The organism is Streptomyces sp. SS8 (assembly GCF_054072955.1).
Genome location: NZ_JBSVCZ010000012.1, coordinates 114,414 through 169,894, shown reverse-complemented (window position 1 = coordinate 169,894; position 55,481 = coordinate 114,414). Strand labels below are relative to the sequence as shown.

Below are 55,481 nucleotides of genomic sequence, written 5' to 3'. Positions count from 1 at the left end.
TGCGCCGCGGACCGCGCGCGCTGTGGGGCATGGCGACGGACGAGATCACCGAGGGCCTGTGGTACATCGGCCACCTGCTGGGCGAGGAGCGGCGCGCGATGGCCGAGGCGGAGTCGCTGCTGCCGGGCTCGGTCGCCCCGTTCCCCCGGGGCGCCGCCTTCCGGGAGCTGTCCGGGCCGGACGGCGAGAGGTACCCCACCCGGGACCGGGCGAGCTGCTGCATGTTCTACACGCTGCGCCCGCAGGACACCTGCGTCACCTGCCCGCGCACCTGCGACGCCGACCGGGTGGAGCGGCTGAGCGCCGCGCGCGCCTGATCCACCGTCCGCCCCGCGTCGGGGAGCACCCGGGGCGGGACCGGCCGAGCGGGGGCGGACGGGGCGGGGCGGACGGGCGGGGTGAACTTCCCTCGGGATTCGAGCATCCGGCCGGTAACCGGCAGCGATTCCGGCTCGCTACACTCCTGTTCGCACGTTCTGGCCACCCTCGGCGGTTCTTTGGGCCCAAACGCCCTGCCACACAATCTTTTTTCCGCCAGGATGCTGCGGGTCAACGAAGCCAACGCGAGCACGGCGGGGCCGTCTTGACGGCATGCCGCCAGGCAAGGGACACCCCCGGATGAGACTGACGGACATATCGATGAACTGGGTGCTGGCGGGTGCCGTACTGCTCGTCGGCGCCCTGGTCGCGGTCGTGCTGATGGGCCGCGGAAGCGGACGCCACAGGACCGATGACGACCAGGCGGCGGACTCCTGGGAGCGCATGGAGGAGCGCCGCCGCCGCAAGGAGACGGTCTACGCCATCGCCTCCTACGTCCTGCTGTTCTGCTGCGCGGGCGTCGCCGCCGCGCTCTCCTTCCACGGCCTGGTGGGATTCGGCCGGGAGAACCTGGGCCTGTCGGGAGGCTGGGAGTTCCTGGTCCCCTTCGGCCTGGACGGCGCGGCGATGTTCTCCGCCGTCATCGCCGTGCGCGAGGCCAGCCACGGTGACGCCTCCCTCGGCTCGCGGCTGCTGGTGTGGCTCTTCGCGGGCGCCGCGGCTTGGTTCAACTGGGTGCACGCCCCGCGCGGCGACGAGCACGCGGGCGCCCCGCAGTTCTTCGCGGGCATGTCGATCGCGGCGGCCATCCTCTTCGACCGGGCGCTCAAGCAGACCCGGCGCGCGGCCCTGCGCGAGCAGGGCCTGGTGCCGCGCCCGCTGCCGCAGATCCGGGTGGTGCGCTGGCTGCGCGCCCCGCGCGAGACCTACGCCGCCTGGTCGCTGATGCTGCTGGAGGGCGTGCGGACGCTGGACGAGGCGGTCGACGAGGTCCGCGAGGACCGCCGCCGCAAGGAGGAGGAGCGCGCCCGCAAGCGCGAGCAGCGGAAGCTGGAGCGGGCCCGGCTGCGGGCGATCAGCCGGCTGGGCCGCGGCGCCGACGCGCAGCAGGTGGAGCTGGAGGTCAGCGCGGGCTCCCCGCAGCCCGCGCGGCCGCGCGCCGCACTGGGTGCCGCCTCGGAGGACGCCGGCGGCGCGCTGGGGGCGGACGGGCTGCGCAAGGTGGACCCGCCCCGCCCGGCGGACGCGTTCGGCTCCGAGGAGAGCCTGACCAGTCCCCGGCTGGACTCGCTGGAGGCCAAACTCGCCGCCATCGAGAAGCAGTTCGGCTGACCTTCCGGTTCTCTCCCGCGGCCGCCGCGGCCGGTTCCCACCGGCCGCGGCGGCCGTACCGTTTCACCGGCGCTCCCCGGCGGCGCGCGGCGAGGCGGCTCGCAGCGCCCTCACCATGCCCTCACAGCACCCCTTCGAGGGTGAGCAGCAGCTTCTTGCGCTCCAGTCCGCCCGCGTATCCCGTCAGCGATCCGCTCGCGCCGACGACGCGGTGGCAGGGGCGCACCACCATCAGCGGGTTGGCGCCCACCGCTCCCCCCACGGCCCGCACCGAGTTCGGCTCCAGGCCCGCCATGGCTGCGAGTTCGCCGTAGGTGACGGTGGCTCCGTAGGGGATGCGCTCCAGGGCGGCCCACACCCGCCGGCGGAACTCCGATCCCCCGGGGGCCGGGTCCAGGTCGAACTCCTCGAGCTCCCCGGCGAAGTAGGCGTCGAACTGCCGCACCACGCCGGCGAAGGCCGCGTCGTCGCGCCGCCAGCCGGGCAGCACCCGGGCGCCGCCCTTCTGGCCGGGCACGCTGACCGAGGCCACCACGCCGGGCTCGGGGCCGGCGATCAGCAGTTCGCCCAGCGGGCTGGGGCAGGTGGTGTAGATGGTGGTCATCGCTTCTCCGCGGTCTCGTTCTCGTTCCCGGTTCCGGCCGGGGGCGGGGTGAGGGTGGCGTTCCACAGGTGGTGCAGGGCGTAGGAGCGCCAGGGGCGCCAGCGTTCGGCGTCCGGCGCGCGGGCCCCGATCCGCTCCAGCCCGTGCCGCACCCCCGCGTCACCGGTCAGGAAGACGTCGGGGTCGCCCAGTGCGCGCATCCGGACGTAGCCGGCCGTCCACGGGCCGATGCCGGGCAGGGCCAGCAGGGCCCGCTCGGCCTCGTCCCGGTCGGCTCCGGGGTCGAGGACGAGGGCGCCGTCGGCGAGGGCGGCGGCGACCGCGCGCACCGCCCGGCGGCGGGCGCCGGGCATGCGCAACTCCTCCAGAGGCGCCCCGGCGAGGGTTCCGGGGTCGGGGAAGAGATGGGTGAGGCCGCCGTCGGGGGCGGGCAGCGGCTTGCCGTACGCCGCCACGAGCGCGCCCGTCAGCGTACGTGCCGCGCCCACGGTGACCTGCTGGCCGAGTACGGCGCGCACCGCCGCCTCGTGCGGGTCGGACGCACCCGGCGAGCGCAGCCCCGGCAGCCGGCGGACCGGGGGTCCGAGCAGCGGGTCGCGTCCCAGCCGGTCGGCGACGGCGTACGGGTCGGCGTCCAGGTCGAACAGCCGCCGCATCCGCTGCACGGCGGTGGTCAGGTCCCGCAGGTCGGTCAGGTGCAGCCGGCACGGCAGCCAGCCGCTCCCCGGACCGCCGCCCGCCCCGCCCGCCCTCTCGCGGACCTCGGCGACGCCGTGGCCGTGGGGCAGGGCGAGGGTGCGCCGGTAGGTACGGGCGCCGGCCTCCCCGGTGACCTCCTCGACGCCGGGGACGGCCCGCCGCTGGAGGAAGCCGAAGATCTCGGCGGCCGCGTACGGGCCCCGGTGGGCCAGCCGCAGCGCCACTCCCCCGCCCTCGGCCGCCTCCCTGGCCCGGGCCGCCTCCCTGGCGCGGCCGCGGGCGCGCAGTTCGCGCGGGGTGCAGGCGTGGGCCTCGCGGATGGTGTCGTTGAACTGCCGCACGCTGGCGAAGCCGGAGGCGAAGGCGATCTCGGTGACCGGCAGCGCTGTGGTCTGGAGCAGCACCCTGGCGGTGTGCGTCCGCTGGGCGCGGGCCAGGGCCACGGGGCCGGCGCCGAGGTCGGCGGTGAGCCGGCGGTGTATCTGGCGTGCGCTGTAACCCAGCCGCCGGGCGAGCCCCTCGACGCCCTCGCGGTCCACGACCCCGTCGGCGATCATCCGCATCGCGCGGCCGGTGAGGTCGGCCCGCGTGTTCCACTCGGCCGACCCCGGCACGGCGTCGGGCCGGCAGCGGCGGCACGCCCGCAGGCCCGCCCGCTGGGCGGCGGCGGCCGAGGGGAAGAACCGCACGTTGCCCCGCTTGGGGGTGACCGCCGGGCAGCTGGGGCGGCAGTAGATGCCGGTGGTCAGCACACCGGTGAAGAAGACTCCGTCGAACCGCTCGTCGCGGCTGCGGACCGCCTCGTACCTGGCCTCGTCGTCCATCACGCGATCCAGTGTGCGCCGCGCGACCGCCCGCCACTGGCGGAAATCGGACGCGGTGGTGAAGCCTGCCACCGACCTTCCGGGGCGCAGCCTCACGTCTCAGTGCGCGCGGCGGCCGGGCACGCGGCCGCCCGCGCCGTCAGTGCTCCGGGAGCCGCTGGAGCAGGCCCCAGGTGAACTCCGCGATCACCTCGTGCCGCTTTCCCGCCCGGTCCGGGGCGGTGAAGGCCAGCCGCCACCGGGTGGGCGCCGAACCCTCCATCGGCCGGGCGGGCGCGAAGGCGCGGGCGACCTCGTCCACCGTGCACGTCCACGGCAGCAGGTCCTCCACCGTGCGCGGTTCCGGGCCGGGGGCTCCCGGGGCGCGCACCAGCCACTCGTTCCACACCGCGCCGCCCGGCGCGGCCAGCACCTCCAGACGCAGGTCCGGCCACAGCGGCAGCGGCCAGCGCAGCGCCCGGCAGTCCAGGTCGCCCACCCGGCGCGGCTCGTCCGTCTCCGGTTCGCCGAGCACCGAGCGGTACCGGGCCGCCGCGCCCCGGGAGCGCGGCGAGCGGACGGCGGCCTGCCATCGGCGGTTGGCCTCGCGCATCTCGGCCCGGTCGGCGTCCAGTGCGCGCAGTGCGTCGAGCACCAGGTCCGGCTGGAAGTCGGCCATCCGGCGCAGCAGGACGAACTGGAACTGCCGGGGGCCGAAGGGCTGGGCGGGGGCGTCGCTGCGGTCGGGCACGGGGCGACGTTAGCAACCGGCTTCCGCCGCCCCGTGCCCGCCGTGCCCACCTCGTGCGGGTCAGCGCGGGCCGCGTTTGCGCTCCGCCATGTGGCGGCCCAGCGCCTGCTTCCGCTTCCAGTCGCGCCGCAGTTCCGCCCGCAGCCGGGCGTCGGTGCGGGCCGCGAGGTACTGGTTCTCGCGCAGCAGCTTGCGGTGGCTGTCCAGCCGGCGCGGCGGCAGGGTGCCGTCTTCGACGGCGGCCAGGACGGCGCAGCCCGGCTCGGTGGTGTGCGCGCAGTCGTGGAAGCGGCAGGCGCGTGCCAGTTCCGCGATGTCCGCGAAGGCCCGGCCGACGCCCTCCTCGGCGTCCCACAACCCGACGCCGCGCAGCCCCGGGGTGTCGATGACGACCCCGCCGCCGGGCAGTGCGAACAGTTCGCGGGTGGTCGTGGTGTGCCGGCCCTTGCCGTCGCTCGCGCGGGTCTCGCGCACTTCCAGCACCTCCTGCCCGACCAGCGCGTTGACCAGGGTGGACTTGCCCGCGCCGGACTGCCCGAGCACCACGGCGGTGCCGCCGGCGAGCGCGGCGGCGAGCACGTCCAGGCCCCGGCCGGTGGCGGCGCTGACGGTCAGGACCGTCACACCGGGCGCCGCGGCCTCGGCGTCGGCGGCGGCATGGGCGGCGTCCGGGGCCAGGTCGGCCTTGGTGAGGGCCACCAGCGGCCGGGCCCCGCTCTCCCAGGCCAGGGCCAGGAAGCGCTCCAGCCTGCCCGGGTCGAGCGGGACGGCCAGTGAGACGGCGACGACCGCGTGGTCGACGTTGGCGGCCAGCACCTGCCCCTGGGATCGCTTGGAGGAGGTGGAGCGCACGAAGGCGGTACGGCGGGGCAGCAGGGCCCGGGCCGTCCACGGCGCCCGGTGCCCGCCGGGTTCGAGGGCGGCCCAGTCGCCCGTGCAGACGGTGAGCATCGGGTCGGGGGAGGTGACGGGCGCGGTGTCGGCCCGTACGGGGCCGTCGGCGGTGATCGCGTCGCACCGCCCGCGGTCCACGCGGACCACGCGGGCGGGGGTGAGGCCCCGGCCGCCGTACGGGGCGAAGACCTCGGCGGTGTGCTCGTCCCAGCCGTAGGCGGCGAGCGGGTGTGCGGAGTGTTCGGGGTGTGCGGGTACGTCGAGAGGACTCAACGCGGATGCCCTTCCGGGATGGGCGGCCCCAGGGTGGCGGCCCGGAGGACGGGCCGGACGTGGTCAGCCGGAGGCCGCGGAGGTGGAACGGACGGACTCGTTGCCGCGGGTCGCGCCCGCGGCGGCGGTGTCGGCAGCCATGGGGCCCACCTCCCGTTCCCGGATCGTCGACGGCTTCCCCGGGCCATGTCGATCGAGGTCGACCAGGCCCCTCCAAGGGCCTCCCGGACCCTCGCGTCGCCGACCCTAGGGCGGCGGACGGCCCGCGTGCCACTGGTTTTCCCGCTCACCTTCACCCGTCCGGGGGAACCTCACGGATCACGCGGGCAGAGGTGCTCCCCAGGAAGACAGAACCTTCCGTTTGGTGGAAAATTAGAGCATAAGGGTGAAAGTCTCATAGGAGGTGGCTCAGATGGCCACACCCACGTCACGCATCGAGGAACACCCTGATCTGATCGGGATGCGTGCGCGCTACGCGGAGGCCTCGGCGTCGCCGACGGCCCAGGGTATGGAGGCGCTGACCGTGCTGGGCGGCGTCTTCCTGCTGGCGTCTCCATGGATCGTGGGGTTCAGCCAGTTCAACTCGCTGACCGTCAACAACTTCGTCACCGGCATCGCCCTCGCGGTGATCGGGCTGGCGCTCGCGGTGGCGTTCGAGCGTGCCTACGGCCTGAGCATGGCCGTGTGCGCGATCGGCGCCTGGACGGTGATCTCCCCCTGGCTGGTGGCCGGCAACGTGGACACCGCCAGGACGATCCTCACCAATGTGATCACCGGAGGAATCGTCTTCCTCCTCGGGCTGGCACTGCTGGCCCTCGGACGGAGGGGCGGCAAGAGCAGCCGCGCGCACAAGAGGGGGTGACCCGACCCGGCGACCACCGGCACACGGCGGGCCGGGAGCCTTTGCGGCCTCCCCGGCCCGCCGTCGGCGGCCGGCCGCCGGCCGTCAGTGGTCTCGGCGGCGGGAGCGCAGCCGGGAGCGTATGTCGGACGGCGGCAGGAACTTCGTCCAGCGCTCGGGGAACTCCGCGGGCGGCTCGGGCGCCTCTCCGGCCTCCCCCTCGTCCCCGCCGCCCTCGGCCCCCCGCATCGCGCGCCGCGCCGCCGCGGCGGCGACGACCTCGGCGGCGGCCTGCTCGCGGGCCCGCTCGCTGGCGCGGCGGGCGGCGGCGGTGGTGACCGAGGGCCACACATGGTCGATGGCGGCGTTGACGGCCGCGCCCACCAGGACCGCGAAGGCCGAGACGCCGATCCACAGCAGTACGGCCACGGGCGCGGCCAGCGAGCCGTACAACGACGGCCCGTCCACCGTGCGCGTGAGGTACAGGCGCAGCAGGAAGCTGCCGGCGATCCACATCAGCAGGGCGACCAGCGCCCCGGGGACGTCCTCCACCCAGGGGGAGCGCACCGGCACCGAGACGTGGTACAGCGTGGTGAGGAAGGCGATGGAGACGACCACCACCACGGGCCAGTAGAAGGCCTCGACCAGCGGCTCCACCTGCGGCACCCAGCCGACCACCGCGTCCGGCCCGACGATCAGCAGCGGCAGGGCGACCGCTCCCAGCGGCAGCGCGACCAGGTACAGCCCGAAGGCCAGCAGCCGGGTGGCGACGATGCCGCGGTGGCCGTCGAGGCCGTACATGACGGTGATGGTGTCTATGAAGACGTTCATCGTGCGCGAGCCGGACCACAGTGCCAGCGCGAAGCCGAAGGAGATCACGTCGGGCCGCCCGCCCTCGATCACGTCGTCGATCAGCGGTTCGGCGATCTGGCTGACGCCACGGTCGGACAGGACGGCGGCGGAGGCGTCCAGGATGTTGGCGCGGACGCTGTCGATGGTGTCGGTGCCGATCCAGGAGTCGAGGTAGCCGAGCAGCCCGATCAGGCCCAGCAGCAGCGGCGGCAGCGACAGCAGGGTGAAGAAGGCCGCCTCGGCGGCCAGCCCCAGGATCCGGTACTCCATCGCGGAGTTGACGGTGTCCTTCAGCAGCAGCCAGGCCAGCTTCCGCTTGGGGACGTTGCGGTACAGGGCGCGCGCCCTGCGCAGCGGGTTCGAGGAGCGCTTCGGGGGTGAGGGGGCCGGGTGCACGCCCATAACGTATCCGGCCCGGCGATCGCGGCTCACACCGTGGCCTGCCGGTTTCCCCGCGGGCGGCGCGGTTCGCACAGCGGTGCGGAAACCGGTGCGGACGCGCGGGCCGGTACGGGCGGGCCGACACTGGTATGTGCCCGCGCCGGGCTCACACCGCGTACAGGCCGTGCCCGGCGAAGATCTCCCGGGCGGCGGCCACCTGCTCCGGGGTGGGCACGGGGGTGCCGGCCAGGGGGAAGGTCCTCCCGACGGCCTCCCACTTGGCGGCGCCCAGCTTGTGGAAGGGCAGCACGTCGACGCGGGAGACGTTGCCCAGGGAGGCCGCGAAGGCCGCGACGCCCTCGATGTTGTCGGGCCCGTCGGTCAGGCCGGGGACCAGCACGAACCGCACCCACACCTCGTTGCCCAGCAGTGCCAGACGGCGGGCGAAGGCCACCGTGGGGGCGATCTCACCGCGGCCCCCGGTGACCTTCCGGTACAGCCCCGGCTCCCAGGACTTGATGTCCAGCAGCACCAGATCGGTGTCGGCCAGCAGGGCGTCGGAGGCTCGGGCGCCGAGGAAGCCGGAGGTGTCCAGGGCGGTGTGCAGGCCCAGCTCGTGCTTGAGGCGGTGCAGCAGTTCTCCGGTGAAGACCGGCTGGAGCAGCGGCTCGCCGCCACTGAGGGTGGCGCCGCCGCCCGCGGCCCGGATGAAGGCGGTGTACTTCGCAGCCTCGGCGACGAGCTCGTCGGCGGTGGTGCGGCGGCCGTCGCGCAGCCGCCAGGTGTCGGGGTTGTGGCAGTACAGGCAGGCCAGCGGGCAGCCGGCGAGGAAGGCGGTGAAGCGGGTGCCGGGGCCGTCCACACCGGTGGACAGGTCCCAGGAGTGCACCGATCCGGTGACCGGGCGGCGGGTGACCGCCCCGGCGGGGGTGGCGGCCCCCGCCGGCGCGGTCGCCCGGTGTATCAGGCGTTCCATCACAGCGCTCCGTGGAAGGTGCGGGCGATGACGTCGAGCTGCTGCTCACGGGTGAGCTTGACGAAGTTCACCGCGTAGCCGCTGACGCGGATGGTGAGCTGCGGGTACTTCTCCGGGTGCTCCATGGCGTCCACCAGTGTCCGGTGGTCCAGGACGTTGACGTTCATGTGGAAGCCCCCGGCGGCGGTGTAGCCGTCCAGTACCCCGGCGAGGTTCCCGGCGCGCTCGGCCGGGGTGCGGCCCAGGGCGTCGGGGGTGATGGTGTTGGTCAGCGAGATGCCGTCCTCGGCGTCGTCGTAGTCCAGCTTGGCCACCGACAGGGCCGAGGCGATGTAGCCGTGGCGGTCGCGGCCGTTCATCGGGTTGGCCCCGGGGGCGAAGGGGGTGCCGGCGCGGCGGCCGTCGGGAGTGTTGCCGGTCTTCTTGCCGTAGACGACGTTGGAGGTGATGGTGAGCACCGACTGGGTGTGGACGGCGCCCCGGTAGGTGGGGTGGCGGCGCACCTTCTCCATGAAGCCGTGCACCAGCCCGCGGGCGATCTCGTCGGCCCGGTCGTCGTTGTTGCCGTACGCCGGGTAGTCGCCCTCGACCTCGTAGTCGACGGCCAGCCCGGTGGCGTCGCGGACCACCCTCACCCGTGCGTACTTGATCGCCGAGAGCGAGTCGGCGGCGACCGACAGCCCGGCGATGCCGCAGGCCATGGTCCGCAGCACCTCGCGGTCGTGCAGGGCCATCTCCAGCCGCTCGTAGGCGTACCTGTCGTGCATGTAGTGGATGACGTTCAGGGCGTGGACGTAGGTCCTGGCCAGCCACTCCAGCATCGCGTCGTAGCGCTCGGCGACGGTGGCGTAGTCCAGGTACTCGCCCTCGACCGGGCGGAACCCGCGCACCACCTGCTCGCCGGTGATCTCGTCGCGGCCGCCGTTGATGGCGTAGAGCAGGGCCTTGGCGACGTTGACGCGCGCCCCGAAGAACTGCATCTGCTTGCCCATGGCCATCGCGGAGACGCAGCAGGCGATGGCGGTGTCGTCGCCGTACTTGGGGCGCATCAGCTCGTCGGACTCGAACTGCAGGGCGCTGGTGTCCACCGCCGTCCTCGCCGCGAACTCCTTGAAGCCCTCGGGCAGCGCCCGCGACCAGAAGACCGTCAGGTTGGGCTCCGGCGCGGGGCCGAGGTTGTACAGGGTCTGCAGGGCGCGGAAGGCGGTGCGGGTGACCAGCGGGCGGCCGTCCTCGCCGATCCCGGCCAGCGACCAGGTCACCCAGGTGGGGTCGCCGGAGTAGAGCTCGTTGTACTCGGGGGTGCGCAGGAAGCGGACGATGCGGAGCTTGATCACGAAGTCGTCGATCAGCTCCTGGGCGGCGCTCTCGGTCAGCAGCCCTCGCTCGATGTCGCGCTGGAGGTAGACGTCGAGGAAGGCGTCGATGCGGCCGATGGACATGGCCGCGCCGTTCTGCTCCTTCACGGCCGCCAGGTAGGCGAAGTACAGCCACTGGACGGCCTCGCGCCCGGTGGCGGCCGGGCGGGAGACGTCGTGGCCGTAGGAGGCGGCCATCTCCTTCAGCTCGCGCAGCGCCCGGATCTGCTCGGCGTTCTCCTCGCGGTCGCGGATGACGTCCTCGGTGGGCCACCGGCTGTCCAGCAGCGCCCGGTCGGCCTGCTTGTCGGCGATCAGCCGGTCCACGCCGTACAGGGCGACGCGGCGGTAGTCGCCGATGATGCGGCCGCGGCCGTAGGCGTCGGGCAGGCCGGTGATGATGCCGGCCGAGCGGCAGGCGCGGATCTCGGGGGTGTAGGCGTCGAAGACGCCGTCGTTGTGGGTCTTGCGGTAGGCGGTGAAGATCTTCTTCACCTCGGGGTCGGGCTCGTGGCCGTAGGCCTTCAGGGCCGCCTCGACCATCCGCCAGCCGCCGATGGGCATGATCGCCCGCTTGAGGGGGGCGTCGGTCTGCAGGCCGACGATCAGGTCCAGGTCGGCGTCGATGTGGCCGGGGCCGAAGGCGGTGATGGTGGAGGGGGTGGCGGTGTCCACGTCGTACACGCCGCGCTCGCGCTCGGCGGGGAACATCGCCAGCAGCTTGTTCCACACGGCGGTGGTGCGGTGGGTGGGGCCGGCGAGGAAGGAGCCGTCGCCCTCGTAGGGGGTGTAGTTGTGCTGGACGAAGTCGCGGACGTCGATCGCGTCCCGCCACAGGCCGCCCTTGAAGCCCTGCCAGGCGCCGGGGCCGGTGCCGGCTCCGGCGCGGTCCGGCGAGTGGGGGGTCTGCGGCTGCGGGATGGTGGTCATGGCTGGTCTCCCTTGGGGTTCTGCCGTGCTGGGCGGTCGGGCGGCCGCGCTCACGCCCTGGCGGCGTGGCCGTAGTAGGCCTGGCGCATCAGCGCCTGCATCTCGTCGAGCATCGGCATCCGGGGGTTGGCGGGGGCGCACTGGTCGGCGTAGGCGTTGCGGGCCTGCTCGGGCAGGGCGGCCAGGAACTCCTCCTCGTCCACGCCCGCCTCCTTGAAGGAGGCCGGGACGCCGCAGCGGGCGCGCAGTTCCTCCACGGCGCGGGCGTAGGACTCCACGCCCTCCTCGGGGGTGGCGGCCGGCAGGCCGAGCATCCTGGCGATCTCCTGGAAGCGCTCGTGGGCCCGGTAGGTCTCGTACTTGGGCCAGCCGGTCAGCTTGGTGGGGATGCGGCCGTTGTGGCGGATGACGTGCGGCAGCAGCAGCGCGTTCGTCCGGCCGTGGGTGATGTGGAAGGTGTTGCCGAGGGTGTGGGACATGGCGTGCACCAGGCCGAGGAAGGCGTTGGCGAAGGCCATGCCGGCGATGGTGGAGGCGTTGTGCATCCGCTCGCGGGCCCTGGGGTCGGCGGGGCCGTGGGTGACGCAGCGCTCCAGGTTCTCGAAGATCAGCCGGATGGCCTGCAGGCACAGCCCGTCGGTGTAGTCGTTGGCGTATACCGACACGTACGCCTCGGTGGCGTGGGTGAGGGCGTCGAAGCCGGAGTCGGCGGTGACGGCGGGCGGCAGGGTGGCGGTCAGGACCGGGTCGACGATGGCGACGTCGGGGGTGAGGGCGTAGTCGGCCAGCGGGTACTTGCGGGCGGCGGCCGGGTCGGAGATGACGGCGAAGGGGGTGACCTCGGCGCCGGTGCCGGAGGTGGTCGGCACCGCGATCAGCTTGGCCCGCTCCCCCAGCGGCGGGAAGGTGAAGGCGCGCTTGCGGATGTCGGAGAACTTCTCCTTGGTGTCGGCGAAGGCGATCTCGGGGTGCTCGTACATCAGCCACATGACCTTGGCGGCGTCGATGGGCGAGCCGCCGCCGAGGGCGACGATGGTGTCGGGCTCGAACTCGCGCATCCTCGCGGCGCCGCGCTCGACGGTGGCCAGCTCCGGGTTGGGCTCGACGTCGTCGATGATCTGGAGGTTCACCGGCTCGGTGCGGGAGCGCAGGATGTCCTTGACGCGGGCGAGGTAGCCCAGGCGGTCCATGTTCTGATCGGTGACGACGGTGACGCGCCGCATGCCGCGCATGTCGCCGAGGTAGCGCAGGGAGTGGCGCTCGAAGTAGATCTTCGGCGGGACCTTGAACCACTGCATGTTGGTGTTGCGCCGCCCGATGCGCTTGATGTTGAGCAGGTCCACGGCGGTGACGTTGCCGGAGACGGAGTTGTGGCCGTAGGAGCCGCAGCCCAGGGTCATCGAGGGCAGGAAGGAGTTGTAGACGTCGCCGATGCCGCCGAGGCTGGAGGGCGCGTTGGCGATGATGCGCACGGCCTTGACGCGGCGTCCGAACTCCTCGGTCAGCACCTCGTCGTCGGCGTGGATCACCGCGCTGTGGCCCAGGCCGTCGAACTCGACCATCTGCGCGGCCAGTTCGATGCCCTGCTCGGTGCTCTGGGCGCGCAGCAGGGCCAGCACCGGGGAGAGCTTCTCGCGGCTGAGCGGCTCGGCGGGGCCGACACCCGCGATCTCGGCGAGGATGACGGAGGTGTCCTCGGGGACGGTGAACCCGGCCTGCTCGGCGATCCAGTGCGGCGGCCGGCCGACGGCGTCGGCGTTGAGCTTCGCCCCGGCGCAGTTGGCGCTCCGGGCGGTGGTGCCGAACAGGAACTTCTCCAGCTTCTCCTTCTCCTCGGCGGTGGCCAGGTGCGCGTGGAGCCTGCGGAACTCCGCGACCGCCCGCTCGTAGATCTCGGCGTCCAGGACGGCGGCCTGCTCGGACGCGCAGATCATGCCGTTGTCGAAGGCCTTGGACAGCACGATGTCGTGTACGGCGCGGGGGACGTCGGCGGTGCGGTGTACGTAGGCGGGGACGTTGCCCGCGCCGACTCCGAGGGCCGGCTTGCCGCACGAGTAGGCGGCCCGGACCATGGCGTTGCCGCCGGTGGCCAGGATGGTGGAGACGTCCGCGTGGTTCATCAGCAGGCGGGTGGCCTCCATCGACGGCTCCTCGATCCACTGCACGCAGTGCTCGGGGGCGCCCGCGGCCACGGCCGCCTCCCGCACTATCCGGGCCGCCTCGGCGCTGCACCGCTGGGCCGAGGGGTGGAAGGCGAAGACGATCGGGTTGCGGGTCTTGAGCGCGATCAGCGCCTTGAAGATCGTGGTGGAGGTGGGGTTGGTCACCGGTGTCATGGCGCACACCACGCCGACGGGCTCGGCGATCTCGGTGATCCCGTTCAGCTCGTCGCGGCGGACGACGCCGACCGTCCTCAGCCCCTGCATCGAGTGGGTGACGTGCTCGCAGGCGAAGAGGTTCTTCATCGCCTTGTCCTCGAACACTCCCCGGCCGGTCTCGGCGACGGCCTGCTCGGCCAGCTCGCAGTGGTTCGCCAGGGCCGCAAGGGAGGCCTTCCGCACGATGTGGTCGACCTGCTCCTGGGTGAAGGAGGCGTACTCGTCAAGGGACTTGACGGCGTGTGCGACCAGGGTGTCGACGGCGTGCCGGACGGTCTCGGCGTGCTCGCCGCTCCCGGTGCGCCCGGCGTCCGCCGGCGCGGCGGGACGGGCTGCGGGACGGGCTGCGGGACGTGCGGTGGCTTCTGCCATGGGGATCACCTCTGGGTGGGGGCCTCGGTGACTCCATTGCACGCCGCCCGGGGCACCCGGCGCAGTCGCCGAAGGGGCCCCGCCCCGCGGCCGAAGGTCCCGCACCGGCGGGGGGCGCGGGCCGAAGGTCCCGTACCGGCCGGTAGGGCGCTCACCTGCGCGCATGACGTCCCATCTGGTGTGCCCTGGGCGGGTCGGCGCCACGTACCGCGCAGGTGGCGGCGGCTACGGCGGCGCCGGTGGCCAGGGCCTGTTCCAGGACGTTCGCGGTCAGCCCGTCCAGGCGTCCGCCGAGGGCCCCGGCGGTGTGGAGGGAGTGCAGCAGGCCGCCCATGAAGGCGTCGCCCGCGCCGACGGTGTCCACCACGGCGGCGGGCTCGGCCGGCACCCTCAGCCGTACGCGCTCCGCGCCGCCCGCGCCCTCCAGCGAGGCGTACGCGCCCTCCGCTCCGAGCGTGACGACGACCAGGGCCGCGCCGTGGCCGTGGAGGACGGCGGCGGCCTCCTCCACGGCGGCGCCGGGCAGGAGGTGGCCGAGGTCGTCGTCGGACAGCCGCAGGATGTCGGCCGCGGCGCACCAGCGCGGCAGCCGTTCGCGGTAGAAGGCCGGTTCCACCAGCAGGGGCCGGACGTTGGGGTCGACGGAGACGGTGGCCCGCCCGCGCACCCTCTCCAGCAGCCGTTCCACCGCCTCCCCGCCCGGTGGCCGCACCAGTGCCAGCGATCCGGTGTGCAGGCAGGCCGCGGGGCCGGACGCGGCCCGCTCCAGTTCGCCGTCCGTCCACTGCCAGTCGGCGGTGCCCTCGGCGTGGAAGGAGTACTCGGCGCGGCCGGCGGCGTCGACGTCGGCGACGGCCAGGGTGCTGGGTTCGGCCGCCTCGACCGCGGCGGCCAGGTCCACACCGGAGGCGGCCAGGTGTTCGCGGAAGAGGCGGCCGAAGACGTCCCGCGACAGTCTGCCCAGGAATCGGGTGGGGGTGCCGAGCCGGGCGAGGGCCACGGCGGTGTTGGCCGGGCCGCCGCCGGGCAGGACCTCCAGCCCGATCGAGGGGGCGGAGGGCCGTTCGCGGCCTCGGGGTGCCGGGACGGTGAAGGCGTCGGCGACGCACTCGCCGAGCACGGCGACGGGCGGGGCGGCGGGGCCGGGGGCGCGTCCGGGGCGTCCTCCGGTCGCGGGTACGGGTGTGGGCATGGGGGGCATTCTGGTACGCGCCGCCGTCCGGGAGCCGGCCCGCGGGGCCGCTTCCCGGACGCCTGCGGCGGCGTGCTTCACTCCCGGCATGAGTACCACCGTCGCCGTCACCACCTGGTCGCTGGAGCAGACCTCCCCTTCCGACCTCTCCCCCGCCCACACTCCGGACAGCGGGTCCGGCATCCGGATCGCCCGGGCGGAGGTGCCCAGCCCGGAGTTCAGCCGCTTCCTCTACACCGCCGTCGGCGGGGACGTCACCTGGACGGACCGGCTGGGGTGGACGTACGCGCGGTGGCGGGAGTTCCTGGAGCGGCCCGGCGTGGAGACGTGGGTGGCGTACGACCGCGGGACCCCGGCCGGGTACATCGAGCTGGAGGCGCAGCCCGGGGGGACGGTGGAGATCACCTACTTCGGCCTGATCGCCGCCTTCCGCGGCCGGCGCATCGGCGGGCACCTGCTGTCGTACGGGACCGCGCGCGCCTGGGACCTGGCGGAGCGCTGGCCGGGACGGGAGCCCACCCGGCGGGTGTGGGTGCACACCTGCAGCAAGGACGGCCCCCACGCGCTGGCGAACTACCGGCGGCGGGGCTTCCGCCTCTTCGACACCAGGACGGAGGACGAACCGGACGTTTCCGCCCCGGGCCCCTGGCCGGGAGCGGGTCTCTGACCCCCACCCGGAGCGCCGCGTCCCCGTGACCGGCGTCACCTCGTCTCGCGGACCGGGACACCTTTGTCCGGACTGTGGATAGCGGTGGACTGCCGCGAGATGCTCATGCCACGCTTCTGCCATGTCTCGAGCTGGTATTGCCTTGGTGAGTCGGCGGCACGTCGACCTCGGCCGCATGTCCAGCGCCATCTGTCCGACGGGCTGACAGTCCCAGCACCGCCGCACATCCGCCGCCCCCGTCGTCGCGGGCAGGCGCCCCCGATTCCCGCTTCCCGTCCCGGTTCGCGCACTTCAGCGCGCCCGGGCGGATCCGGTCCGCTTCCCGCGCAGCCGAGTCCAGCAGAAGGACGAACACACCGCCATGGCCGACACCCCCAAGCCAGCCAGCGCTGCCCCGACCCGCCGCAAGGCCGGCCGCCACCGCGGCGAAGGCCAGTGGGCCGCCGGGCACTTCACCCCGCTGAACGCCAACGAGCAGTTCAAGAAGGACGACGACGGTCTCAATGTGCGGACACGCATTGAGACGATCTACGCCCACGGCGGCTTCGACTCCATCGACCCCTCCGACCTGCGCGGCAGGATGCGCTGGTGGGGTCTGTACACCCAGCGCCGCCCCGGGATCGACGGCGGCAAGACCGCCGTCCTGGCTCCGGAGGAGCTGGACGACGAGTACTTCATGATGCGCGTGCGCGTCGACGGCGGACGGCTGACCACCGAGCAGCTGCGCGTCATCGGCGAGATCTCCCAGGAGTTCGCCCGCGGTACCGCCGACATCACCGACCGGCAGAACATCCAGCTCCACTGGATCCGCATCGAGGACGTCCCCGAGATCTGGCGCCGTCTGGAGGCCGTGGGCCTGTCCACCACCGAGGCCTGCGGCGACACCCCGCGCGCCTTCCTGGGCTCGCCGGTCGCCGGCATCGCCGCCGACGAGATCGTCGACGGCACGCCCGCGCTGGAGGAGGCCAAGCGCCGCGTCGTCGGCAACCCGGCGTACTCCAACCTCCCCCGCAAGTTCAAGACGGCCATCTCCGGCTCCCCCCTGCTGGACGTGGCGCACGAGATCAACGACGTGTCGTTCGTCGGCGTACGCCACCCCGAACTCGGCCCCGGCTTCGACGTGTGGGTGGGCGGCGGCCTGTCCACCAACCCCAAGCTCGGTGTCCGGCTCGGCGCCTGGGTGCCGCTGGAGGACGTGGCGGACGTCCTGGAGGGCGTCGTCTCGATCTTCCGCGACTACGGCTACCGCCGGCTGCGCAACCGCGCCCGCCTGAAGTTCCTCGTCGCCGACTGGGGTGCGGAGAGGTTCCGCCAGGTGCTGGAGGAGGAGTACCTGGGGCGGAAGCTGGCCGACGGCCCCGCCCCCGAGACCCCCGTCCAGCGCTGGCGCGACCACGTCGGCGTGCACCGGCAGAAGGACGGCCGCTTCTACGTCGGCTTCGCCCCCCGCGTCGGCCGTGTCGACGGCGCCACCCTCACCAAGATCGCCGAGCTGGCCGAGGGGCACGGCTCGGGCCGGGTCCGCACCACCGTCGAGCAGAAGATGATCATCCTCGACGTGGCCGAGGACCGGGTGGACTCCCTGGTGGAGGGTCTGGAGTCGCTGGACCTGACGGTGCGTCCGTCGGTCTTCCGGCGCGGCACCATGGCCTGCACCGGCATCGAGTTCTGCAAGCTGGCCATCGTCGAGACCAAGGGCCGCGGCTCCACCCTCATCGACGAACTGGAGCGCCGCCTGCCGGACTTCGACGAGCCGGTCACCATCAACATCAACGGCTGCCCCAACGCCTGCGCCCGCATCCAGGTCGCCGACATCGGCCTCAAGGGCCAGCTCGTCACCGACGCGGACGGCAATCAGGTGGAGGGCTATCAGGTCCACCTCGGCGGCGCGCTGGGGCTGGACCCCGGGTTCGGCCGCAAGGTGCGCGGTCTGAAGGTCACCGCCGCCGAGCTGCCCGACTACGTCGAGCGCCTGCTGACCCGCTACCACGAAGAGCGGCAGGACGGCGAGCGCTTCGCCCAGTGGGCGGCGCGGGCGGACGAGGGTGCTCTGAAGTGAGCGACGCACACGCGGCCGCCACCCCGCGGACGACCACGAAACCGGCACACGATCGCCGCGTGGGCGGAGAAGCTCACAGGGAGGCACCGTGAGCGACGCACACGCGGCCACCGAGCCGCACTCCATCACGGACCCGCACCGTCGCCGCGTGGGCGGAGAAGCTCACAGGGAGGCACCGTGAGCGAGCGCGCCGCCCCGTTCTACTGCCCGTACTGCGGGGACGAGGACCTGCGGCCGTCCGAGGACGGCCACGGCGCGTGGGAGTGCACCTCCTGCAACCGCGCCTTCAGGCTCTCGTTCCTCGGACTGCTGGCCGACGGCCTGCGGCGGTCCGGTTCCACCGAGGGAGACAGCACACGATGAACGCCGCCGAGGACCGTTACGACCTGCGGGCGGACGCCGGCGAGCTGCGCGGGCTCGCCGAGAAGGCGGGCCGCGAGCTGGAGGACGCGCCGGCGCTGGAGATCCTGCGCTGGGCGGCCGGCACCTTCGGCCCGCGCTTCTGCGTGACCTCCTCGATGGAGGACGCCGTCGTCGCGCACCTGGCCTCACGTGTGGCGCCCGGTGTGGACGTGGTGTTCCTCGACACCGGCTACCACTTCCCGGAGACCATCGGCACCCGGGACGCGGTCGCGGCGGTGATGGACGTCAACGTCGTCACGCTCACCCCGCGGCAGACCGTGGCCGAGCAGGACGCCGAGTACGGGCCGCGCCTGCACGACCGCGACCCCGACCTGTGCTGCGCTCTGCGCAAGGTCAGGCCGCTGGAGGAGGGCCTGCGCGGGTACGACGCCTGGGCCACCGGGCTGCGCCGCGACGAGTCCCCGACCAGGGCGGGGACGCCGGTCGTCGGCTGGGACGAGAAGCGGGGCAAGGTCAAGGTCTCGCCCATCGCACGCTGGACGCAGGACGACGTGGACGCCTACGTTGCCGAGCACGGCGTCCTCACCAACCCTCTGCTGATGGACGGTTACCCCTCCATCGGGTGCGCGCCCTGCACTCGGCGGGTGCTGGAGGGCGAGGACGCCCGTTCCGGCCGCTGGGCCGGACGCGGCAAGACCGAGTGCGGACTGCATGGCTGATGGCGAACCCGAAGGCCGTAGGGGCCCAGACAGTTGAGGAGCGTCAGATGAGCGGGGCGACCGCCTCCGTCACGGACAGAACCGGCAGCACCGGCAGCACCACCGGAACCGGCACCGGAGCCACGATCTGGCTCACCGGCCTGCCGAGCGCCGGCAAGACCACGATCGCCCACGCGCTGGCGGCGCGGCTGCGCGGCGAGGGCCACCGGGTGGAGGTGCTGGACGGCGACGAGATCAGGGAGTTCCTCTCCGCCGGTCTGGGCTTCTCCCGCGAGGACCGCCACACCAACGTGCAGCGGATCGGCTTCGTCGCCGAACTGCTGGCCTCCAACGGCGTCAAGGCCCTGGTCCCGGTGATCGCGCCGTACGCCGACAGCCGCGAGGCGGTGCGCGGGCGCCACCGGGCGGAGGGCACGGCGTATCTGGAGGTGCACGTGGCCACCCCGGTGGAGGTGTGCTCCGAGCGCGATGTGAAGGGCCTGTACGCCAGGCAGGCCGCCGGAGAGCTGTCCGGGCTGACCGGTGTGGACGACCCGTACGAGGCGCCGGCCGATCCGGACCTGCGGATCGAGGCGCACACCGAGCCGGTGGACGACTCCGCCGCCCGGCTGTACGCACTGCTCGCCGAGAGGGGACTGGCGTGACGACCTCGACCGAACCGACCACCGGGCCCGCGCCGGACCGTGCCGCCGACGCGGCGGGCGCCACCGGCGCAGCCGCCTCCGGCACCACCGGATCGGCCTCCGGCGCGGCGTTCGCGCTGAGCCATCTGGACACCCTGGAGTCGGAGGCCGTGCACATCTTCCGCGAGGTGGCGGGCGAGTTCGAGCGGCCGGTGATCCTGTTCTCCGGCGGCAAGGACTCCATCGTGATGCTGCACCTGGCGCTGAAGGCGTTCGCCCCGGCGCCGGTGCCCTTCGCGCTGCTGCACGTGGACACCGGCCACAACTTCCCCGAGGTCCTCGACTACCGCGACCGGGTGGTGGCCGAGCACCGGCTGCGCCTGCACGTCGCCTCCGTGCAGGAGTTCATCGACCGCGGCGAGCTGCGCGAGCGCCCGGACGGCACCCGCAACCCGCTGCAGACCGTGCCCCTGCTGCACGCCATCGAGAGCAACCGCTTCGACGCGGTGTTCGGCGGCGGGCGGCGGGACGAGGAGAAGGCCCGCGCCAAGGAGCGGGTGTTCTCCCTGCGCGACGAGTTCGGCGGCTGGGACCCGCGCCGCCAGCGCCCCGAGCTGTGGCAGCTCTACAACGGCCGCCACGCCCCGGGCGAGCATGTGCGCGTCTTCCCGCTGTCCAACTGGACCGAGCTGGACGTGTGGCAGTACATCGGGCGGGAGAAGATCGAGCTGCCCGCCATCTACTACGCCCACACCCGCGAGGTCTTCAAGCGCGACGGGATGTGGCTGGCGCCGGGCGAGTGGGGCGGCCCGAAGGAGGGCGAGACGGTCCAGGAGCGCCGGGTGCGCTACCGCACCGTCGGCGACATGTCCTGTACCGGGGCGGTGGACTCCGACGCCGCCACCATCGAGCAGGTCATGGCCGAGATCGCCGCCTCCCGGCTGACCGAGCGGGGCGCGACCCGGGCCGACGACAAGCTGTCGGAGGCCGCCATGGAGGACCGCAAGCGCGAAGGGTACTTCTGACCGATGACCACCGCTGCCACCACTTCCACAGCCGGCGCCGCCGAGGCCGCCGGGCTGCTGCGGGAGACCTCGCTGCTGCGTTTCGCCACCGCCGGTTCGGTCGACGACGGCAAGTCCACCCTGGTCGGGCGGCTGCTGCACGACTCCAAGTCGGTCCTGGCCGACCAGCTGGAGGCCGTCGAGCACGCCTCCCGCAGCCGCGGCGCCGCCGGCCCGGACCTGGCTCTGCTGACCGACGGGCTGCGCGCCGAGCGCGAGCAGGGCATCACCATCGACGTGGCCTACCGCTACTTCGCCACCCCGCGCCGCCGGTTCATCCTGGCCGACACCCCCGGCCATGTGCAGTACACCCGCAACATGGTCACCGGCGCCTCCACCGCCGACCTGGCCATCATCCTGGTCGACGCCCGCAACGGCGTGGTCGAGCAGACCCGCCGCCACGCCGCGGTCGCCGCCCTGCTGCGGGTGCCGCACGTGGTGCTGGCCGTCAACAAGATGGACCTGGCCGGCTACGACGAGGTGGTCTTCGCCTCCATCGCCGAGGAGTTCACCGCCTACGCCGCCTCGCTGGGCGTGCCGGAGGTCACCGCCGTGCCGATCTCGGCGCTGGTCGGCGACAACGTGGTCACCCCGTCCGAGCACATGGACTGGTACAGCGGCCCGACCGTCCTGGAGCACCTGGAGACCGTCGAGGTCGACCACGACCCGGCCGGGGACGTGGCCCGCTTCCCCGTCCAGTACGTCATCCGCCCGCAGACCGCCGAGCACCCCGACTACCGCGGCTACGCCGGCCAGCTCGCCTCCGGCGTGCTGCGCGTGGGCCAGCCGGTGACGGTGCTGCCCTCGGGCCGCACCTCGGTGATCGAGGGCATCGATCTGCTCGGCCAGTCGGTCCGGGCGGCCTGGGCGCCGCAGTCGGTCACCGTCCGGCTGGCCGACGACCTCGACGTCTCCCGCGGCGACCTGATCGCACCGGCCGACGACGCCCCGGCCGTGAGCCAGGACGTCACCGCCACCGTCTGCCATCTGCACGACACCCCGCTGCGGGTGGGGCAGCGGGTGCTGCTGAAGCACACCACCCGCACGGTCAAGGCGATCGTCAAGGAGATCCCCTCCCGGCTGACCCTGGACGACCTCTCGCCCCACCCCGAGCCGGGCGAGCTGGTGGCCAACGACATCGGCCGGGTGCGGATCCGCACCGCCGAGCCGCTGCCGCTGGACCCCTACGCGCTCTCCCGCCGCACCGGTTCGTTCCTGCTGATCGACCCGGCCGACGGCTCCACCCTCACCGCCGGCATGTCCGGCGAGGCCTTCGCCGGAGCCGCCGGGGCGGTGCGTGCCGCCGGGAACGACGCCCCGCAGGAGGACGGATGGGACTTCTGAACGCGGCGGGCACCGCCGTGCACGACGCCTTCTCCACCTTCGACCACACCGGCGGCCGGATCGGCAGCGGCCTGCGGGGCAGCGGGCAGGGCGGGCTGGCGGGATGCCGCCTGTGACGCCCGACGCCCGGTCTCACGACCCACACCCCCCGCACGACCAGCGCGATCCGTACGACCCGCGCTCCGGGGACGCCCCATATGTCCCCCGAGCGCGGCATGTCCCCGCCGCACACGCCGGCTCTCCCCCGCCGTAGCCGCCCGAGCAGGGTGGCGAACCACGAGAGGACCCCGCTGTGTCCACCGAACTCGCCACCCCCGCCCCGGCGCCGTCCGTCACCGGTGCCGGGGCCGGGCAGGCCCGCCCGTACGCGGTGCGGCTCGACCGCGTCTCGAAGTCCTTCGGCTCCTCCCCCCGCACCCGTCAGCAGGTGCTGGACGGCATCGACCTGACGGCGGCTCCCGGGGAGTTCGTCTGCCTGCTGGGCGCCTCCGGCTGCGGCAAGTCCACCCTTTTGAACCTGGTGGCCGGGCTCGACCACCCGACCTCCGGCGAAGTGCGGGTGCCGCACGGCCGGCCCGCGCTGATGTTCCAGGACCACGCGCTCTTCCCCTGGCTGAGCGCCGGCCGCAACGTGGAGCTGGCCCTGAAGCTTGCCGGGGTGCCCAGGGGCGAGCGGCGCGGGCGGGCCGAGGAGCTGCTGCGGCTGGTGCGGCTGCCGGACGCGTACGGCAAGCGGGTGCACCAGCTCTCCGGCGGGATGCGGCAGCGCGTGGCGCTGGCCCGCTCGCTGGCCCAGGGCAGCCGGGTGCTGCTGATGGACGAGCCCTTCGCCGCGCTGGACGCCATCACCCGCGACCTGCTGCACGAGGAGCTGACCCGCGTGTGGCGCGAGCGGGAGCTGACGGTGCTGTTCGTCACCCACAACGTGCGCGAGGCGGTACGGCTGGGTCAGCGGGTCGTGCTGCTGTCCTCGCGCCCGGGGCGCGTGGCGCGCGAGTGGGACGTGGACATCCCCTATCCCCGCCGTATCGAGGACTCCGAAGTCACCTCCCTCGCCAGGGAGATCACCGGCCATCTGCACGAGGAGATCGTCCGACATGCCCGCCACTGACACCGAGGACTCCCGGCGGGGTGCCCGGCACGAGCCCCCGGGGCGCGGCCCCGGCGGCCCCGGCGACTCCCCCGGCGGCCCCGGTGACTCCGACGAGATGGCGTCCGGCCTGGACGCCCTGGAATCCCCCGTGTCCGCCACCGCCGCCACCTCGCGGCGGGTGCTGGCCAAGGCCGCGCCGCCGCTGGCCGCCGTCGCCCTGGTGCTGGCGCTGTGGCAGACGGCGTACGCGCTGAACTGGTCGGCCTCCCTGCCCTCCCCCGCCGCCGTGTGGGGCGAGCTGGCGGGCGCCTGGTCGGACGGCACCCTGCTGCCCGCCCTCGGTCACAGCCTGCTGCGCTGCCTGGTCGGCTTCACCGCCTCCGCCGCCATCGGCGTCCCCCTGGGGCTGCTGCTCACCCGGGTCGCGCCGCTGCGCACGGTCCTGGGCCCGATCCTGTCCGCCGTGCAGTCGCTGCCGGCCGCCGCGCTGGTGCCGGTGGCGGTGATCGCGCTGGGCAACTCCGAGGGCGCGGTCTACGCCGTGGTGCTGCTCGGCGCGGTGCCCTCCATCGCCGTCGGGGTCACCACCGCCGTCGACCAGATACCGCCGCTGCTGCTGCGGGCGGGCCGGTCGATGGGCGCCGGCGGCCTGCGCGGAGCCGTACACGTCCTCGTCCCCGCCGCGCTGCCCGGCTTCGTGGCGGCGCTGCGGCAGGGCTGGACCTTCGGCTGGCGCGCCCTGATGACGGCCGAACTCATCACCGCCACCCCCCTGCCCGGCATCGGCCGGATGCTGGACGCGGGCCGGCAGGGCGGCGAGCTGAGCCTGGTGCTGGCCTCGGTGGTACTGATCCTGGCGGTCGGTGTGCTGGTGGAGTCGGCGCTGTTCTCGCCCGTGGAGCGCCGTGTGCTGCACAGCCGCGGTCTGGCGTCGGCGACCGGGCGGTGAGCGGCCCCGTGCGCACCCTCCACGTCCCCGGCCGCGAAGCCCCGGACGCCCGCTGCGCCCGCGACGCCCGCCCCGCCCTGCTGGTCGTCGCGCACGGCAGCCGCGACCCGCGCCACGCGGCGACCGTGGCCGCGCTGTGCGCCCGGCTGCGCGGGCTGCGCCCGAAGCTGCGGGTCGAGGTGGGCCATCTGGACTTCAACGCCCCCTCCGTCCCCCAGGTGCTGACCCGTCTGCACGCCGACGGCGTACGGCGGGTCGTGGCCCTGCCGCTGCTGCTCACCCGCGCCTTCCACGCCAAGTCCGACATCCCCGCGGTGCTGGGCGAGACGGTGGCGCGGCTGCCGCGGCTGGCGGTGCACCAGGCCGACGTCCTGGGCCCGGACCGGCTGCTGACGGCCGCCCTGGAGCGGCGGCTGCACGAGGCCGGGCTGCGGCCCGGCGACGAACGCTCGACCGGGGTCGTCCTGGCCTCGGCGGGTTCCTCCGACCCGGAGGCGATCGCGGTGATCGCAGATATCGCGCGGGAGTGGCGGCACATCTCCGGTTGGTGTGCCGTGCGGCCCGCGTTCGCCTCCGCATCCCTTCCCCGCACCGCCGACGCGGTGCGGGAGCTGCGCGCCCGGGGGGTGCGGCGGGTGGCCGTCGCCCCTTACGTCATAGCGCCCGGCTTCCTCCCGGACCGCATCGCCGCCGGTGCCCGCGAGGCGGGCGCCGATGTGCTGGCGCCGGTGCTGGGCGACGCCCCGGAGCTGGCCCGCCTGATGGCGCGGCGCTACGACGAGGCGCTGGTGCGGTGGGCCGGGCGCGTGAGCCTGCCCGCCGGCGCGTGACCGGCCGGTACGCACAGGCGGTCCGTCACAGCCGCGGACGCACCCCCGGTTCCTCCTCTCCGATCGGCTTGCCCCGCAGCACCGGCAGCACCGGGCGGTTCTGGGCGTTCTCCAGCAGGAAGGCGAGCGCGGTGTAGGCGGCCAGTACGGCCAGCAGCAGGCCCGTGAGCCCGGCGGCCGTCTGCCAGCCGGGCGAGGCGGTCAGCTCGGTGATCCCGGTGACGGCGAAGCGGACCGCCGCCAGCACCACCACGGCCCCCACCAGGGGTTTGCCGATCTCGGCCGTGGAGGTCACCGTCAGGAGCACGGCGGAGGCCAGCAGTGCCGCCCCCAGCACGTCGCTGTACGTGCCCGGGGGCGAGAGGGCCTTGAACGTGCCGACCAGGGCCCAGGTGCCGGCGAGCACGGCCATCACCACCGCGGCCCCGGGGTCCCGGCACAGGAAGCCGAACACCGACGCCAGCAGTTCCAGCGGCACCGTCAGCAGCAGCACGGCGAGCGCCACCTGGCGTTCCCCCTGCTCCTCCAGCCAGCCGAGCTGGAAAGCGGCGAACAGGAAGGTGCCGAAGGCCAGTCCGAGGAAACCCATGGGCAGCGGGCTGGCGATGGGGCGCAGCATGATGCGGGCGTGCGGGTTGGCCTCGGTGCTCTCCATGGACGTCCCTCCGGTCGGCGTGCTCCGCGACCGGGGGCGGGTGCCCGGACCGGCGTCGTTCACACCGCCCGGGCGGGTGCACCGGGACGCACCGTCAGGGGCGTCAGGAGGACACCGTCTCCGGCAGTCCGGTGACCGTGCGCCGGTTGCGGCCGGTGACGGTCGTGCCCCGGCAGGCCGTCTCCAGCGCGCCGGGCAGCTTGCTGCGGCCCATGCCGTCCGGGAACCAGCGGTACGGCTCGCGCTCCCCCACCCGGAACTCGTCGGGCGCGTACGCCGCCGCGTCCACCGCCGCCAGGCGCCCGCGGTCCGGTTCGCGGCCGAGGAAGAGGACCGGCAGCCCGGCCGCCGGCTCCCCGGTGTCCCGGCGGCCGGCGGTGAAGACGACGTTCCCGCTGTTGACGTAGGTGCGCGCGTCCTGCCGGCCGAGCCCCGCCATCACCTCGCGCGGCTCGGCCATGGGCACCTTCTTGTTCCCGCCGACGTCGATCCCGCGCAGCAGCGCCGCGTACCTCTCCGGCCGTCCCGTCATGCCCGGCAGCCTAGCGGCGGGGAGTGACAGCACCGCCGGGGCGCGGTGGCGCGGACCGGGTCAGGACACCGGCCGGGAGTCGGCCCACACCGACTCCATCTCCTCGCGATAGAGGTGGAACAGCCCGCCCTCGGCGCCCTCCCCCTGCGGGCCGCCCTGGACGGTCCCGTCCTGGACGATGTCCCGGCCGCCGCCGCGCAGCACGAACACCGGGGCCTCCATCCCCCGGATGCGGCGCAGGTAGGACTGGACCACCGCGATGCCGTCCGGCCCGTCGCCGTCGACGAGGTAGGCGGTGAAGCGCGGGGTCTCGTCGAAGACGTGGATCTGGAAGGCGCCGGCGTCCCGCAGCCGGGAGCGCACCCGCCGCATGTGGAGGATGTTCATCTCCACCGAACGGCTCAGCTCGCCCTTCTTCAGCCCCAGCTCCCGCTCCCGGCGGCGCACCGCGCTGCTGGCCGGGTTGAGGAAGAGCAGCCGCACCCGGCAGCCGGACTCGGCCAGCCGCACCAGGCGGCGCCCGGAGTAGTTCTGGACCAGCAGGTTCAGTCCTATGCCGATGGCGTCCAGCCGGCGCGCCCTGCCGAACAGGTCCTCGGCCGGGAGCTGGCGCTGCAGGCGCACCCGGTCCGGGTGGACGCCGACGACGTCGGCGAAGCGGTCGCCGACCAGTTCCTCCACCGCGTCCACCGGCAGCCGGTGGGCGGAGGGGATGTCGCGGCCGGCGCCCAGCAGGTCCAGCAGCCGGGCCGAGATCCGCTCGGCCTGGGCGAGGACGGCCGGGGACAGCGCGCGGTTGCGCGCCACCGCGCTGCGGGCGACCTCCAGCTCGTCCAGGGCCAGCTCCAGCTCGCGCCGCCCGTCGAAGTAGGGCTCGAAGCAGGGCCAGTGCTGCACCACCAGCTCGCGCAGCTGCGGCAGGGTCAGGAAGGACAGCAGGGTGTCGTCGGCCGGGTCGAGCAGATAGCCCTTGCGGCGGCTGACCTCGCGTACGGCCGCGGCCCGCTGGACCCATTCCTGCCCGGTCGGGCCGGCCGCCGCCACGACCCACTCCTCGCCGTGCACCGGCTCGTAGATCGGCCGCAGCACCGCCGCGACCACGGCGCGCAGCCGCTGCTCGACGAGATTGAGCCAGATGTAGGCCCGTCCCGCCCGCTGGGCGCGCAGCCGCACCTCGGCCCACTCCTCGGCGCCCCAGGCGAGGTCCGCGCCGATCTCCATCGGCCGGGCCAGGGAAACCGTGCCGGGCGGCACCGCTCCGGGCGCCCCGGCGGCACCGCTCTCGCCGCCCCCGTCCCCCGAGGGAAGCTCAAGCCCTCCCGAGCCCACCTGCGCACCGCCTTCCGGACCTGCTGTTCGATCAAGGAGCCTACTGCCCTCCCGGGAGCGGACGCAGCAGTATCCCGCCACCAAGTTCCTTTCTCCGTACGCTCATCCGGGGGAAGATGGATGCTGCGCCCATCCGGTGCCCGTCTCCCGCACCAGTACTGCGCAAGGATGCAGCGAAAACGGGTAACGGGTAGAGACCGCGACAGGAAGAGTCGACATGCAGGTCTGGCCTGGACGGGCTTATCCCCTCGGCGCCACGTACGACGGGGCCGGGACGAACTTCGCCGTGTTCTCGGAGGCGGCGGAGCGCATCGAGCTGTGCCTGCTGCACGACGACGGGTCGGAGACGGCGATCGAGCTGCGCGAGTCCGACGCGTTCGTGCGGCACGCCTACCTGCCGGGCGTCATGCCCGGCCAGCGCTACGGCTTCCGCGTGCACGGGCCGTACGAGCCGGGGAAGGGAAAGCGCTGCAACAGCGCCAAGCTGCTGCTGGACCCCTACGCCAGGGCGATGAGCGGCGCCATCGACTGGGACGAGGCGGTCTACGGCTACCACTTCGACGAACCCGAACGGCGCAACGACCTCGACTCCGCCCCGCACACCATGGCGTCGGTGGTGGTCAACCCCTACTTCGACTGGGGCGACGACCGGCCCCCGCGCACCGACTACCACCAGACGGTCATCTACGAGGCCCACGTCAAGGGCCTGACGATGCTCCATCCGGAGCTGCCCGAGGACCTGCGCGGCACCTACGCGGCGCTGGGCCACCCGGCGATCGTCGAGCACCTGACGAAGCTGGGGGTGACCGCGCTGGAGCTGATGCCGGTCCACCAGTTCGTCACCGACCACCGGCTGGCCGACGCCGGGCTGGCGAACTACTGGGGCTACAACACCATCGGCTTCTTCGCCCCGCACAACGCCTACGCCTCCTGGGGCGACCGGGGCCAGCAGGTGCTGGAGTTCAAGCAGGCGGTCAAGGCGCTGCACCAGGCCGGCATCGAGGTGATCCTCGATGTGGTCTACAACCACACCGCCGAGGGCAACCACCTGGGGCCGACCCTGTCGTTCCGGGGCCTGGACAACGCCTCGTACTACCGGCTCACCGACGACCCCCGGTACTACATGGACACCACCGGCACCGGCAACTCGCTGCTGATGCGCTCCCCGCACGTCCTGCAGCTGATCATGGACTCGCTGCGCTACTGGGTCACCGAGATGCACGTGGACGGCTTCCGCTTCGACCTGGCGGCCACCCTGGCCCGCCAGTTCCACGAGGTGGACCGGCTGTCGTCGTTCTTCGACCTGGTGCAGCAGGACCCGGTGGTCAGCCAGGTGAAGCTGATCGCCGAGCCCTGGGACGTGGGCGAGGGCGGCTATCAGGTGGGGAACTTCCCGCCGCTGTGGACGGAGTGGAACGGCCGCTACCGCGACACCGTGCGGGATCTGTGGCGGGGCGAGCCGCGCACGCTGGCGGAGTTCGCCTCCCGGCTGACCGGCTCCTCCGACCTGTACCAGGACGACGGGCGCCGCCCGCTGGCCTCGATCAACTTCGTCACCTGCCACGACGGCTTCACCCTGCACGACCTGGTGTCGTACAACGACAAGCACAACGAGGCCAACGGCGAGGGCAACCGGGACGGCGAGAGCCACAACCGCTCGTGGAACTGCGGGGTGGAGGGCGGTACGGACGACGAGGACGTCCTGGCGCTGCGCGGGCGGCAGATGCGCAACTTCATCGCCACCCTGCTGCTCTCCCAGGGCGTGCCGATGCTCAGCCACGGCGACGAGTTCGCCCGCACCCAGAAGGGCAACAACAACGCCTACTGCCAGGACGGCGAACTGTCCTGGGTGCACTGGCCCAAGCCGGGCGAGAAGCATCCGCTGTGCGAGTTCGTGCAGGCCATGGTGGGTATGCGCCGCGACCACCCGGCCTTCCGCCGGCGGCGCTTCTTCCACGGGCGGCCGGTGGAGGGCACCCACGACGAGCTCTCCGACATCGCCTGGTTCACCCCCGAGGGCGAGGAGATGACCCAGCGGGACTGGCAGGAGGCCCAGGCCAGGGCGCTGACGGTGTTCCTCAACGGCAACGCGATCTCCGAGCCCGGCGAGCGCGGCGAGCGGATCACAGACGACTCCTTCCTGCTGATGTTCAACGCGCAGCCGACCCCGCGCAGGTTCACCGTGCCGGTGGACCACGGGCGGGAGTGGCAGGTGGTGGTGGACACCTCGCGGGAGGACGGGGTGCCGCCGGGCACCGGCCCCATGGTGAAGGCCGGCTCCCGGATCACCCTGGTGGACCGCAGTCTGACGGTGCTCCAGCGTCCCGCCTGACCGCTTCCCCCGACCGGTCCCGCGCGCCTTGTCCGGGCGGGGATGTCGCCCGACAGGCGGCGGGTTCGGCGGGCACCCGCAGGGAACATGCACCACATGTCCCCTCAGCCCCCCACCGTGCCCGCCGTGCCGACCGCCACCTACCGGCTCCAGCTCCAGCCCGGCTTCCCGTTCTCCGCCGCCGAGAGGGCCGTGCCCTACCTGGCCTCGCTCGGAGTCTCGCACCTTCACCTGTCCCCGGTGCTGGAGGCGGCCCCCGGCTCCGCCCACGGCTACGACGTGACCGGGCACGCCCGGGTCCGCGAGGAGCTGGGCGGCGAGGAGGGCCTGCGGTCGCTGTCGCGTGCGGCGCGGGAGCACGGCATGGGCATCGTGGTGGACATCGTCCCCAACCACATGGGCGTCCCCGTCCCCGAACGGCTCAACGAGGCTCTGTGGGAGGTGCTGCGCGAGGGGCCGGCCTCCCCTTACGCGCGCTGGTTCGACATCGACTGGGAGGCGGGCGGCGGCCGCATGCTGCTGCCGGTGCTGGGCGGACGGCTGAGCGATGAGCTGGGGGCGCTGACGGTCAAGGGCGGCGTCCTGGCCTACCACGACCACCGCTTCCCGCTGCGCGAGGGCACCGAGCACCTGCCGCTGCCCGAGCTGCTGGACGCCCAGCACTACCGGCTGGCCTGGTGGCGGCTGGCCCGCACCGAGCTGAACTACCGGCGCTTCTTCACCATCGCCGACCTGATCGGGGTGCGCGTGGAGGACCCGGAGGTCTTCGCCGCCACCCACGCGTGCGTGCTGCGGCTGCTGCGCGAGGGCGTGGTCCACGGCCTGCGGGTGGACCACCCGGACGGGCTGGCCGACCCGGGCGGGTACCTGCTGCGGCTGGAGGAGGAGAGCGGCCGGGTCTGGACGGTGGTGGAGAAGATCCTCGGCCCCCGCGAGCGGTTGCCGGTGTCCTGGCCGGTGGCCGGGACGACCGGGTACGACGCGCTGCACCATGTCGACGGCCTCTTCGTCGACCCGGACGGGCTGGAGGAGCTGTCCGCCCTCTACCGCGGCTTCACCGGCGCCGCGCCGGACACGGGCGGCGAGTGGGGGCCGACCGTGCGGCGGGCCGCCCGGGAGGTGGTCGCCCACGACCTGGCCGCCGAGGTCGGGCGGCTGACCCGCACCGCCGCCGCCGTGTGCGAGGCCGCCCCCGGTCTGGCGCTGCGCGACCACGCGCCCTGGGCGCTGCGCACCGCGATCGAGGAGGTGCTGGCGCGGGTGCCGGTGTACCGGCCGTACGTCACCGCGGGCGGCCCGGTGGGCGCGGAGGACCGGGCGATGCTGGAGGAGGCGGCCGAGGGCGCACGGGCGGCGTTCGCGGTGCCGCAGGAGGCCGCGGCGGTGGACGTGGTGCGGGACCTGGCGCTGGGGCAGCTGGGGGACGGCGAGGCACAGCGGGACTTCTGCGCGCGGTTCGCGCAGGTCTGCGCGGCGCTGCGGGCGAAGTCGGAGGAGGACACCGCCTTCTACCGCTACGCGCCGCTGCTGTCGGCCGCCGAGGTGGGCGGGGACCCGGGGAGCCCGCAGGTGGCGCCGGAGGAGTTCCACGCGTACTGCGCCCGGCTCCAGCGCGACTGGCCGGCCACCGGCACCGTGCTGTCCACTCACGACACCAAGCGCAGCGCGGACGTACGGGCGGCGCTGGCGGTCCTGACGGAGTGCCCCGGGCAATGGCTGGAACTGCTGGAGCGGGTGACGCGGGAGACGCTGCGTGCCTCCGGGGTGGAGGCCCCGGACCGGCATGTGGCGTGGGTGGCGTGGCAGACGGCGTACGGCATGGGCTTCCCCTACCAGGAGCGGCTGGTGCCCGCGCTGCTGAAGGCCGTGCGGGAGGCGGGGCTGCGCACCACGTGGACGGAGCCGGACGCGGCGTACGAGGAGGCCGTCGAGCGTTTCGCGGTGGCGGGACCGGGCGGGCCGCCGCTGTACACGGTGGCGGAGTTCGCGCGGGGGCTGGCCGGTCCGGTGCGGGCCAACGTGCTCGGCGCGGCGCTGCTGCATCTGACCATGCCGGGCGTGCCGGACCTCTACATGGGCACCGAGCGGGTGTACGCCGCGCTGGTCGATCCCGACAACCGGCGGCTGCCGGACTTCCCGCCCTTCGCGCCGGACGCGCCGGAGGAGACCGCGGAGGCCCGCCAGGAGGCCGCGGCCTGGCTGCCGGACTCCCTGTCCGAGGAGAAGCGGTCCCTGACCGGGGCGGCACTGCGGCTGCGGCGGGAGCACCCGGAGTGGTTCGGCGCGAAGGCCTCGTACGAGCCGCTGCGGGCCGCGGGGCCCGCGGCCGGGCACTGTGTGGCGTACGCGCGCTCGGGTGAGGTGGTCTGCCTCGCGACCCGGCTCTCGCTGCGGCTGGCGGAGGCGGGCGGCTGGCGGGAGACCGCTCTGGAGCTGCCGCCGGGGCGGTGGCGGGATCTGCTGGGCGGCCGGGAGGTGGAGGGGAGCGCGGGGTTGGCGGAGCTGCTGGACGGACGGCCGGTGGCGCTGCTGGTGCGCGGCTGAGGAGCGGCGAGAGGCCGCCCTCCCGGTAGGGATTTTCCGTCGCGTTGTGAACGGAGCATTTACACGCACCGGCCCCCGCGCTACCTTCACCTGAGATGGGAGCGCTCCCATCAATCACAGTCACACCCCCACACGTGCTTGAAGGGACCTCCGGCACGATGACGACACGCTTAGACGGCATGCCCGCCATGAATGGCATGACCACACCAAGAACGAGCCGCCCCCGCAGAGGCGTCCTGCTGACGCTGCTGGCCGCACTGCCGGCCCTGTGCCTGGTGTTCTTCCTCCCCGCGGGCAAGGCCCAGGCACACGGCGCGCCCATGAACCCGGGCAGCCGCACCTACCTGTGCTGGGAGAACGCCCACACCTCCTCCGGCGCGCTCCAGCCGGACAACCCCGCCTGCGCGGACGCCCTGGCCCAGGGCGGGTCCACCCCGTTCTACAACTGGTTCGCCGTGCTCCGCTCCGACGGCGCCGGCCGCACCGAGGGCTTCATCCCCGACGGCCAGCTGTGCAGCGGCGGCACCGGCGGCCCGTACGACTTCACCGCCTTCAACCAGGCCCGCTCCGACTGGCCGTACACCCGGCTGACCTCCGGCGCCCAGATGCGGTTCGCCTACAACGCGTGGGCCGCCCACCCGGGCACCTTCCACCTCTACGTCACCAAGGACGGCTACGACCCGAACCAGCCGCTGGGCTGGGACGACCTGGAGGACCGGCCCTTCGCCTCGGTGACCGACCCGCAGCTGTCCGGCTCGGTCGGCACCATCGACGGCAAGTACACCTGGACCAGCGCCCTCCCGGCGAACAAGAGCGGTCGCCACATCATCTACATGGTGTGGTCGCGCTCGGACAGCAACGAGACCTTCTACAGCTGCTCCGACGTCGCCTTCGACGGCGGCAACGGCGAGGTGGTCTTCCCCGGCTCGGACGGCGGCGAGAACCCGGGCGACCCGGGCGAGGACCCGACCGACCCCGGTGAGGAGCCGACCGACCCGGGCACGGCCTCCTGCGCCGCCGTCATCCGCAAGGTCAACGACTGGGGCAGCGGCCACCAGGGCGAGGTGACCGTCACCAACCGCGGCGACACCACCCTGAGCGGCTGGACGGTCCACTTCGAACTGGCCTCCGGCCAGCGGGTGGACAGCCTGTGGAACGCCTCGCCCACCTACGACGGCTCCAACGTCTACGCCCAGAGCCAGCAGGGCTCGACTCTGGCGCCGGGACAGTCGGCCACCTTCGGCTACGTGGTGAACGGCGGAGCCGGTAACCCGTCCACACCGCACTGCATGCCGCGCTGAGCGCGGCGCCCGCCCTCCGCGGGCACCGACTGAAGAGGTGAGGGCCGGTCAGCGGCTGCCGAGGCGGAAGCTGACCTGCCCGAACCGCACATGGTCCCCCGGACGCACGCTCACCGATCCGGTCACCCGGCGGCCGTTGACCCACGTGCCGTTGGACGAACCCAGATCGCGCAGTGTCCAACCCCGCGCCGAGCTGTGCAGCTGGGCGTGCGTCCGGGACACCGTCTCGTCGTTCAGCCGCAGCACCGAACCGGGCGCGCGGCCGATGCTCATCGGATACGGGCCGGGCGCGGGCAGCATCAGCTCCGGCAGCCGGGCCGTCCGCCAGGCCCACCGCAGCCTCCCCGGCAGCGCCGAGACCGCGCCGACGAACCTGATGAGCGCCGGCTCCGGCGGTCGGGGACGCAGGTCGTGCACGGCCGCCTCGATCTCGTCGAAGCGGCGGGCGGTGAGGATCAGATCCATCCGGTGCTCGAACGTCCCGCTCGACACCCGTCCCTCGGCCGCGCTCTCGCGCAGCACCTCCAGAGCGCGTTCCCGGTCCTCCTCCGACGGACGCGGCGGGATCGCCCGGGACTCCACAGATGCCATGACCCGTCATTCTCCGGACCCGCGCCGGAGCTGTCCAGCCCGCTCCGGACGAAGCCGCGGGAGGGCCCCGGGCGGCTCGGAGCCGGCCGAGGTCGACCTTCACGGGGAAGGGCGCCGAGACCCTGACCTGGCCGGTGAAGACCCCGCCGTCCCGGTAGGCCCCGGCGGCCGGGGCGAGGACGTGGGTGTACACCAGCGGGACCCCGATGGCGGACCCGGGACTGCCGGGCCCAAGCCTACTGTCTTCCGCCCTCCGGGCACCCGGCCCGGAAAACGCGTGGACGCCCACCCGGCCGCCGGGCTACGGTGCGCTCACGCCCCTGGACCGGAAGAGGAGGTGAGAGCCGTGCACGCCGTCCGTACCCCTGCCGTCACGTGCTTCCGCCCCGTCCGCCGGGCGTTCCTTCCCTGACCGGGAGCGCGGCGGCGCCCGTGTCCTCCGCGAAGGAACCCACCCCATGACCTCTCCGGCCTCCACGGTCGTCCGCGCGCTCGCCGAGGGCGAGGCGCGCGAGCTGTTCACCTCCCTGCCCGACCCGACCGCCTCCCTGGTCGGCCGCTGCCTGCTGGGGCGGCCGTACGCCACCGTCGCCGAGGGCGGCGAGTACCGTCCCGAGTGGACCTGGGTGGCCCTGCGCGGTGGCGAGGTGGTCGCGCGCGCCGCCTTCTGGGGCGGGCCCGGCGACACCGAGCCGGTCGCTCTCGACTGGTTCGACTTCACCGACCGCGACGCCGCGGTGGAGCTGCTGCGGCGCGTTCCGCTGCGTGCCGAGTACGAGCTGCTGCTGCCGCACGACTGGCGCGACCGGGAGGAGGTGCGGGCCGCCGCCGAGGCCCGCATCGAGGCGGCCGGGGCCGCCGGGTACGCGTTCCTGGTGGAGCGCCTGCGCTATGCCTGGACCCTGGAGTGCGGGCTGCCCGGGCGACCCGGTCGGCTGGAGTTCCGCCCGGTGCCGGACGGCGCGGCGGGCGACGAGGAGGTCCTGGAGGTGCTGCGCCGCATCCACTCGGCCACCCTGGACGCGCACGCCCTCCGCGCGATCGCCGCCGGCGGCGTGGAGCGGGCTGCGCGGGAGGAGCTGGACTTCTTCCGCTGGTGCCCCTCGCCGCGCGAGTGGTGGCGGCTGGCGTACACGCCGCGGGGCGAGCTGGTGGGCCTTCAGGTCCCCGCGCGCAACCCCTCCGGCCCCTGCGTCGGGTTCATCGGGGTGGTGCCCGGGCAGCGCGGCCACGGGTACGCCTACGACCTGCTGGTGGAGTGCACCCATCAGCTCGTCGCCGAGGGGGCCGGTGCGATCGCGGCGTCCACCGACGTGGGCAACACCCCGATGGCCGCCCACTTCGCCCGCGCCGGGTATCCGGTGGTGCAGCGCCGCGTCTGCATGGGCCGCGCAGCACGCTGAAACGCACCGAAACGGGCATGCTGGTCCCCTGAGGTGCCGTCGGCCGAAGGAGATCTGCGGTGTTGTTCGAGGTGTGGGCGCCACACGCGCGACGGGTCGTGCTGCACGCGGGGGGCGAGGAGCACCCCATGCACCGCGACCCGGAGCGCGAGGGGTGGTGGCGGGCCGAGGCGTCCGCCGGGCACGGGACCCGCTACGGCTTCGCGGTCGACGACGGGCCCGTGCTGCCCGACCCCCGCGCCCGCCGGCTGCCCGACGGCCCCGACGGGCTCGCCGCGGTGGTGGACCAGGGGGCGTACGCCTGGCGGCACGACTGGGCGGGGCGCGGCCTGGACGGCGCGGTCCTGTACGAGCTGCACGTCGGCACCTTCACCGAGGCCGGCACCTTCGACGCGGCGGCCGGCCGGCTGGGCCATCTGGCCGAACTGGGCGTCACCCATGTCGAGCTGATGCCGGTCAGCCCCTTCCCCGGTGTCCACGGCTGGGGCTACGACGGGGTGGCGCCCTGGGCGGTGCACGAGCCCTACGGCGGGCCCGAGGGCCTGAAGCGGTTCGTGGACGCCGCGCACGGCCACGGGCTGGGCGTGGTCCTGGACGTGGTCCACAACCATCTGGGCCCGTCGGGCAATCGGCTGCCGGAGTTCGGTCCGTACTTCACCGAGCGGCACCACACCCCGTGGGGGGCGGCGGTCAACCTGGACGCGCCCGGCTCGGACGAGGTGCGGGCGTACTTCGCCGGCAGCGCGCTGGCCCTCCTGCGCGACCACCGGCTGGACGGGCTGCGGCTGGACGCGGTGCACGCGCTGATCGACGAGCGGGCCGAGCACTTCCTGGCCGAGCTGTCGGCGGCCGTGGAGGGCCTGTCGGCCGAGCTGGGCCGCCCGCTGTTCCTGATCGCCGAGTCCGACCGCAACGACCCGCGCACCACCGCGCCGCGCCGGGCGCACGGGCTGGGCATGGACGCCCAGTGGGACGACGACGTCCACCACGCCCTGCACACCGCGCTGACCGGCGAGGCCCAGGGCTACTACGCCGACTTCGCCCGCGCCCCGATGGCGGCCCTGGCCAAGTCGCTGACCGGCGCGTTCTTCCACGACGGCACCTACTCCTCCTTCCGGGGCCGCCGCCACGGCCTGGCGGTGGACCGCACCGCCACCGAGGCCCACCGCTTCCTCGCCTACGCCCAGACGCACGACCAGATCGGCAACCGGGCCCGCGGCGACCGGCTCGCCTCCCACCTCTCCCCCGGCCTGGCGGCCTGCGCGGCGGCGCTGGTGCTGTGCGGGCCGTACACGCCGATGCTGTTCATGGGCGAGGAGTGGGGGGCGCGCACCCCCTGGCAGTACTTCACCGACCACCGGGACCCGGAGCTGGCCGAGGCGGTACGGCGGGGGCGGCGACGGGAGTTCGCCGCGCACGACTGGTCGGAGGCGGACGTGCCCGATCCGCAGGATCCGGCCACCCGGCTGCGCTCCTGTCTGGACTGGGACGAGCCGCACCGCGAGCCGCACGCCGGCCTGCTGGCCTGGCACCGCGCGCTGATCGCGCTGCGCCGCGCCCATGTCTCGCCCCGCACCCGGCTGGTGGACGTCCACGTCGCCTACGACGAGGAGCGGCGCTGGCTGTGCATGCGCCACGGCGGGCTGCACGTGGCGGTGAACCTGGCCGGGGAGGGCACCGCCGAGATCCCGCTGTCGGTGCACACCGCCGCCGAGCTGGCCTCCTGGGGCGAGTGCGAGGCACCGGAGGGGGACGGTCTGCTGCGGCTGGGCCCGCACTCGGCGGCGGTGCTGCGGTAGTCCGGCCCGCGCGGGGCCAGGCGCGGGAGGTGCGGTCAGCCCTCCAGGGCCATCCGCAGGCCCAGGGCTATCAGCACGCCGCCGGAGACCTGCTCCAGGCGGCGGCGTACGGCCGCGCGGTCGATCAGGCGCCGCATCCGGCCCACGCCCCACACGTAGCAGGCGTAGTAGCCGGTCTCGAAGAGGGCCCACACCGCGGCCAGGGCCACCATCGCGGGCAGTTGCGGGGCCCCGGCGGGGACGAACTGCGGCAGGAAGGACAGGGCGAAGACCGCGGCCTTGGGGTTGGCGAGGTTGAGGACGAGACCGGCCCGGTACGACCGCCACGCCGGCTCCCGTACGGACGCGGGTGCGGCCGGGGACTCGGCCCCGGCCAGGTGCTCGTCGCCGTCCGCCACCGCCGCGCCCCGCGTGCGCCGGGCGGCGCGCAGCGCCTGGAGGCCGAAGACCACCAGCACCACCGCGCCCACCACGCGCAGCACGTCGTAGGCGAGCTGGGAGGCGGCCAGCAGCGCGGTGAGGCCGAAGGCGGCCACCACGCCCCACACGAAGACGCCGGTCTCGTTACCGAGGACCGTCGCCATGCCGTGCCGGTGGCCGATCAGGGAGCGGCGGATGATCAGGACGGTGCTGGGTCCCGGGGAGGCGGCGATCAGCAGGCAGGCACCCAGGAAGGGCAGCAGCGTGTGGTACATGGACGCCATCATCCGCCCGCCCGCGCGCGGCGCGGCGGCGGGGTGCCGCGTTCCGCCCCCGGGCCCGGGCGGGCCTCGCGGGGTCCGGGGGCGCGCGGCCGGGGCTCGTCAGCCCTCCTCGGGCACCAGCTTCAGGGAGATGGAGTTGATGCAGTAGCGCTCGTCCGTCGGGGTCGGGTAGCCCTCGCCGCGGAAGACGTGGCCCAGGTGGGAGCCGCAGCGCGCGCAGCGCACCTCGGTGCGGACCATGCCGTGGGAGCGGTCCTCCAGCAGTTCGACGGCCGAGGAGTCGGCCGGGTCGAAGAAGCTGGGCCAGCCGCAGTGCGACTCGAACTTGGTGTCGGAGCGGAACAGTTCGGCCCCGCAGGCGCGGCACTGGTAGACGCCGGTGGTCTTGGTGTGGTTGTACTCGCCGGTGAAGGCCGGCTCGGTGCCCGCCTCGCGCAGCACGTGGTACTCGGCGGGGCTGAGCTCCTGCCGCCACTGCTCGTCGCTCTTGTCGATCTCGTAACCCATGGATCTCTCCTCGGCCCTATCGGTTCGCCGGGCGGGCGGCCAGCCGCTCCAGCACCGTCGTGCCGAGTTCGGTGACGTCGCCCGCTCCCATGGTGAGAACGAGATCGCCGGGCTCGGCCATTCCGGCGATCAGGGCGGCGGCGGCCCGTTTGTCGGACTCGGGCCGCACGTCCGCGCCCGCGGCCAGGGCGGCGTCGGTGATGACGGCGCTGGTGACGCCCGGGATCGGGTCCTCGCGGGCCGGGTAGACGTCCAGGACGACCGAGGCGTCGGCCAGCGCCAGGGCCTGCCCCATCTCCGCTCCCAGCTCCCGGGTGCGGCTGAACAGGTGCGGCTGGAAGAGGACCAGCACCCGGCCGCCCGCGGCCGCGCCCCGGATGGCCTCGATGTCGGCGGTCATCTCGGTGGGGTGATGGGCGTAGGAGTCGATGACCCGCACCCCGCGCGCCTCGCCCTTGGGCTGGAGGCGGCGGTTGACGCCGGTGTAGGAGGCCAGCGCCGCGGCCAGGCCGCCGGCCGGGACGCCCAGCGCCGCGCCGGCGGCCAGGGCGGCGACGGCGTTGTGGGCGTAGTGGCGGCCGGGGACGGAGACGGTGAAGGTGTGCTGTACGCCGTCGAGGACGGCGGTGACCTCGCTGGTCAGCCCCTGCGGGAGGACCTTGAGGACGCGCACGCCGGCGTCCTCGGCCTCGCCGTAGGTGAGGACCCGCAGGTCCCGGGCGTCCTCGGCGGCGCGGGCGCGCAGGCGGGCGGTGAACTCGCGGGCGCCTTCGTGGTCGGCGCTGACCACCAGGGTGCCGCCGGGGCGGACGCGGTCGGCGAAGGTGAGGAACGACTCGTGGATCTCCTCCATCGAGGCGTAGTTGGCGTGGTGGTCCAGCTCCACGTTGAGGACGATCGCCACCTCGGGGGCGTACTTGTGGAAGCTGCGGTCGCTCTCGTCGGCCTCGGCGACGAAGATCTCCCCGCCGCCGTGCCGGGCGTTGGTGCCGGGGCCGTCGAGGTCGCCGCCGATGGCGTACGAGGGATCCAGGCCCATCGCTTCCAGGGCGACGGCGAGCATGGAGGTGGTGGTCGTCTTGCCGTGGGTGCCGGCGACGGCGATGGGGCGCAGGCCGTCCATGAGGGCGGCCAGGGCGTCGGAGCGGTGCACGACGGGCACGCCGCGCTCACGGGCGGCGGCCAGCTCGGGGTTGTCCTCGCGGATGGCGCTGGAGACGACGACGGCGGTGGCGTCGGCGCCCAGGTGGGCGGCGGCGTGGCCGGTGTGGACGGTGGCCCCGAGGGCGCGCAGCGCCTCGACGGTGGCGGACTCCCTGGCGTCGCTGCCGGCGACCTCGGCGCCGCGCTGGGCGAGGATCCTCGCGATGCCGGACATTCCGGCTCCGCCGATGCCGATGAAGTGCGGTCGTTCCATCGCGGTCGGCAGGCCGGGCGCCATGCGGTGTCCTTTCGGGGTGCTCCGGGCGGGTGTGCCCGCCGGGGCTGGGTTCTCGGGGGTTCTCGGGTTCGCTCGGGTGTTTTCGGACGTTCTTCGGTGCTCTCGGAGGCTTGCGCGGGCTTGTGGAGGTTCCGAGGTGCTCCGGGGCGCCCGTGCGGTGGTGCGGCCGGGGCCGCGCACGCCGTCGGCGGGCACCCGGCCCCAGCCTATGCGAGCGGACCGGGTGCCCGCGGACGGCGTGCGGCGCCCGCGTCCGGCCTACTCGCCGTGGGCGAACAGCTTGAGCACGGGGACGCCGACCTTGTGGCGGGCCCGGGAGGCCCAGTCGCGGTGGAAGAACTCCTCCACCAGGTGCGGCGCGGTCAGCACGATCACCTCGTCGGCGCCGGTCTCCCCCACCACCGAGGTGAGCACGTCCAGGGGGTGGTCCTGGACGATCTGGCCGACGGCCTCCGCCCCGGCCGCGCGCAGTGCGCCCAGCGAGTGCTCCAGCGCCCGCTCGGCCGGGGAGACCGGGCTGCCGGCCGCCTCCTCCTCGTCCTGTCCGGTGGCCTCGCGGACGGCGTCGTCCAGCTCGCCCAGCGCCACGTCGTCCAGGGCGCGCAGCAACCGGTCCTGGTCGCCGCGCGGTTGCATGAGCACGACGAACGAGACGGGCTCGTCGCCGTGGAGTGTGGTGACGAGTTCGACGTCGGTGGGCACCAGCGGCTTCTCGATCATCAGTACGGACGTGAACACGGCAGGTGCCCTTCCTCCCGACGGGTCGGCGACCCGTACGACGACTATCCCGTGACTATCCCGTCCCACATCGGTGTGGGACTGCACATTTCACTCTGCGTATCTCATTCTGTGCACGTCACACCTTGTTGGCGCGGACATCCGGATCCGGTCATTTCCGGGTCGTTCCCGGGGAGCGGCGGTAGCGGGAGAAGAGGAAGCCGTCCTCCTCCAGCAGGGAGGTCAGCTCGTACTCCGCGGGGGTCTCGAAGCCTGGGCCGTCCAGGATCCGCGCGGCGTCCCCGGCGGTGATCCGGGGGGAGACGGTCAGGCACAGCTCGTCCAGTACGCCGGCGGCCGCGAAGCGGCCCAGCAGGCGCGGCCCGCCCTCGGTGAGCAGCCGGGTGTGGCCGTGCCCGGCCAGCAGTCCCGGCACCCGTGCCGGATCCACCTCCGCGCCCTCGCCCGCGTGCACCACCACCGCGCCCGCCTCGCGCGCCGCCTCCTGGCGGCCGGCCGGGGCGGCGGCGCCGGTGAGCACCAGGGTGGGCACCAGCGGTTCGGTGAACAGCGGCAGGGAGAAGTCCAGGTCCAGGCTCGCGCTGACGACCGCGATGGCGGGGGCCGGCCCCTGCCCGGCCGCCTCGCGCCGGGCGGCGAAGGCCTCGCGGCGGCGGGCCGGCCGGTACCCCTCCCGGCGCACCGTCTCGGCGCCGACGACCACGGCGTCCGCCAGGGCGCGCAGCACCCCGAAGATCCGCATGTCGGCGTCGCAGGACAGCGGCTGGGAGCGCCCGCCGTGGTGGGCCGCTCCGTCGAGGGAGGCGACCATGTTGCCGCGCAGCCAGGGCCGCGCGGCCCGTCCCGTCTCCCCGTCCCCCTCGGCCGTCGCAGCGGGGTAGGCGTACGCGTCGGCGATCTCCTCGGGCGTCCAGGGCCGGTCGGCGGACGGCGGCTCCTGGCGCCCGGGGGCCGTGGGCGCGGCGGGGTACTCGAAAGGAGGGAACAGGCGTCGCATACGGCGCAGTGTGGCACGTGCCACTGGCGTGTTTCGCGCCCCGCCACGCCACGTACAGTGATAAGGGTGTCGTCCTCCCCCGCCCACAAGCCCGCCCCGAGCGCCGGACCGGAGCGTCCGGCGGCCGACGGGGCCGCCCCGCTGTCCCTGTGCGACCGCGAGCCGCACGTCCCCGCCGACCGCCTGGTCGCGGAGATGGTGCCGCCGCCGCGCTTCGACTCGGTGCGCTTCGACAACTACATCCCCGACCCCTCCCAGCCCAGCCAGTCCGAGGCCGTGAAGGTGCTGAGCGAGTTCGCGGGCGGGCTCGGCGGGGGCCGGGCGGACGGCGAGGGCGGCGGCATCCGCCGCTGGTTCCGCCGCGGCGGGCGGCCGACGGCGCCCACCGGGCCGCGCGGGGTGTACCTCGACGGCGGCTACGGCGTCGGCAAGACCCATCTGCTGGCCTCCCTGTGGCACGCCACCGAGGCCCCGCCCGAGCGCAAGGCGTTCGGCACGTTCGTGGAACTGACCAATCTGGTGGGCGCGCTCGGCTTCCAGCAGACGGTGGCCACGCTCGGCGGGCACCGGCTGCTGTGCATCGACGAGTTCGAGCTGGACGACCCGGGCGACACCGTGCTGGTCTCCACCCTGCTGAGCCGTCTGGTCGAGGAGGGCGTGGCGCTGGCGGCCACCTCCAACACCCTGCCCGGCAAGCTGGGCGAGGGCCGGTTCGCCGCCGCCGACTTCCTGCGGGAGATCCAGGGCCTGTCGGCGCACTTCCGCACGCTGCGCATCGACGGCGAGGACTACCGCCACCGCGGCCTGCCCGAGGCCCCGGCGCCGGCCGGCGACGCCGAGGTGAGTGCCGCCGCGCACCGCACTCCCGGCGCGTCCCTGGACCACTTCCCCTCCCTCCTGGACCACCTCTCCCGGGTGCACCCCAGCCGCTACGGCGCGCTGTGCGACGGCGTGGAGGCGGTCTGCCTCACCGATGTCCGGCCGGTGCCGGACCAGTCCACCGCGCTGCGCCTGGTGGTCCTGGCCGACCGGCTCTACGACCGCGAGGTGCCGGTACTCGCCTCCGGGGTGCCCTTCGACCGCCTCTTCGGCGAGGACATGCTGAAGGGCGGCTACCGCAAGAAGTACTTCCGGGCGATATCCCGGCTGACCGCGCTCGCCCGCGACGCGCGGCGCCTGACCGGCGGGGGCGACGGGGCCTGACCCGGGCGGGTCCGACCGGGGCGGCACCCGGCGGAACCGGAGGCCCGGCGGCGGAGCCGGTGGCCACGGAACCGGCGGCACGGAAAGCCGCCCGGGAAACGGCCGGATCCGTACGCCGGGAGGGTCGCGGCGCGCGCGGGCGGGTTCCGGCCGGGCCGCGCCTGGTTCCCGCCGAGCGGACGGCGTGGTACACACAAGCGGGTCATCAACCTGTCCGCCAGCAGGGAGTTGCCCATGTCAGCAACGCGACGCCAGATCCTGGGAAGTGCCGCAGCCGTCGGGGCGGGGATCGCCTTCACCGGATCGCTCTCCGAACTGTTCGCCGGTACGGACGCCGCCCACGCCGCGGCCGGCGGCCGGGACGGGTACGGCCCCCTCGTACCCGACCCCGACGGCCTCCTCGATCTGCCGAAAGGTTTCCGCTACCGGGTGCTGTCGCGTGAGGGCGAGCCCATACTCTCGGGCCAGGGGCCGGTCCCCGGCAACCACGACGGCATGACCGCCCTGCCCGGCACCCACCCCGGGCGCGTGCGGCTGGTGCGCAACCACGAGAACCGCCACAACGCCCCCCACCGCGTCCCCGCCGTGCGCGGACTGACGTACGACCCGCAGGGCATGGGCGGCTGCACCGTGCTGGAGCTCTCCGGCAGCGACCGCGTGCTGGACGAACGGGTGGGCATCGCGGGCACCGCGGTCAACTGCGCGGGCGGCCCGACCCCCTGGGGCACCTGGCTGACCTGCGAGGAGACCGAGGACAAGGCCGGCACCAACGGCTACACCAGGGACCACGGCTTCATCTTCGAGGTCGGTCTGCGGCCCGGTCACCGCACCGTCCCCGAGCCGCTCACCGCGATGGGCCGCTTCCAGCACGAGGCCATCGCCGTCGACCCGCGCGAGGGCGTGGTCTACGAGACCGAGGACGCCTTCGACCACCCCTTCGGCCTGTTCTACCGCTTCCTGCCGCACCGCCCCCGCGGCGGCTTCGACTCGCTGCGCGCGGGCGGGAGGCTGGAGGCCATGCGGGTGCCCGGCGTCCCGGACCTGTCGGCCGTCACCGAGCCGGGCACGCACTTCGACGGCGTCGAGTGGCTGCCGGTGCCCGATCCGCTGGCGAAGGAGACGCCCATCCGCCTGCAGGACTTCGGCCCCGGCGGCGTCACCCACGCGCAGAAACTGGAGGGCTGCTACTGGGGCAGCCACCGGGGCGAGGGCGCGGTGTACTTCGTCTCCAGCTACGCGCGCAGCTCCGAGGGCTCGGCGGCCGACCACTTCGGCCAGGTGTGGCGCTACGAACCGGGCCGCCGCCGGCTGACGCTGGCGGTGATCTTCGGGCCGGACACCGGCGTGGACACCCCCGGCGAGTCCCCGGACAACATCTGCCTCGCCCCGGGCGGCGGACTGATGCTCTGCGAGGACGGCGGCGGCGAGCAGCACGTCTACGGCCTCACCCGCCACGGCGAGATCTACGCCCTGGCGCGCAACGCCCAGAACACCGGCACCGCGCAGGAGCCGGAGTACGGAGAGTTCGCGGGCGTCACCTTCTCGCCCGACCACCGCACCATGTACGTCAACTGCTACGACCCGGGGACCACGTTCGCCGTCACCGGGCCCTGGCGCCACTGAGACCGGCGGGACCGCGGTGGCCGGGGGCTGCCGGGCGGCACCGGCGGCGGTGACGGTGAGAGCGGCGGCGGGCGGTTACCCGATCGAGCGTCACCCGGGCCGGGGGTGGCGGTAGTCCGACAAGAGCAGCATCCCGCGCGACCGTCCCGGATCGTCGTTACGTTCCGATCATGACCGTCTCCGTGCGCCGTACCGCCCGTCCCCTGACCGCTCTCGCCCTGGTCGCCGCCGCGGCGGCGGGCTGCGCGGGCCCGGGTGGCGATACCACCCGGGCCGGCGCCTCCCCGGCCGCGCCCTCCTCGCCGGCGGCCTCGGAGGGGGGCTCCGGGGAGGGCGACTTCTCCGCCTCCCCGCGCTCCTCCGTCTCCCGCCCGGACGGCGACGGCCAGGACGCGTCGCCCTCCGACCGGTACGCCACCCTGCCTGCCTCCATCAGCGGCCGGGTGCCCGTCTTCCGGCACGGCCCCCGCCCCGAGACCCCGCGGGACGCCGGTGACGAGGCCGGGAAGCCGGAGGAGGAGAGGCAGCGGGAGGAGGAGAAGCCCGAGGAGGACGGCGAGAACCGGGAGAAGCGGAAGAAGGCCGAGAAGAGCGGCGACAAGGAGGACAGGGTCGTGGCGCTGACCTTCGACGCCGCCCTGTCCGCCGAGGACCGCGAGCGGGCCGAGGAGGAGGGCAAGCGCCACGACAATCCCGGGCTCGTCTCCGCCCTGCGCCGCGAGAAGGTCCCCGCGACCGTCTTCATGTCGGGCCTGTGGGCGCAGACCTACGAGCACCAGGCGCGCTCCATCGGCCGCGACGGCCTGTTCGAGGTCGGCAACCTCTCCCACTCCCACCGCGCCTTCACCGGCGGCTGCCGCGACCTCCCCGCGCTCGCGCCCGACAAGCAGCTCGCGGACGTGCGCAAGGGGCGGAAAGCCATCCGTGCGGCGGGGGTGAAGAACCTGACGCCCTACTTCCGCTTCCCCGGCGGCTGCTTCGACGACCGCTCCCGGCGGGCGATCGCCCCGGCGGAGGTGACGGCGGTGGCCGGCGACGTGGTGGCACCGGACGCCGGGGAGAAGGACCCGAAGAAGGTGGCCGAGCGGGTGCTGAAGGACGTCAGGCCGGGCTCGGTGGTCGTACTCAGCTGCGACCGCGAGAAGGCCCCCGCCACCGAGAAGGCCGTGCGCCGGATCGTCCCGGAGCTGAAGGAGCGCGGGTACCGCATCGTGCGCGTCTCGGAGATGATCGCCTCGGCCATGGGCCGGGACTGAGCCACGGCCCCGGCGGCTCCGTCCGGCTCCGTTTTCCGCCCGGTTCCGTTCAGCAGGAGCAGGCGACGCGTTCGGCCTCGTGCCACTCGCACACCGGGCACAGCGTCGCACCGCGCGTGCTCGCCGGGTACTCGGTCGGCTCGCCGCACTGCACGCACATGGCCCGCTCCTCGCGCCCGGCGCCGTCGGGGGCGGTGCCGGCGTCCGGGGCGGCCGTCGTCTCGGGTGCGGTCCAGCCGGATACGAACTCCATGGGGCCGAGGGTACTCCCGGCCCCACCCGCCGGTGGCCTCGCGCGAAAACGGGTGCGGACGCCCCGGCGGCGGCTGGCACACTGGCCCCGTGAGCACCTCCGACGCCCCCTCCACCGACCCCTCCACCGCTCCCGCCGCCCGCGAGGCCGCCGACCGGGACGCGGCCCCGCAGTACGTCCTGCCGCTCGTCGTCCGGATCGAGCGGTCCGCTCCCCCCGGCCCGCCCGCGCGCAGCGACGCGCTTGAGACGGCGGCGCGCGCGGTGCTGGTGATGCTGTCGGACGAGCGCGCGACGGACCCCGGCGGCGACTGGCACCGGGCGGTGCGCGACTGGCAGGACGGGCGCATCCGCAAGGTGGTGCGCCGGGCGCGCGGCGCGGAGTGGCGGCGGGCCTGCGCGCTGCCGGGCGTCACCGTGACCGGCGGCGGCGAGCACCCGGCCGAGGTGCGGGTGTTCCCGCCCGTACCGCTGGACGGCTGGCCGAAGGACCTGGCCCGCCTCCAGGTCTCCGGCACCGACCTGGAGGACCCCGTACCGCCCGCCGCGCCGGAGCCGGGCACGCCCGTGCTGTGGCTCAACCCGGAACTGGAGATGTCCGCCGGCAAGGCGATGGCCCAGGCCGGGCACGGCGCCCAGCTCGCCTGGCTGGCGCTGGACGGCGCGGCGCGGGCCGCCTGGCGTGCGGCCGGCTTCCCGCTGGCGGTCCGCACCGCCCCGCGCGGTGAGTGGGAGCGGCTGACGGAGTCGGGTCTGCCGGTGGTGCGCGACGCGGGCTTCACCGAGATCGCCCCGGGCTCGGCCACGGTCGTGGCCGAGCACCCGGCGCTCCCGGCGCGCCTGGGCTGAACGGCGCGGCCGAGGGATCAGCGCCCGCTCTCGGAGGCTTCTCCCCCGGAACTCCCGGCGCTCCCCGCGCCCCCGGAGGTCTCCCCCTCGCCGTCCTCGCCGTCCCGCTTGCCCGCGCCCCACTCCCGCGTCCTGCGCTCCCGCTCCATCCGCCGCCGCAGCGCGGCGGGCGGGCCGGTGAGCTCGGGGAAGTCCGTGCGCATCGCGCGGACCAGCGAGTACATCATCAGGGAGGCCAGGAGGAAGAACGGCAGACCGAGCACCGTGATCACCTCGGCGAGCGCGTCCAGGCCGCTCTTGCCGGTGGCCGCGATCAGCGTCCCCGCGACCACGCCCTCGGTGATCGCCCAGAACACCCGCTGCCGCGTCGGCCCGCCCTCCTCCCGCTGCCCGGCGCTGAGCATGTCCACCACCAGGGACGCCGAGTCCGAGGAGGTGGTGAAGAAGATGACCACGATCAGCACCGACAGGGCCGAGACGAAGGTGGTGAGCGGGTAGTTCTCCAGGAAGGTGAAGAGCGCGCCGGGGATGTCGCCCTCCTCCACCACGTTCCGCACCAGCCCGCCGGCGCCGTTCATCTCGATGTCGATGGCGGACAGCCCGAAGACGCTGAACCACACGATGGTGAAGGCCGTGGGCAGCGCGAGGACGCCGAGGACGAACTCGCGGATCGTGCGCCCCTTGGAGATACGGGCGATGAAGATGCCCACGAACGGCGACCAGGTGATCGTCCAGGCCCAGTAGAACACCGTCCAGGTCCCCTGCCAGCCGGTGTCGGCGAAGGTGTCGTTCCAGAAGGCCAGCGACACCAGCGAGGACAGGTAGACGCCGACGTTCTCGATGATCCCCTTGGCCAGGAACAGCGTCGCCCCGGTGGCGAGCACGAAGAGCATCAGCCCGACGGCCAGGACGATGTTGATGTTCGACAGCCGCCTGATGCCCTTGTCCAGGCCGAAGACCACCGAGGTCGTGGCGATGGCGGTGATGACGGTGATCAACAGCACCTGCACCAGCGAGTTCTCCGGCAGGCCGAACAGCCGCGCCAGCCCGCTGTTGATCTGCATCGTGCCCAGGCCGATGGAGACGGCGACGCCGAAGAGCGTGCCCATCACCGCCGCGATGTCCACGATCCGGCCCGCCGTGCCGTACACCCGGTCCCCAAGCAGGGGGTACAGCACGGAGCTGACGCGGAACGGCATCCCGCGCACGTAGACGAAGTAGGCGAACGTCAGCGACGGCAGGCAGAAGATCGACCAGGTGTGCAGGCCGAAGTGGTACAGCGAGTAGGCCATCGCCATCCGGGCGGCCTCGGTGCTCTCCGGCTCGACGCCCTGCTGGGGCGGCTCGGCGAAGTGGCTGATCGGCTCGGCGACCCCCCAGAACATCAGGATCGTGCCGATTCCGGCGGCGAACAGCATCGCGAACCAGGTCCGCGTGCTGTACTCCGGGCGGTCGTCCTGGGCGCCCAGGCGGATGTGGCCGTAGCGGCTGACGGCGATCCAGAGCAGATAGACCAGGAAGGTCGTCACGCCCAGGATGTAGAACCAGCCCAGTTGGGTGAGCAGCCAGTCCGAGGCCGTGGCGAAGACCCGGTCCACCTGCTCCGTCAGCGAGATCGCCGCGACCACGAACAGCACGGTGAGCCCGGCGGAGGTGAAGAAGATGACCGGATCGGTACGGAGCCCCAGTAGGCGCTGCAGCTTTTCCAGCATGTACCTCTCCCTGGAGGACTGGTCCGATTTTCGTCGTTTTCGCGGTCCGATGCGGGCGCGACACACGGGCGGTGGCCGCGAACGGACCGGGGTGGGGCCCCGGCGAAAGCTCAGGTGAAGCTCTGAACTCCGCCGCGCGGGATTGGTGATCCCTCTGCCCGGAGATGACAACCCCACACGGGGAGGAGCCGTCGAGGGGGGCGGGCGTGGCACGACTGGGTACGGGGATCGGCTGGCGGCCGGCGATCGCGGACGCGATCGAGGCGCTGCCGGACGTCGGCTGGGTGGAGGTGGTCGCGGAGAACGTCTGCCCCGACCACCTTCCGCCGGCGCTGGCACGGCTGCGCGAGCGCGGCACCACCGTGGTGCCGCACGGGGTGGGGCTCGGACTCGGGGGCGCGCAGCGGCCCGACCCCGCCCGGCTGGCGGCGCTGGCCCGCCGGGCCGAGGCGCTGGAGGCGCCGCTGGTCACCGAGCACATCGCGTTCGTCCGGGCCGGGGGGCCGGGGGCCGGGGCACCGGGAGACGAGGGGCCGGTGATGGAGGCCGGGCACCTGCTGCCGGTGCCGCGCACCCGCGACGCGCTGGAGGTGCTCTGCGAGAACGTCATGATCGCCCAGGACGCGCTGCCCGTACCGCTGGCGCTGGAGAACATCGCGGCCCTGCTGCCCTGGCCCGGCGAGGAGCTGGGCGAGGCGGAGTTCCTGACCGAGCTGGTGGACCGCACCGGCGTCGGCCTGCTCATCGACGTGGCCAACCTCCACACCAACCGCGTCAACCGGGGCGAGGACCCGCTGGCCGTCCTGGACGGCCTGCCGCTGGACGCGCTGGCGTACGTGCACGTGGCGGGCGGTGTGGAGCGCGACGGGGTGTGGCACGACAGCCACGCCCACCCGGTGCCGGAGCCGGTGCTGGAACTGCTGGCCGAGCTGTGCGTGCGCACCGATCCGCCGGGGGTGCTGCTGGAACGGGACGACGACTTCCCTCCGGCGCAGGAGCTGGCCGCCGAACTGGCTGCCGTGCGGGGCGTGTTCGAGGGCGCGGCGCGGAACGCGGGAGGCCCCCGTGCCTGACGCCCGCCCCACCACCGGACCCGTCACCGCCCCTGGTGCCGGACCTGATACCGACCCCGACATGGACACCGGCTCCGGCACCGACGCGGCCCGCCGCCGGCTGGCCGCCGCCCAGGCCGCCCTGCTGGGCGCACTGGTCGCGGACGGCCCCGCGCCGGCCGGCTTCGACCCCGCGCGGCTGGAGGTCCAGCGCCGGGCGCTGGTCGCCAAGCGGGCCTCGGTCATCGCCGGGATCGCGCCCGAACTGCCACGCATCCTGGGCGACCGCTACCGCCCGGCGTTCACCGCCTACGCCCGCGGCCGCCCCATGACCGACGGATACCGCCCGGACACCATGCGCTTCACCGCGCACCTGCTGGAGTCCGACCCCTCCCTGTCCCGGCAGCAGCGCCGCCGCCTGCGCCGCTGGTACCGCGAACGCTCCGGCCGGGCCCCTCGGGGGTGGGGCCCGGCCGGTCTCCTCCGTCTTCTGCGCCGTACACGGCCGGGTACGTAGCGGGCGGACGTATCGGGGCCTGCGCGGATGCAGCCTGAGCAGCGGTTTTACTCAGCCCTGCTCCGCCGCGAGCACCAGGAACGCGGCCCACCCGTTCTGACCGACTCGCAGTATGGGCCCGTCGGCCTCCTTGGAATCCCTCACATGCACAGCCTCCGGCCCGGCGGCCACCTCCACGCAGTCCCCGCCGCCCGAGCCGCTGTGGCTGCTCTTGAACCAGTGCAGCTAGCCCGCGTTCCTGGTCACCTGCTCCATGCTCATGTCTCTCCCAGCAGCCGTCCGATGAGCCGCGCAGACTCCACGACGCTCAGGGCCTGCGATCGCAGCCTGCCATGACGCATGGAGAAGGCTCTGACCTCGGAGACATCCGATACGACGCGTCCGACGCCCTGGAACTCGGAGTAGCCGATGGCGTCCCCGAGCTTCTGCTGGCTCAACCCGGCCCGCCTGCCCAGGTGTTGCAGCAGCCTGCCGTATGCCGACCACACTCCCGGCGGGTCGGCACTGTCCTCCTTCACCCGTACCGCACGGCCGTTCCGCGTGTCCCGCACCGCCCTCACGCCCCTTCGTCCCCGAGTCCGTCCCGCTCGTCCGAGCCCCCGGCGGCTTCCGCCGTCCGTCACCGCCGGGGCCATGCCCAACGCGGCCCGCGCGGGCCGGGGCACGGCCCGGGAGCCGTACAACACCCGTACAAGGCCCGGTTGTACGGCTCCCCGCCGAAGGTTCCGATCGGGAGCCGGCCGGTCCGGCCCTGTGCTCGTGACGGTTGAGGCGGTACACCGGCCCGCGTGCCACCCGGCCGGTCCCGGTCAGCGCAGGGCCTTCGCCATCACGTGCTCTCTGGTGCGCCGTCGGGCAGCAGGTCCCCGAACTCTCCCGTGTCGGCGAAACCGTTGCGCCGGTAAAGGGAGATGGCATGGTCGTTGCCCGGGATCACCGTGAGTCTGAGGACCGTGCCTCCCGACTGCCGGGCCCAGTCCTCGACCGCTGCCGTCGGCCGGTCACCGATCCCATGGCCTCGCGCCTGCGGACCGACCCATACCGATCGCAGCTCCCGCACACCGTCGTCCGCGGGAAGGCCACTGGCCATGCCGACGGCTCGGTCTTCCAGCAATGCGACGAGGTGGTGGGCACCGGGCGTCTCCAGGCGGGCGCGCCACTGCTCCTCTCCGCCCCTGTCCCAGTCCGCGAGCCGGCTCCTGAAGGCATGCGGCGCCTCGGCCAGCGCGGCACGGCGGACCTCCCGCCACAGCGGCCAGTCCTGCGTCGTGAGAACCCTCAGCGTCACCATGCCGGCGAGTCTGCCGAAATACGCGTGGAACGGTCCACGTCGCCCGCCGCCTTCCGGCTCACGAAATCGAGAGGGAGAAGCGGAGGAACATGCGCCCGAGAGACCACCCCTCCGGGTGTCACGGGAACGGGACCGCCCAGCTTGGGGCCGCCCGTTCCGTCAACACTGGCCGTACGAAACCGTCTTGGCCGGAAAACGCCTGCGTCGCCTGATCGGGCCTAGGGAAAGGATCGGCTCGTCACTCAAAGCGACAAGGGGGTTGCGTGGGGTTCGTGTTGAGGCGGAAACAGCCGCTCAAAGAGGAGTTCGATGCCTGCGGCGAGAGGCTTGGCGATCTCGGTGAGGGGATCGGCCGGATCAGCCGCGAGATCGCGGAGATCCGCACCACGCTCATCGAGGCGGCGGAGAGGTCGCCGTCGCAGGCGATGAGCGGAGAGCTCCACAGGCTCCGGAGAACCGCCTCCGACGGGATCAGGATCCTCCAGGAGGAGAACCAGATTCAGCTACGGCGGCAGGAGGAGATCCTCAGCCGCCTGGGCGAACTGCGCCTGGAGATCACCGGCGGCCGTGCCGGGGCGCATCCGCCGCCCGCCCCAGTCCTCCCCAAGGCCCATGAGCCGGACAAGGCCGGTGAGGCCGAAGGCGAAGCAGAGGAGACGGACGGGGCCCCGCCGTCGAATCCACTGAGTGGAGCCCCCATTACACGGGACAGCCGACGACAGGAGGAGCACGCAGTGCGGGAGCAGGACGGCGAGCGGCCGGAGAGCGTGGACGGCGTACCGGCCTCCCCGGAGGGAGCGGCTTCCTCCGGGGAGGCCGAGGAGAAGCCGGAAGAGCGCGTGAGGGCGGTGAAGAAGGCCGCAGAGCAGACCCTCCGGAACCGTTCCGAGGACGCCCCCGGCCGTACCGATCGCACGGCGGCGCCCCCGGCAGCGGACGGCCGGCGGCTCCACGGCCTCCACGCGGACGGCACAGACGGGCAGCGACCGGGGCGGCGGGACGACAGCCGGGCCGCGCCGCCCGACCCGCTGGCCGAGCACGCGGAGCTGCTGCTGAACGCCGCCGGGGTGTCGCGCGCCGAACTGGTCTGCCACCGCGACACCTGGGAGTTCCTGCTCGTACAGGCCGCGCGGCACCCGCGCTTCCGCGTCCCCGGAACGGTCGAGGAGGACGCCGAGCACGGCCTGGTGTGGACGCACCTGTCCGGGCCGTCCCTCATCGCGGCCCTGATCAGCCTCTGGAAGACCCGGGAGGAGGCGAGCGAGGAGGTGGACGCGGACTGGGCGATGGCCGCCGTGCTCTACGACCGCATCCGCGACCGGCTGACCGAGGCCGGGCCCGGCGACGGACGCCGTACCGTCCGCATCGTCCTGGACGACGGGGACGGGCCGGAGGAGACGGCGGCGGCCGCCGAGCCCTCCGGGGAGGAGGCGGAGGCCGCGTAACCCCGCCCGCTCACACCGCTGCGGCCCGGACGGCGTCCGGGCCGCAGCGGTGCGGGACCGGGCTCAGCGCCCGGCCGCGAGCGCGACGAACGCCGCCCACCCGTCGCGGCCGACCCGCAGCACGGGCCCGCCGGCCGTCTTGGAGTCCCGCACGTACACGGCCTCCGGCCCGGCGGCCACCTCCACGCAGTCCCCGCCGCTCGTTCCGCTGTAGCTGCTCTTGAACCAGACGCGTCCGTCAGGCTGGTCGGTGGTCATAGCTCCCCTGCCACGCGCTCGATGAGACGTGCGGACTCCTCGGTGCTGAGGGCCTGCGTCCGCAGCATGCCATACCGCATCCAGAACTCGCTGACCTCGCGGCGGTCACTCCGAACGCTCACCACGTCCTGCGCCTCGACGTAGACGTACTGGCCGTGGCCGTGCGTCTCCAGCAGCACCATGGGACCGTTGAGCCCGCTGTGGGCGCCTCGTTCCGTGGGCATGACCTGGATCTCGACGTTGCGCATCCTGGAGCACTCCAGCAGCTTCTCCAACTGCTCCCTCATCACCTCCCTGCCGCCGACGACGCGGCGCAACGCCGACTCCTCCACGATGAACACGAAGACGGTCGCCGGACTCCTCCGAGTCAGCAGCGCCTGCCGGGCGAGCCGGGCGACCACTCGCTGTTCGACGACCTCCTCGGCCAAGGGCGGGAAGTGGGAGTCGAGGAGCGCATGGGCGTACCTCTCCGTCTGGAGCAGCCCCGGCACGAGCAGTGGGTCGTAGGAGAAGCGGCTGATCGCCTCCAGCTCCAGTGCCGCCACGTTCTGGAAGAACGCTGGCAACTGGGCGCGGTCCACGTCCTCCTGGAGGGTGTCCAGCGCACCGCCGGCCTTCAGCACCAGCTCCGCCGCGCCGGTGAACGCGGCCTTCGCGGGCCGCCGTCCCTGCTCGACCGAGGCGACCTGCTCCAGCGAGTACCCGATGGCGTCCGCCAGGGACTGCTGGGTGAGGCCCTCGCGTTCGCGGAAGAGGCGGACGAGTTTGCCGTAGGCGCTCCACGCGCCGGGCCGGTCCCCGCCGCCGTCTGTGGCGGGCCTGGCGCGCTCGTTGTTCCTGCCCATCGTTGTTCCCCCTGGTCCGTCGCGGGTGCACCTCCACGGCGAACCGCGCCGGTGCCGGACAGGTCACGGGCGACGGCCGTACAACCGCCGTACAAGGGGTTCGCGCAGGGGCGTGTACGGCGGTCCGACCTGGCCGTACGCCCTTGTGTGACGGGACGGTTACGGCATGCGACACCAGAGTTCCACCGCCGGGCGGCCCACCACACGCCCCACCGACCGTGCCGCCGAACAGGCCGCCGGCGTACCGCGGTTCACCACCCGCCTCAGCGGCACGCGGCGGGGCGCGCGGCTGGCGCGCAGGCTCGCCGTGCAGCAGTTCGCCGAGTGGACTGGCCTGCCCCACGGCTGCGACGCCGCGCACGCCGTCGCCCTGGTGACGGCCGAGCTGGCGGCCAACGCCGTTACCCACGGCAGCCTTCCGGGCCGGGACTTCCGGCTGACGCTGCTCCTGCCGCACGAACCGGCCGTGCCCGAGTCCGCCTCGCATGAACCGGCCGCGCACGAACCGACACTGTCCGAGCCGGCCGTGATGCGGATCGAGGTCACCGACACCCGGCCCGAACACCTCCCCCGCCACCCCGCGACCGAACCGGGGCCGCCCGACGAGGTGTCGGGGCGGGGGCTGCTCCTGGTCGCGTTGTACGCCCGGCGCTGGGGGTGCGAGGTGCGGGACGCGTTCACCAAGACCGTCTGGGCGGAGGTCTCGTTGCCCGCGCCCGTCCGGTGACGCGGGCCTCCGGCGGGCAGGGGCCCGTGCGCTGACTCAGCGGCCGGCGTAGTGCTCCGCCAGGCTCCTCAACTCGCGGGTCCACAGCTCCATGTCGTCACCGGGCCGCTCGTACGGTTCCCGCCGGGCCAAACTGAAGAAGCCGCCCGACGGCTGGCGGGTGCTCTGCGACACCACGAGGGCCGACAGCATGGGGAGCCGTCCGTCCTGGTTGTCCCGGGCCGACGCGTCCTCCAGGAGGTACGGCATCGGGCCCTTGTAGTAGGGGACATGGTGGCCGAGACGTGCCAGTTCGGCGCTCAGTTCGCCGTACGACAGCGGTTCCGCGCCTTGGCGTGCCCGTTCACGCAGGATCTCCACCATGGCTTCCAGAGCCTGCTCGTACTCAAGAGTGCCCTTCCGCATGTTCCCCTCCCGGCCCCTCGGTCCAGCTGTGGTCCGAGCCTATGCCTCCGGTACGGCGACCGGCTCCGTCTTCGGATAACCGCCACCGACCCCCCAGCGGCGACCGTCACAGTGCTGTCGTATTCCGGTCGATCAACTGCTTTGCAGAAGTACAGTATTGGCCGACCGGCCGGGGTGGGAGTCGAACGGGGGTACGGGGTGGAGCTCGTCGGGGAGATAGCCGCGGTGCGTGCGGGGCGGGGGAATCCCCGCGCGATGGTGGGCGAGTTCCGCCGTACCGCCGTGCTGGTGCCGCTGATGGACGGCCGGCTGCTGACGGCCGTCCACGGCGGGATCCGCTGGATCCACACGTTCACCGACGAGGCGGCGCTGGCCCGCTTCGCGCGCCTGAAGGGCGCCGCGCCCGGTGAGGAGTGGGAGTACGCGGCGCTGCTGGGGGCCCGGCTGCTGGATGTGGTCGTTCCCCGGGTGGACGGCCCGGCCGGGGTGGCGGTGAACGCCGCCGACG

At 73.8% G+C, this 55,481-nt stretch carries 53 protein-coding genes and 1 pseudogene (2 of these 54 cut by a window edge); 28 read left to right on the top strand and 26 right to left on the bottom strand.

The features are described from left to right. Positions 1-317: the 3' end of a (2Fe-2S)-binding protein gene (locus ACW69E_RS14375; protein ID WP_457498613.1), read on the top strand. The gene continues 538 nt to the left of window position 1, outside the view; 317 of the gene's 855 nt are visible here — the last part of the coding sequence; its start codon lies beyond the left edge, outside the window; the stop codon is at positions 315-317. Positions 318-618: 301 nt separating this feature from the next. Continuing rightward, positions 619-1,650 carry a DUF2637 domain-containing protein gene (locus ACW69E_RS14370; protein ID WP_457498612.1) on the top strand — a complete coding sequence of 344 codons (1,032 nt, stop codon included), beginning with the start codon at positions 619-621 and terminating at the stop codon, positions 1,648-1,650. A 121-nt stretch (positions 1,651-1,771) separates the two neighbouring features. On the opposite strand, the gene ACW69E_RS14365 is transcribed toward ACW69E_RS14370, so the two are convergent. From ACW69E_RS14365 to rsgA, 4 genes are all read right to left on the bottom strand, one after another. Beyond that, positions 1,772-2,254, bottom strand: a complete 483-nt coding sequence (locus ACW69E_RS14365; protein WP_457498611.1) for a methylated-DNA--[protein]-cysteine S-methyltransferase — start codon at positions 2,252-2,254, stop codon at positions 1,772-1,774. After that, positions 2,251-3,777: an AlkA N-terminal domain-containing protein gene (locus tag ACW69E_RS14360; protein WP_457498634.1), complete on the bottom strand. Its 1,527-nt coding sequence runs from the start codon at positions 3,775-3,777 to the stop codon at positions 2,251-2,253. The genes ACW69E_RS14365 and ACW69E_RS14360 overlap by 4 nt, the downstream gene beginning before the upstream one ends. Before the next feature lie 139 nt (positions 3,778-3,916). Next, positions 3,917-4,435, bottom strand: a complete 519-nt coding sequence (locus tag ACW69E_RS14355) for a hypothetical protein (protein ID WP_457498633.1) — start codon at positions 4,433-4,435, stop codon at positions 3,917-3,919. A gap of 132 nt (positions 4,436-4,567) precedes the next feature. Continuing rightward, positions 4,568-5,674, bottom strand: a complete 1,107-nt coding sequence (rsgA, locus tag ACW69E_RS14350) for a ribosome small subunit-dependent GTPase A (RefSeq protein WP_457498610.1) — start codon at positions 5,672-5,674, stop codon at positions 4,568-4,570. 412 nt (positions 5,675-6,086) lie between these two features. Here rsgA and ACW69E_RS14345 point away from each other — a divergent pair, with 412 nt between their 5' ends. Next, entirely contained in the window at positions 6,087-6,536 is a 450-nt protein-coding gene (locus ACW69E_RS14345) for an SPW repeat protein (RefSeq protein ID WP_457498609.1), read from the top strand. Between the two features lie 84 nt (positions 6,537-6,620). Here ACW69E_RS14345 and ACW69E_RS14340 read toward each other — a convergent pair whose 3' ends face one another. The 5 genes from ACW69E_RS14340 to ACW69E_RS14320 all read right to left on the bottom strand — a co-directional run bounded on the left by ACW69E_RS14340 (position 6,621) and on the right by ACW69E_RS14320 (position 14,954). Continuing rightward, positions 6,621-7,763 carry a YihY/virulence factor BrkB family protein gene (locus ACW69E_RS14340; protein ID WP_457498608.1) on the bottom strand — a complete coding sequence of 381 codons (1,143 nt, stop codon included), beginning with the start codon at positions 7,761-7,763 and terminating at the stop codon, positions 6,621-6,623. 151 nt (positions 7,764-7,914) lie between these two features. Further along, positions 7,915-8,724 carry a pyruvate formate-lyase-activating protein gene (gene pflA / locus ACW69E_RS14335; RefSeq protein ID WP_457498607.1) on the bottom strand — a complete coding sequence of 270 codons (810 nt, stop codon included), beginning with the start codon at positions 8,722-8,724 and terminating at the stop codon, positions 7,915-7,917. Continuing rightward, on the bottom strand, positions 8,724-11,012 hold the full coding sequence (gene pflB, locus ACW69E_RS14330; RefSeq protein ID WP_457498606.1) for a formate C-acetyltransferase: 2,289 nt from the start codon (positions 11,010-11,012) through the stop codon (positions 8,724-8,726). Before pflB ends, pflA begins: the two co-directional genes overlap by 1 nt. A 50-nt stretch (positions 11,013-11,062) precedes the next feature. Further along, the gene (gene adhE / locus ACW69E_RS14325) at positions 11,063-13,762 is read right to left on the bottom strand and encodes a bifunctional acetaldehyde-CoA/alcohol dehydrogenase (RefSeq protein ID WP_457498605.1); all 2,700 of its coding nucleotides are present in this window, start codon (positions 13,760-13,762) and stop codon (positions 11,063-11,065) included. 151 nt (positions 13,763-13,913) lie between these two features. Then, positions 13,914-14,954, bottom strand: a complete 1,041-nt coding sequence (locus ACW69E_RS14320) for a carbohydrate kinase family protein (protein WP_457498604.1) — start codon at positions 14,952-14,954, stop codon at positions 13,914-13,916. 88 nt (positions 14,955-15,042) lie between these two features. Here ACW69E_RS14320 and ACW69E_RS14315 point away from each other — a divergent pair, with 88 nt between their 5' ends. The 12 genes from ACW69E_RS14315 (at position 15,043) to ACW69E_RS14260 (ending at position 24,665) form a co-directional block, all read left to right on the top strand. Continuing rightward, positions 15,043-15,621, top strand: a complete 579-nt coding sequence (locus ACW69E_RS14315; protein WP_457498603.1) for a GNAT family N-acetyltransferase — start codon at positions 15,043-15,045, stop codon at positions 15,619-15,621. Between the two features lie 121 nt (positions 15,622-15,742). Next, positions 15,743-15,826, top strand: coding sequence for a putative leader peptide (locus ACW69E_RS14310; RefSeq protein WP_369126574.1), 84 nt, complete (start codon positions 15,743-15,745; stop codon positions 15,824-15,826). A 156-nt stretch (positions 15,827-15,982) separates the two neighbouring features. Continuing rightward, the gene (locus ACW69E_RS14305) at positions 15,983-17,680 is read left to right on the top strand and encodes a nitrite/sulfite reductase (RefSeq protein WP_457498602.1); all 1,698 of its coding nucleotides are present in this window, start codon (positions 15,983-15,985) and stop codon (positions 17,678-17,680) included. A 177-nt stretch (positions 17,681-17,857) separates the two neighbouring features. Then, positions 17,858-18,043 carry a hypothetical protein gene (locus tag ACW69E_RS14300; protein ID WP_457498601.1) on the top strand — a complete coding sequence of 62 codons (186 nt, stop codon included), beginning with the start codon at positions 17,858-17,860 and terminating at the stop codon, positions 18,041-18,043. Next, entirely contained in the window at positions 18,040-18,762 is a 723-nt protein-coding gene (locus ACW69E_RS14295; RefSeq protein ID WP_457498600.1) for a phosphoadenylyl-sulfate reductase, read from the top strand. Before ACW69E_RS14300 ends, ACW69E_RS14295 begins: the two co-directional genes overlap by 4 nt. Before the next feature lie 47 nt (positions 18,763-18,809). After that, positions 18,810-19,406, top strand: a complete 597-nt coding sequence (gene cysC, locus ACW69E_RS14290) for an adenylyl-sulfate kinase (protein WP_457498599.1) — start codon at positions 18,810-18,812, stop codon at positions 19,404-19,406. Beyond that, positions 19,403-20,410 carry a sulfate adenylyltransferase subunit CysD gene (gene cysD, locus ACW69E_RS14285; RefSeq protein ID WP_457498598.1) on the top strand — a complete coding sequence of 336 codons (1,008 nt, stop codon included), beginning with the start codon at positions 19,403-19,405 and terminating at the stop codon, positions 20,408-20,410. The genes cysC and cysD overlap by 4 nt, the downstream gene beginning before the upstream one ends. Positions 20,411-20,413: 3 nt before the next feature. After that, complete coding sequence (locus ACW69E_RS14280) at positions 20,414-21,793, top strand: sulfate adenylyltransferase subunit 1 (protein ID WP_457498597.1); 1,380 nt, start codon at positions 20,414-20,416, stop codon at positions 21,791-21,793. Continuing rightward, positions 21,781-21,909: a hypothetical protein gene (locus ACW69E_RS14275; RefSeq protein ID WP_457498596.1), complete on the top strand. Its 129-nt coding sequence runs from the start codon at positions 21,781-21,783 to the stop codon at positions 21,907-21,909. The genes ACW69E_RS14280 and ACW69E_RS14275 overlap by 13 nt, the downstream gene beginning before the upstream one ends. Positions 21,910-22,085: 176 nt before the next feature. Beyond that, positions 22,086-22,904, top strand: coding sequence for an ABC transporter ATP-binding protein (locus ACW69E_RS14270; RefSeq protein WP_457498595.1), 819 nt, complete (start codon positions 22,086-22,088; stop codon positions 22,902-22,904). Further along, positions 22,891-23,835, top strand: a complete 945-nt coding sequence (locus tag ACW69E_RS14265; RefSeq protein ID WP_457498594.1) for an ABC transporter permease — start codon at positions 22,891-22,893, stop codon at positions 23,833-23,835. Before ACW69E_RS14270 ends, ACW69E_RS14265 begins: the two co-directional genes overlap by 14 nt. A gap of 77 nt (positions 23,836-23,912) precedes the next feature. Next, positions 23,913-24,665, top strand: coding sequence for a sirohydrochlorin chelatase (locus tag ACW69E_RS14260; RefSeq protein WP_457498632.1), 753 nt, complete (start codon positions 23,913-23,915; stop codon positions 24,663-24,665). A gap of 25 nt (positions 24,666-24,690) precedes the next feature. On the opposite strand, the gene ACW69E_RS14255 is transcribed toward ACW69E_RS14260, so the two are convergent. The 3 genes from ACW69E_RS14255 to ACW69E_RS14245 form a co-directional block, all read right to left on the bottom strand. Then, positions 24,691-25,320, bottom strand: coding sequence for a GPR1/FUN34/YaaH family transporter (locus ACW69E_RS14255; RefSeq protein ID WP_457498593.1), 630 nt, complete (start codon positions 25,318-25,320; stop codon positions 24,691-24,693). 103 nt (positions 25,321-25,423) lie between these two features. After that, complete coding sequence (locus ACW69E_RS14250) at positions 25,424-25,852, bottom strand: DUF1697 domain-containing protein (protein ID WP_457498592.1); 429 nt, start codon at positions 25,850-25,852, stop codon at positions 25,424-25,426. Between the two features lie 60 nt (positions 25,853-25,912). Continuing rightward, a complete protein-coding gene (locus tag ACW69E_RS14245) occupies positions 25,913-27,181 on the bottom strand; it encodes an SAV2148 family HEPN domain-containing protein (protein WP_457498591.1) in 1,269 nt (422 codons plus the stop codon). A 217-nt stretch (positions 27,182-27,398) separates the two neighbouring features. Between ACW69E_RS14245 and glgX the strand changes: the two genes are divergently transcribed. The 3 genes from glgX (at position 27,399) to ACW69E_RS14230 (ending at position 33,358) form a co-directional block, all read left to right on the top strand. After that, positions 27,399-29,513 (top strand): glycogen debranching protein GlgX, encoded by a 2,115-nt coding sequence (glgX, locus tag ACW69E_RS14240; RefSeq protein WP_457498590.1) that lies wholly within the window; start codon positions 27,399-27,401, stop codon positions 29,511-29,513. Between the two features lie 96 nt (positions 29,514-29,609). After that, a complete protein-coding gene (gene treY, locus ACW69E_RS14235) occupies positions 29,610-32,057 on the top strand; it encodes a malto-oligosyltrehalose synthase (RefSeq protein WP_457498589.1) in 2,448 nt (815 codons plus the stop codon). Positions 32,058-32,236: 179 nt separating this feature from the next. Further along, entirely contained in the window at positions 32,237-33,358 is a 1,122-nt protein-coding gene (locus tag ACW69E_RS14230; RefSeq protein WP_457498588.1) for a lytic polysaccharide monooxygenase, read from the top strand. 48 nt (positions 33,359-33,406) lie between these two features. Here ACW69E_RS14230 and ACW69E_RS14225 read toward each other — a convergent pair whose 3' ends face one another. Continuing rightward, on the bottom strand, positions 33,407-33,949 hold the full coding sequence (locus ACW69E_RS14225; RefSeq protein ID WP_457498587.1) for an FHA domain-containing protein: 543 nt from the start codon (positions 33,947-33,949) through the stop codon (positions 33,407-33,409). Positions 33,950-34,407: 458 nt separating this feature from the next. Between ACW69E_RS14225 and ACW69E_RS14220 the strand changes: the two genes are divergently transcribed. After that, on the top strand, positions 34,408-35,352 hold the full coding sequence (locus tag ACW69E_RS14220; RefSeq protein WP_457498586.1) for a GNAT family N-acetyltransferase: 945 nt from the start codon (positions 34,408-34,410) through the stop codon (positions 35,350-35,352). A gap of 59 nt (positions 35,353-35,411) precedes the next feature. Beyond that, positions 35,412-37,151, top strand: a complete 1,740-nt coding sequence (treZ, locus tag ACW69E_RS14215; RefSeq protein ID WP_457498585.1) for a malto-oligosyltrehalose trehalohydrolase — start codon at positions 35,412-35,414, stop codon at positions 37,149-37,151. 35 nt (positions 37,152-37,186) lie between these two features. On the opposite strand, the gene ACW69E_RS14210 is transcribed toward treZ, so the two are convergent. From ACW69E_RS14210 to ACW69E_RS14190, 5 genes are all read right to left on the bottom strand, one after another. Next, complete coding sequence (locus ACW69E_RS14210) at positions 37,187-37,846, bottom strand: LysE family translocator (RefSeq protein ID WP_457498584.1); 660 nt, start codon at positions 37,844-37,846, stop codon at positions 37,187-37,189. A 108-nt stretch (positions 37,847-37,954) separates the two neighbouring features. Next, a complete protein-coding gene (gene msrB / locus ACW69E_RS14205) occupies positions 37,955-38,362 on the bottom strand; it encodes a peptide-methionine (R)-S-oxide reductase MsrB (RefSeq protein WP_237879799.1) in 408 nt (135 codons plus the stop codon). Between the two features lie 16 nt (positions 38,363-38,378). Beyond that, a complete protein-coding gene (murC, locus tag ACW69E_RS14200) occupies positions 38,379-39,803 on the bottom strand; it encodes a UDP-N-acetylmuramate--L-alanine ligase (protein WP_457498583.1) in 1,425 nt (474 codons plus the stop codon). Positions 39,804-40,061: 258 nt separating this feature from the next. After that, a complete protein-coding gene (locus ACW69E_RS14195; RefSeq protein WP_457498582.1) occupies positions 40,062-40,541 on the bottom strand; it encodes an indole-3-glycerol phosphate synthase in 480 nt (159 codons plus the stop codon). Between the two features lie 151 nt (positions 40,542-40,692). Beyond that, positions 40,693-41,538 (bottom strand): pyrimidine reductase family protein, encoded by an 846-nt coding sequence (locus ACW69E_RS14190; protein WP_457498581.1) that lies wholly within the window; start codon positions 41,536-41,538, stop codon positions 40,693-40,695. Between the two features lie 66 nt (positions 41,539-41,604). Between ACW69E_RS14190 and zapE the strand changes: the two genes are divergently transcribed. The 3 genes from zapE to ACW69E_RS14175 all read left to right on the top strand — a co-directional run bounded on the left by zapE (position 41,605) and on the right by ACW69E_RS14175 (position 45,620). Next, a complete protein-coding gene (gene zapE, locus ACW69E_RS14185) occupies positions 41,605-42,741 on the top strand; it encodes a cell division protein ZapE (protein ID WP_457498580.1) in 1,137 nt (378 codons plus the stop codon). Positions 42,742-42,975: 234 nt separating this feature from the next. Beyond that, positions 42,976-44,364 (top strand): alkaline phosphatase PhoX, encoded by a 1,389-nt coding sequence (locus ACW69E_RS14180; RefSeq protein ID WP_457498579.1) that lies wholly within the window; start codon positions 42,976-42,978, stop codon positions 44,362-44,364. 170 nt (positions 44,365-44,534) lie between these two features. Next, a complete protein-coding gene (locus tag ACW69E_RS14175; RefSeq protein WP_457498578.1) occupies positions 44,535-45,620 on the top strand; it encodes a polysaccharide deacetylase family protein in 1,086 nt (361 codons plus the stop codon). Positions 45,621-45,669: 49 nt separating this feature from the next. On the opposite strand, the gene ACW69E_RS14170 is transcribed toward ACW69E_RS14175, so the two are convergent. Then, positions 45,670-45,873: a hypothetical protein gene (locus ACW69E_RS14170; protein WP_457498577.1), complete on the bottom strand. Its 204-nt coding sequence runs from the start codon at positions 45,871-45,873 to the stop codon at positions 45,670-45,672. Between the two features lie 89 nt (positions 45,874-45,962). Between ACW69E_RS14170 and ACW69E_RS14165 the strand changes: the two genes are divergently transcribed. After that, positions 45,963-46,721, top strand: a complete 759-nt coding sequence (locus tag ACW69E_RS14165) for a peptidyl-tRNA hydrolase (protein WP_457498576.1) — start codon at positions 45,963-45,965, stop codon at positions 46,719-46,721. 17 nt (positions 46,722-46,738) lie between these two features. Here ACW69E_RS14165 and ACW69E_RS14160 read toward each other — a convergent pair whose 3' ends face one another. Beyond that, positions 46,739-48,433: a BCCT family transporter gene (locus ACW69E_RS14160; RefSeq protein ID WP_457498575.1), complete on the bottom strand. Its 1,695-nt coding sequence runs from the start codon at positions 48,431-48,433 to the stop codon at positions 46,739-46,741. Positions 48,434-48,597: 164 nt separating this feature from the next. Here ACW69E_RS14160 and ACW69E_RS14155 point away from each other — a divergent pair. Next, a pseudogene (locus tag ACW69E_RS14155) lies at positions 48,598-50,002 on the top strand (DUF692 domain-containing protein). A gap of 51 nt (positions 50,003-50,053) precedes the next feature. Here the strand turns inward: ACW69E_RS14155 and ACW69E_RS14150 are convergent. From ACW69E_RS14150 to ACW69E_RS14140, 3 genes are all read right to left on the bottom strand, one after another. Continuing rightward, a complete protein-coding gene (locus ACW69E_RS14150) occupies positions 50,054-50,227 on the bottom strand; it encodes a DUF397 domain-containing protein (protein WP_457498631.1) in 174 nt (57 codons plus the stop codon). Positions 50,228-50,259: 32 nt separating this feature from the next. Next, a complete protein-coding gene (locus ACW69E_RS14145) occupies positions 50,260-50,553 on the bottom strand; it encodes a hypothetical protein (RefSeq protein WP_457498574.1) in 294 nt (97 codons plus the stop codon). A gap of 278 nt (positions 50,554-50,831) precedes the next feature. Continuing rightward, entirely contained in the window at positions 50,832-51,293 is a 462-nt protein-coding gene (locus ACW69E_RS14140; protein ID WP_457498573.1) for an N-acetyltransferase family protein, read from the bottom strand. A gap of 263 nt (positions 51,294-51,556) precedes the next feature. Between ACW69E_RS14140 and ACW69E_RS14135 the strand changes: the two genes are divergently transcribed. Next, a complete protein-coding gene (locus ACW69E_RS14135) occupies positions 51,557-52,738 on the top strand; it encodes a hypothetical protein (protein ID WP_457498572.1) in 1,182 nt (393 codons plus the stop codon). Between the two features lie 63 nt (positions 52,739-52,801). On the opposite strand, the gene ACW69E_RS14130 is transcribed toward ACW69E_RS14135, so the two are convergent. Both ACW69E_RS14130 and ACW69E_RS14125 read right to left on the bottom strand, forming a co-directional pair. Next, positions 52,802-52,996, bottom strand: a complete 195-nt coding sequence (locus tag ACW69E_RS14130) for a DUF397 domain-containing protein (RefSeq protein ID WP_457498571.1) — start codon at positions 52,994-52,996, stop codon at positions 52,802-52,804. Beyond that, positions 52,993-53,841: a helix-turn-helix domain-containing protein gene (locus ACW69E_RS14125; RefSeq protein ID WP_457498570.1), complete on the bottom strand. Its 849-nt coding sequence runs from the start codon at positions 53,839-53,841 to the stop codon at positions 52,993-52,995. The genes ACW69E_RS14130 and ACW69E_RS14125 overlap by 4 nt, the downstream gene beginning before the upstream one ends. Before the next feature lie 166 nt (positions 53,842-54,007). On the opposite strand from ACW69E_RS14125, the gene ACW69E_RS14120 reads away from it, so the two are divergent. Beyond that, positions 54,008-54,568 (top strand): ATP-binding protein, encoded by a 561-nt coding sequence (locus ACW69E_RS14120; protein WP_457498569.1) that lies wholly within the window; start codon positions 54,008-54,010, stop codon positions 54,566-54,568. Positions 54,569-54,604: 36 nt separating this feature from the next. Here the strand turns inward: ACW69E_RS14120 and ACW69E_RS14115 are convergent, their stop codons facing one another. Continuing rightward, the gene (locus ACW69E_RS14115; protein ID WP_457498568.1) at positions 54,605-54,973 is read right to left on the bottom strand and encodes a hypothetical protein; all 369 of its coding nucleotides are present in this window, start codon (positions 54,971-54,973) and stop codon (positions 54,605-54,607) included. A 198-nt stretch (positions 54,974-55,171) separates the two neighbouring features. Between ACW69E_RS14115 and ACW69E_RS14110 the strand changes: the two genes are divergently transcribed. Then, positions 55,172-55,481 carry the 5' portion of a hypothetical protein gene (locus ACW69E_RS14110; protein ID WP_457498567.1) on the top strand. It continues 110 nt past the right edge of the window, so only the first 310 of its 420 coding nucleotides appear in the window; it begins with the start codon at positions 55,172-55,174; the stop codon falls past the right edge of the window.

Excerpts from the sequence above, each read along its gene's own strand:
- ACW69E_RS14370 (WP_457498612.1), top strand. The coding sequence starts at position 619 with ATGAGACTGACGGACATATCGATGAACTGGGTGCTGGCGGGTGCCGTA.
- ACW69E_RS14365 (WP_457498611.1), bottom strand. The coding sequence starts at position 2,254 with ATGACCACCATCTACACCACCTGCCCCAGCCCGCTGGGCGAACTGCTG.
- ACW69E_RS14360 (WP_457498634.1), bottom strand. The coding sequence starts at position 3,777 with ATGGACGACGAGGCCAGGTACGAGGCGGTCCGCAGCCGCGACGAGCGG.
- ACW69E_RS14355 (WP_457498633.1), bottom strand. The coding sequence starts at position 4,435 with ATGGCCGACTTCCAGCCGGACCTGGTGCTCGACGCACTGCGCGCACTG.
- ACW69E_RS14345 (WP_457498609.1), top strand. The coding sequence starts at position 6,087 with ATGGCCACACCCACGTCACGCATCGAGGAACACCCTGATCTGATCGGG.
- pflA (WP_457498607.1), bottom strand. The coding sequence starts at position 8,724 with ATGGAACGCCTGATACACCGGGCGACCGCGCCGGCGGGGGCCGCCACC.
- pflB (WP_457498606.1), bottom strand. The coding sequence starts at position 11,012 with ATGACCACCATCCCGCAGCCGCAGACCCCCCACTCGCCGGACCGCGCC.
- adhE (WP_457498605.1), bottom strand. The coding sequence starts at position 13,762 with ATGGCAGAAGCCACCGCACGTCCCGCAGCCCGTCCCGCAGCCCGTCCC.
- ACW69E_RS14320 (WP_457498604.1), bottom strand. The coding sequence starts at position 14,954 with ATGCCCACACCCGTACCCGCGACCGGAGGACGCCCCGGACGCGCCCCC.
- ACW69E_RS14315 (WP_457498603.1), top strand. The coding sequence starts at position 15,043 with ATGAGTACCACCGTCGCCGTCACCACCTGGTCGCTGGAGCAGACCTCC.
- ACW69E_RS14310 (WP_369126574.1), top strand. The coding sequence starts at position 15,743 with ATGTCTCGAGCTGGTATTGCCTTGGTGAGTCGGCGGCACGTCGACCTC.
- ACW69E_RS14305 (WP_457498602.1), top strand. The coding sequence starts at position 15,983 with ATGGCCGACACCCCCAAGCCAGCCAGCGCTGCCCCGACCCGCCGCAAG.
- ACW69E_RS14295 (WP_457498600.1), top strand. The coding sequence starts at position 18,040 with ATGAACGCCGCCGAGGACCGTTACGACCTGCGGGCGGACGCCGGCGAG.
- cysC (WP_457498599.1), top strand. The coding sequence starts at position 18,810 with ATGAGCGGGGCGACCGCCTCCGTCACGGACAGAACCGGCAGCACCGGC.
- ACW69E_RS14280 (WP_457498597.1), top strand. The coding sequence starts at position 20,414 with ATGACCACCGCTGCCACCACTTCCACAGCCGGCGCCGCCGAGGCCGCC.
- ACW69E_RS14275 (WP_457498596.1), top strand. The coding sequence starts at position 21,781 with ATGGGACTTCTGAACGCGGCGGGCACCGCCGTGCACGACGCCTTCTCC.
- ACW69E_RS14265 (WP_457498594.1), top strand. The coding sequence starts at position 22,891 with ATGCCCGCCACTGACACCGAGGACTCCCGGCGGGGTGCCCGGCACGAG.
- ACW69E_RS14255 (WP_457498593.1), bottom strand. The coding sequence starts at position 25,320 with ATGGAGAGCACCGAGGCCAACCCGCACGCCCGCATCATGCTGCGCCCC.
- ACW69E_RS14250 (WP_457498592.1), bottom strand. The coding sequence starts at position 25,852 with ATGACGGGACGGCCGGAGAGGTACGCGGCGCTGCTGCGCGGGATCGAC.
- glgX (WP_457498590.1), top strand. The coding sequence starts at position 27,399 with ATGCAGGTCTGGCCTGGACGGGCTTATCCCCTCGGCGCCACGTACGAC.
- treY (WP_457498589.1), top strand. The coding sequence starts at position 29,610 with ATGTCCCCTCAGCCCCCCACCGTGCCCGCCGTGCCGACCGCCACCTAC.
- ACW69E_RS14230 (WP_457498588.1), top strand. The coding sequence starts at position 32,237 with ATGCCCGCCATGAATGGCATGACCACACCAAGAACGAGCCGCCCCCGC.
- ACW69E_RS14225 (WP_457498587.1), bottom strand. The coding sequence starts at position 33,949 with ATGGCATCTGTGGAGTCCCGGGCGATCCCGCCGCGTCCGTCGGAGGAG.
- ACW69E_RS14220 (WP_457498586.1), top strand. The coding sequence starts at position 34,408 with ATGACCTCTCCGGCCTCCACGGTCGTCCGCGCGCTCGCCGAGGGCGAG.
- ACW69E_RS14210 (WP_457498584.1), bottom strand. The coding sequence starts at position 37,846 with ATGTACCACACGCTGCTGCCCTTCCTGGGTGCCTGCCTGCTGATCGCC.
- msrB (WP_237879799.1), bottom strand. The coding sequence starts at position 38,362 with ATGGGTTACGAGATCGACAAGAGCGACGAGCAGTGGCGGCAGGAGCTC.
- murC (WP_457498583.1), bottom strand. The coding sequence starts at position 39,803 with ATGGCGCCCGGCCTGCCGACCGCGATGGAACGACCGCACTTCATCGGC.
- ACW69E_RS14190 (WP_457498581.1), bottom strand. The coding sequence starts at position 41,538 with ATGCGACGCCTGTTCCCTCCTTTCGAGTACCCCGCCGCGCCCACGGCC.
- ACW69E_RS14180 (WP_457498579.1), top strand. The coding sequence starts at position 42,976 with ATGTCAGCAACGCGACGCCAGATCCTGGGAAGTGCCGCAGCCGTCGGG.
- ACW69E_RS14175 (WP_457498578.1), top strand. The coding sequence starts at position 44,535 with ATGACCGTCTCCGTGCGCCGTACCGCCCGTCCCCTGACCGCTCTCGCC.
- ACW69E_RS14170 (WP_457498577.1), bottom strand. The coding sequence starts at position 45,873 with ATGGAGTTCGTATCCGGCTGGACCGCACCCGAGACGACGGCCGCCCCG.
- ACW69E_RS14160 (WP_457498575.1), bottom strand. The coding sequence starts at position 48,433 with ATGCTGGAAAAGCTGCAGCGCCTACTGGGGCTCCGTACCGATCCGGTC.
- ACW69E_RS14140 (WP_457498573.1), bottom strand. The coding sequence starts at position 51,293 with ATGGTGACGCTGAGGGTTCTCACGACGCAGGACTGGCCGCTGTGGCGG.
- ACW69E_RS14130 (WP_457498571.1), bottom strand. The coding sequence starts at position 52,996 with ATGACCACCGACCAGCCTGACGGACGCGTCTGGTTCAAGAGCAGCTAC.
- ACW69E_RS14125 (WP_457498570.1), bottom strand. The coding sequence starts at position 53,841 with ATGGGCAGGAACAACGAGCGCGCCAGGCCCGCCACAGACGGCGGCGGG.
- ACW69E_RS14120 (WP_457498569.1), top strand. The coding sequence starts at position 54,008 with ATGCGACACCAGAGTTCCACCGCCGGGCGGCCCACCACACGCCCCACC.
- ACW69E_RS14115 (WP_457498568.1), bottom strand. The coding sequence starts at position 54,973 with ATGCGGAAGGGCACTCTTGAGTACGAGCAGGCTCTGGAAGCCATGGTG.